The sequence below is a fragment of the Mesorhizobium sp. DxT genome, from assembly GCF_058448885.1.
Map to the genome: position 1 here is coordinate 394,903 of NZ_JBZFLJ010000001.1, position 55,800 is coordinate 450,702.

The 55,800-nt window shown below is 62.0% G+C and carries 53 protein-coding genes and 2 pseudogenes (1 of these 55 only partly in view); 7 read left to right on the plus strand and 48 right to left on the minus strand.

Annotated features, from left to right (window positions below; translation table 11 throughout):
• From ACVJNE_RS01885 to ACVJNE_RS01945, 13 genes and pseudogenes are all read right to left on the minus strand, one after another.
• Nucleotides 1–1,053: pseudogene (locus tag ACVJNE_RS01885) on the minus strand (recombinase family protein); its annotated part reaches 36 nt to the left of the window's first position; the annotation flags it as partial.
• A gap of 132 nt (nucleotides 1,054–1,185) precedes the next feature.
• Nucleotides 1,186–1,431 carry a DUF2274 domain-containing protein gene (locus tag ACVJNE_RS01890; protein ID WP_499562460.1) on the minus strand — a complete coding sequence of 82 codons (246 nt, stop codon included), beginning with the start codon at nucleotides 1,429–1,431 and terminating at the stop codon, nucleotides 1,186–1,188.
• 2 nt (nucleotides 1,432–1,433) lie between these two features.
• Entirely contained in the window at nucleotides 1,434–2,534 is a 1,101-nt protein-coding gene (locus ACVJNE_RS01895) for a TraB/TrbI/VirB10 family type IV secretion system protein (RefSeq protein WP_499563178.1), read from the minus strand.
• A gap of 32 nt (nucleotides 2,535–2,566) precedes the next feature.
• Nucleotides 2,567–3,565 carry a P-type conjugative transfer protein TrbG gene (gene trbG / locus ACVJNE_RS01900; protein ID WP_499562462.1) on the minus strand — a complete coding sequence of 333 codons (999 nt, stop codon included), beginning with the start codon at nucleotides 3,563–3,565 and terminating at the stop codon, nucleotides 2,567–2,569.
• Nucleotides 3,562–4,251: a conjugal transfer protein TrbF gene (trbF, locus tag ACVJNE_RS01905; protein ID WP_499562464.1), complete on the minus strand. Its 690-nt coding sequence runs from the start codon at nucleotides 4,249–4,251 to the stop codon at nucleotides 3,562–3,564. Before trbF ends, trbG begins: the two co-directional genes overlap by 4 nt.
• A complete protein-coding gene (gene trbL, locus ACVJNE_RS01910) occupies nucleotides 4,248–5,633 on the minus strand; it encodes a P-type conjugative transfer protein TrbL (RefSeq protein ID WP_499562466.1) in 1,386 nt (461 codons plus the stop codon). The genes trbF and trbL overlap by 4 nt, the downstream gene beginning before the upstream one ends.
• Nucleotides 5,634–5,635: 2 nt before the next feature.
• A complete protein-coding gene (gene trbK-alt / locus ACVJNE_RS01915) occupies nucleotides 5,636–5,902 on the minus strand; it encodes a putative entry exclusion protein TrbK-alt (protein ID WP_499562468.1) in 267 nt (88 codons plus the stop codon).
• A gap of 14 nt (nucleotides 5,903–5,916) precedes the next feature.
• A complete protein-coding gene (gene trbJ, locus ACVJNE_RS01920; protein ID WP_499562469.1) occupies nucleotides 5,917–6,693 on the minus strand; it encodes a P-type conjugative transfer protein TrbJ in 777 nt (258 codons plus the stop codon).
• On the minus strand, nucleotides 6,690–9,182 hold the full coding sequence (gene trbE, locus ACVJNE_RS01925; RefSeq protein ID WP_499562471.1) for a conjugal transfer protein TrbE: 2,493 nt from the start codon (nucleotides 9,180–9,182) through the stop codon (nucleotides 6,690–6,692). The genes trbJ and trbE overlap by 4 nt, the downstream gene beginning before the upstream one ends.
• A 10-nt stretch (nucleotides 9,183–9,192) precedes the next feature.
• Nucleotides 9,193–9,474 carry a VirB3 family type IV secretion system protein gene (locus ACVJNE_RS01930; RefSeq protein ID WP_499562473.1) on the minus strand — a complete coding sequence of 94 codons (282 nt, stop codon included), beginning with the start codon at nucleotides 9,472–9,474 and terminating at the stop codon, nucleotides 9,193–9,195.
• On the minus strand, nucleotides 9,474–9,806 hold the full coding sequence (locus ACVJNE_RS01935) for a TrbC/VirB2 family type IV secretion system protein (protein ID WP_499562476.1): 333 nt from the start codon (nucleotides 9,804–9,806) through the stop codon (nucleotides 9,474–9,476). The genes ACVJNE_RS01930 and ACVJNE_RS01935 overlap by 1 nt, the downstream gene beginning before the upstream one ends.
• A complete protein-coding gene (gene trbB / locus ACVJNE_RS01940; RefSeq protein WP_499562478.1) occupies nucleotides 9,803–10,786 on the minus strand; it encodes a P-type conjugative transfer ATPase TrbB in 984 nt (327 codons plus the stop codon). Before trbB ends, ACVJNE_RS01935 begins: the two co-directional genes overlap by 4 nt.
• A gap of 331 nt (nucleotides 10,787–11,117) precedes the next feature.
• Nucleotides 11,118–11,594: a MarR family winged helix-turn-helix transcriptional regulator gene (locus tag ACVJNE_RS01945; RefSeq protein WP_499562480.1), complete on the minus strand. Its 477-nt coding sequence runs from the start codon at nucleotides 11,592–11,594 to the stop codon at nucleotides 11,118–11,120.
• A 97-nt stretch (nucleotides 11,595–11,691) separates the two neighbouring features.
• Between ACVJNE_RS01945 and ACVJNE_RS01950 the strand changes: the two genes are divergently transcribed.
• Genes ACVJNE_RS01950 through ACVJNE_RS01960 form a run of 3 tightly spaced genes read left to right on the plus strand, consistent with a single transcriptional unit; the run spans nucleotide 11,692 to nucleotide 13,005 of the window.
• Nucleotides 11,692–12,060, plus strand: a complete 369-nt coding sequence (locus tag ACVJNE_RS01950; RefSeq protein WP_499562482.1) for an antibiotic biosynthesis monooxygenase family protein — start codon at nucleotides 11,692–11,694, stop codon at nucleotides 12,058–12,060.
• A 42-nt stretch (nucleotides 12,061–12,102) separates the two neighbouring features.
• The gene (locus tag ACVJNE_RS01955) at nucleotides 12,103–12,549 is read left to right on the plus strand and encodes an anthrone oxygenase family protein (RefSeq protein ID WP_499562483.1); all 447 of its coding nucleotides are present in this window, start codon (nucleotides 12,103–12,105) and stop codon (nucleotides 12,547–12,549) included.
• Nucleotides 12,550–12,558: 9 nt separating this feature from the next.
• Complete coding sequence (locus ACVJNE_RS01960; RefSeq protein ID WP_499562485.1) at nucleotides 12,559–13,005, plus strand: hypothetical protein; 447 nt, start codon at nucleotides 12,559–12,561, stop codon at nucleotides 13,003–13,005.
• Nucleotides 13,006–13,164: 159 nt separating this feature from the next.
• On the opposite strand, the gene ACVJNE_RS01965 is transcribed toward ACVJNE_RS01960, so the two are convergent.
• From ACVJNE_RS01965 to ACVJNE_RS02040, 16 genes and pseudogenes are all read right to left on the minus strand, one after another.
• A complete protein-coding gene (locus tag ACVJNE_RS01965) occupies nucleotides 13,165–13,662 on the minus strand; it encodes a hypothetical protein (protein ID WP_499562487.1) in 498 nt (165 codons plus the stop codon).
• 74 nt (nucleotides 13,663–13,736) lie between these two features.
• Nucleotides 13,737–14,189: a ribbon-helix-helix domain-containing protein gene (locus ACVJNE_RS01970; RefSeq protein ID WP_499562489.1), complete on the minus strand. Its 453-nt coding sequence runs from the start codon at nucleotides 14,187–14,189 to the stop codon at nucleotides 13,737–13,739.
• A gap of 10 nt (nucleotides 14,190–14,199) precedes the next feature.
• A complete protein-coding gene (locus ACVJNE_RS01975; RefSeq protein ID WP_499562491.1) occupies nucleotides 14,200–16,188 on the minus strand; it encodes a conjugal transfer protein TraG in 1,989 nt (662 codons plus the stop codon).
• 150 nt (nucleotides 16,189–16,338) lie between these two features.
• A complete protein-coding gene (locus tag ACVJNE_RS01980; protein ID WP_499562493.1) occupies nucleotides 16,339–17,229 on the minus strand; it encodes a LysR family transcriptional regulator in 891 nt (296 codons plus the stop codon).
• 251 nt (nucleotides 17,230–17,480) lie between these two features.
• On the minus strand, nucleotides 17,481–18,359 hold the full coding sequence (locus ACVJNE_RS01985) for an SAM-dependent methyltransferase (protein WP_499562495.1): 879 nt from the start codon (nucleotides 18,357–18,359) through the stop codon (nucleotides 17,481–17,483).
• Between the two features lie 198 nt (nucleotides 18,360–18,557).
• Nucleotides 18,558–19,289, minus strand: coding sequence for a DUF8817 family protein (locus tag ACVJNE_RS01990; RefSeq protein WP_499562497.1), 732 nt, complete (start codon nucleotides 19,287–19,289; stop codon nucleotides 18,558–18,560).
• 87 nt (nucleotides 19,290–19,376) lie between these two features.
• Nucleotides 19,377–19,937: a PadR family transcriptional regulator gene (locus ACVJNE_RS01995; RefSeq protein ID WP_499562499.1), complete on the minus strand. Its 561-nt coding sequence runs from the start codon at nucleotides 19,935–19,937 to the stop codon at nucleotides 19,377–19,379.
• A gap of 154 nt (nucleotides 19,938–20,091) precedes the next feature.
• Entirely contained in the window at nucleotides 20,092–21,510 is a 1,419-nt protein-coding gene (locus ACVJNE_RS02000) for a DUF3363 domain-containing protein (RefSeq protein WP_499563180.1), read from the minus strand.
• Nucleotides 21,496–21,999 (minus strand): annotated as a pseudogene (locus tag ACVJNE_RS02005) (relaxase/mobilization nuclease domain-containing protein); the annotation flags it as partial. The gene ACVJNE_RS02000 and the pseudogene ACVJNE_RS02005, both read right to left, overlap by 15 nt.
• Nucleotides 22,000–22,459: 460 nt before the next feature.
• Nucleotides 22,460–23,383 (minus strand): lytic transglycosylase domain-containing protein, encoded by a 924-nt coding sequence (locus tag ACVJNE_RS02010; protein ID WP_499562501.1) that lies wholly within the window; start codon nucleotides 23,381–23,383, stop codon nucleotides 22,460–22,462.
• 5 nt (nucleotides 23,384–23,388) lie between these two features.
• Nucleotides 23,389–23,724: a DUF736 domain-containing protein gene (locus ACVJNE_RS02015; protein ID WP_499562503.1), complete on the minus strand. Its 336-nt coding sequence runs from the start codon at nucleotides 23,722–23,724 to the stop codon at nucleotides 23,389–23,391.
• Nucleotides 23,725–23,759: 35 nt separating this feature from the next.
• Nucleotides 23,760–24,305, minus strand: coding sequence for a S26 family signal peptidase (locus ACVJNE_RS02020; RefSeq protein ID WP_499562505.1), 546 nt, complete (start codon nucleotides 24,303–24,305; stop codon nucleotides 23,760–23,762).
• Nucleotides 24,302–24,820, minus strand: a complete 519-nt coding sequence (locus ACVJNE_RS02025) for a DUF2840 domain-containing protein (RefSeq protein ID WP_499562507.1) — start codon at nucleotides 24,818–24,820, stop codon at nucleotides 24,302–24,304. The genes ACVJNE_RS02020 and ACVJNE_RS02025 overlap by 4 nt, the downstream gene beginning before the upstream one ends.
• Complete coding sequence (locus tag ACVJNE_RS02030) at nucleotides 24,817–25,899, minus strand: replication initiator protein A (RefSeq protein ID WP_499563182.1); 1,083 nt, start codon at nucleotides 25,897–25,899, stop codon at nucleotides 24,817–24,819. Before ACVJNE_RS02030 ends, ACVJNE_RS02025 begins: the two co-directional genes overlap by 4 nt.
• The gene (locus tag ACVJNE_RS02035; protein ID WP_499562509.1) at nucleotides 25,899–26,168 is read right to left on the minus strand and encodes a helix-turn-helix transcriptional regulator; all 270 of its coding nucleotides are present in this window, start codon (nucleotides 26,166–26,168) and stop codon (nucleotides 25,899–25,901) included. Before ACVJNE_RS02035 ends, ACVJNE_RS02030 begins: the two co-directional genes overlap by 1 nt.
• A 197-nt stretch (nucleotides 26,169–26,365) precedes the next feature.
• The gene (locus ACVJNE_RS02040) at nucleotides 26,366–26,587 is read right to left on the minus strand and encodes a helix-turn-helix domain-containing protein (RefSeq protein ID WP_499562511.1); all 222 of its coding nucleotides are present in this window, start codon (nucleotides 26,585–26,587) and stop codon (nucleotides 26,366–26,368) included.
• 118 nt (nucleotides 26,588–26,705) lie between these two features.
• On the opposite strand from ACVJNE_RS02040, the gene ACVJNE_RS02045 reads away from it, so the two are divergent.
• Complete coding sequence (locus ACVJNE_RS02045; protein WP_499562513.1) at nucleotides 26,706–26,993, plus strand: DUF2285 domain-containing protein; 288 nt, start codon at nucleotides 26,706–26,708, stop codon at nucleotides 26,991–26,993.
• 19 nt (nucleotides 26,994–27,012) lie between these two features.
• Here ACVJNE_RS02045 and ACVJNE_RS02050 read toward each other — a convergent pair whose 3' ends face one another.
• The 5 genes from ACVJNE_RS02050 to ACVJNE_RS02070 all read right to left on the minus strand — a co-directional run bounded on the left by ACVJNE_RS02050 (nucleotide 27,013) and on the right by ACVJNE_RS02070 (nucleotide 31,948).
• A complete protein-coding gene (locus ACVJNE_RS02050; protein WP_499562515.1) occupies nucleotides 27,013–27,654 on the minus strand; it encodes a DUF2285 domain-containing protein in 642 nt (213 codons plus the stop codon).
• A complete protein-coding gene (locus tag ACVJNE_RS02055; protein ID WP_499563184.1) occupies nucleotides 27,581–27,796 on the minus strand; it encodes a transcriptional regulator domain-containing protein in 216 nt (71 codons plus the stop codon). Before ACVJNE_RS02055 ends, ACVJNE_RS02050 begins: the two co-directional genes overlap by 74 nt.
• 305 nt (nucleotides 27,797–28,101) lie before the next feature.
• Entirely contained in the window at nucleotides 28,102–28,944 is an 843-nt protein-coding gene (locus tag ACVJNE_RS02060; RefSeq protein ID WP_499562517.1) for a DUF932 domain-containing protein, read from the minus strand.
• Nucleotides 28,945–29,353: 409 nt separating this feature from the next.
• Entirely contained in the window at nucleotides 29,354–29,668 is a 315-nt protein-coding gene (locus ACVJNE_RS02065) for a DUF736 domain-containing protein (RefSeq protein WP_499562519.1), read from the minus strand.
• Nucleotides 29,669–30,670: 1,002 nt separating this feature from the next.
• A complete protein-coding gene (locus tag ACVJNE_RS02070; protein ID WP_499562521.1) occupies nucleotides 30,671–31,948 on the minus strand; it encodes a VRR-NUC domain-containing protein in 1,278 nt (425 codons plus the stop codon).
• 356 nt (nucleotides 31,949–32,304) lie between these two features.
• On the opposite strand from ACVJNE_RS02070, the gene ACVJNE_RS02075 reads away from it, so the two are divergent.
• Nucleotides 32,305–33,579, plus strand: coding sequence for a hypothetical protein (locus ACVJNE_RS02075; protein ID WP_499562523.1), 1,275 nt, complete (start codon nucleotides 32,305–32,307; stop codon nucleotides 33,577–33,579).
• Between the two features lie 313 nt (nucleotides 33,580–33,892).
• On the opposite strand, the gene ACVJNE_RS02080 is transcribed toward ACVJNE_RS02075, so the two are convergent.
• Entirely contained in the window at nucleotides 33,893–34,315 is a 423-nt protein-coding gene (locus ACVJNE_RS02080; protein WP_499562525.1) for a hypothetical protein, read from the minus strand.
• A gap of 185 nt (nucleotides 34,316–34,500) precedes the next feature.
• Entirely contained in the window at nucleotides 34,501–36,570 is a 2,070-nt protein-coding gene (locus tag ACVJNE_RS02085) for a ParB/RepB/Spo0J family partition protein (protein WP_499562527.1), read from the minus strand.
• 541 nt (nucleotides 36,571–37,111) lie between these two features.
• Between ACVJNE_RS02085 and ACVJNE_RS02090 the strand changes: the two genes are divergently transcribed.
• Complete coding sequence (locus ACVJNE_RS02090; RefSeq protein ID WP_499562529.1) at nucleotides 37,112–37,723, plus strand: hypothetical protein; 612 nt, start codon at nucleotides 37,112–37,114, stop codon at nucleotides 37,721–37,723.
• 62 nt (nucleotides 37,724–37,785) lie between these two features.
• A complete protein-coding gene (locus tag ACVJNE_RS02095) occupies nucleotides 37,786–38,439 on the plus strand; it encodes a hypothetical protein (protein WP_499562531.1) in 654 nt (217 codons plus the stop codon).
• Between the two features lie 82 nt (nucleotides 38,440–38,521).
• On the opposite strand, the gene ACVJNE_RS02100 is transcribed toward ACVJNE_RS02095, so the two are convergent.
• From ACVJNE_RS02100 to ACVJNE_RS02155, 12 genes are all read right to left on the minus strand, one after another.
• Complete coding sequence (locus ACVJNE_RS02100) at nucleotides 38,522–39,406, minus strand: HEPN domain-containing protein (RefSeq protein WP_499562532.1); 885 nt, start codon at nucleotides 39,404–39,406, stop codon at nucleotides 38,522–38,524.
• Nucleotides 39,407–39,511: 105 nt separating this feature from the next.
• Nucleotides 39,512–41,395, minus strand: coding sequence for a UvrD-helicase domain-containing protein (locus tag ACVJNE_RS02105; RefSeq protein WP_499562534.1), 1,884 nt, complete (start codon nucleotides 41,393–41,395; stop codon nucleotides 39,512–39,514).
• A gap of 2 nt (nucleotides 41,396–41,397) precedes the next feature.
• Complete coding sequence (locus tag ACVJNE_RS02110) at nucleotides 41,398–43,365, minus strand: ATP-dependent nuclease (RefSeq protein WP_499562536.1); 1,968 nt, start codon at nucleotides 43,363–43,365, stop codon at nucleotides 41,398–41,400.
• A 154-nt stretch (nucleotides 43,366–43,519) separates the two neighbouring features.
• Entirely contained in the window at nucleotides 43,520–44,173 is a 654-nt protein-coding gene (locus ACVJNE_RS02115; protein ID WP_499562538.1) for a hypothetical protein, read from the minus strand.
• Nucleotides 44,173–47,271 carry an HsdM family class I SAM-dependent methyltransferase gene (locus ACVJNE_RS02120; protein ID WP_499562539.1) on the minus strand — a complete coding sequence of 1,033 codons (3,099 nt, stop codon included), beginning with the start codon at nucleotides 47,269–47,271 and terminating at the stop codon, nucleotides 44,173–44,175. Before ACVJNE_RS02120 ends, ACVJNE_RS02115 begins: the two co-directional genes overlap by 1 nt.
• Nucleotides 47,268–47,744 carry a hypothetical protein gene (locus tag ACVJNE_RS02125; protein ID WP_499562541.1) on the minus strand — a complete coding sequence of 159 codons (477 nt, stop codon included), beginning with the start codon at nucleotides 47,742–47,744 and terminating at the stop codon, nucleotides 47,268–47,270. Before ACVJNE_RS02125 ends, ACVJNE_RS02120 begins: the two co-directional genes overlap by 4 nt.
• A 283-nt stretch (nucleotides 47,745–48,027) precedes the next feature.
• Nucleotides 48,028–49,047 (minus strand): hypothetical protein, encoded by a 1,020-nt coding sequence (locus ACVJNE_RS02130; protein WP_499562543.1) that lies wholly within the window; start codon nucleotides 49,045–49,047, stop codon nucleotides 48,028–48,030.
• Nucleotides 49,044–49,856 (minus strand): hypothetical protein, encoded by an 813-nt coding sequence (locus ACVJNE_RS02135; RefSeq protein ID WP_499562545.1) that lies wholly within the window; start codon nucleotides 49,854–49,856, stop codon nucleotides 49,044–49,046. The genes ACVJNE_RS02130 and ACVJNE_RS02135 overlap by 4 nt, the downstream gene beginning before the upstream one ends.
• A 279-nt stretch (nucleotides 49,857–50,135) precedes the next feature.
• Nucleotides 50,136–52,124: an endonuclease NucS domain-containing protein gene (locus ACVJNE_RS02140; RefSeq protein ID WP_499562547.1), complete on the minus strand. Its 1,989-nt coding sequence runs from the start codon at nucleotides 52,122–52,124 to the stop codon at nucleotides 50,136–50,138.
• A 232-nt stretch (nucleotides 52,125–52,356) separates the two neighbouring features.
• Complete coding sequence (locus ACVJNE_RS02145) at nucleotides 52,357–53,916, minus strand: Fic family protein (protein WP_499562549.1); 1,560 nt, start codon at nucleotides 53,914–53,916, stop codon at nucleotides 52,357–52,359.
• A gap of 620 nt (nucleotides 53,917–54,536) precedes the next feature.
• A complete protein-coding gene (locus tag ACVJNE_RS02150) occupies nucleotides 54,537–54,977 on the minus strand; it encodes a hypothetical protein (RefSeq protein WP_499562551.1) in 441 nt (146 codons plus the stop codon).
• On the minus strand, nucleotides 54,974–55,678 hold the full coding sequence (locus tag ACVJNE_RS02155) for a TetR/AcrR family transcriptional regulator (protein ID WP_499562553.1): 705 nt from the start codon (nucleotides 55,676–55,678) through the stop codon (nucleotides 54,974–54,976). Before ACVJNE_RS02155 ends, ACVJNE_RS02150 begins: the two co-directional genes overlap by 4 nt.
• Between the last annotated feature and the right edge of the window lie 122 nt (nucleotides 55,679–55,800).

Genomic DNA, 55,800 nt, shown 5'->3' on the forward strand with positions numbered 1-55,800 from the left:
TTTGGGATCGGGACACGACCCGCTTTCCGTCGCGGCCGAGCACCTGATCCGTATACGGCCCGACTTGTCCTTGCCGTTAGTCGACATGCCCGATCCGCAAGCGCCGCAACGAAGCAGCCCCGAAAGCATATGACGCGGCCGGCGATGGTGGTGAGGATGGTCGAGGCTGCGCTCCCGTTTGCGCACCTGCGCCTGCTCGAACAGTTCGCAGTTGACAATCGCAAGCTCGGGCACGTCCGATGACTGCCACTCCTCTTTCGGATTGGGACGAGATACCCGACGGCCGGTGTCGGGGTCCTTCACCATGCGCACCTTGTTCCAGACAAGCCGGCCACCGTAGAGTTCGTTCTGCAGGATACCGGTGCCGCGCTGCATGTTACCGTTGATCGTCGAGGCGTTCCATTTGGTTCCGCGCGGAGGCGGAATGTTGTCGCGGTTGAGGTCGCGCGCGATGTCGCGCGGTGTGCGCCCTGCGACATATTCGTCGAAGATGCGACGGATAATCTCGGCCTCTTCGTCAACAATCTGTCTCTTTCCCGGCTCGCTTGGAATCGGAGCATAACCGTAGGTCAGACCGCCGGCGTTGAGGCCCTGTCCGACCCGCCCAGCCTGGCCGCGGCGGATCTTGTGCGCGTTGTCTTCACGATAGAGTTGGCCGACCAGTCCCCGGAGACCGACGAGAACCGTGTTTGCGACCCCATCGTGCACAGCACGGATTTCGATGTTGAGAAAGGACAGGCGTTTATGGACACCCGCCAGGTCCTCCATGTCGCGCGAGAGCCTGTCGAGTGCCTCGATGACCACGACGTCGAACGCTCCATCGCGGGCGGCGTCCATTAGTTGAACTAGACCTTCCCGTCCGAAGACCGAGGCACCTGAACGTGCTCTATCTTCGTAGGTCGCAACGACCGTGAGATTGTGTTCTACGGCATGCTTCCTGCAGAGGGTAAACTGATCCTCGATCGACCGTTCATTTTGCAGGTCGGTGGAAAATCTCGCGTAAATGACCGCGCGTTTCGTCATGACATGCGCTCCCGGCTTGTTGGCGCGCATGGTCTTCTCTGGCTGCCTGACGTGCAAGAACCCGCGCGAGCTTCAGAATCGCACCGTCGATTCCTCTAGGCAAGTCTTTGCTTCCCACTCGACGGCTGGGCTTCTTGGTCAACCGAGTAGCTTCACGACCGGTCATTGTTCGCCAGTGACCTTGCTGATGGGCCGCGTTCGTCTGGCCTTTGCAAACCCGCGATCCGTGGCGATGAACCGCTCCAGCATGGGCACGATCAGCCTGAGGGGATCGGCGGCGGGCTGGCCGGTCTCGCGGGCCAGCACCTCGGCATAGGCGACCAGATCTCGGTGAAGTGCCGCGGGCAGCTCCACCGTCACCTTGACGGGCTTGTCGTCGGGCAGCGGGCCAAGTTTCAGCTTGGTCATGGTCAACCGCCTGTCGGCTCGAACACAAGGTCGCGGGTGACGATGATCCTGACCGGGAAGCCGGGACGGATGGTGAGCGTCGGCGCAACTTGCAACTGGCGCTGCACGATCTGCTGGCCTGCCTGATTGACGGTATCCTGCGCGCCGTCGCGGATGGCGCGGATCAGCCGATCGTCGTCGCTGGTCGCCAGCTCGGTGCCGACCGCAAGCAGCGTAGACAGCCCTGCGGCCTTCATCAGATCCCACCAATGGTAATCGACACCATCCTGAAGGCCAGCATAGCCGGAGGCGTCCGCGCCCGGCAGGCGCTCTAGAACGATGGAGCGGCCACCCGGCAGGATCAGGCGGTTCCACACCAAGAGCACCCTGCGCTGGCCGAAGGTCACGCCATCGTCGTATTGGCCGATGATGCGGGTGCCCTGCGGGATCAGGAGTAGGCTGCCGGTCGGGCTGTCATAGACGTTCTCCGTCACCTGCGCGGTGATCTGGCCCGGAAGGTCGGAACGGATGCCGGTGATGAGCGCGGCCGGGATCACGGCCCCGGCCTGAAGGATGTAGGGCGATGCCGGCGGCGCGACTCGATCCGGGGCGACGGTCTGCCGGTCCACCGGCCCGTTGAGAAACGCAGCGTGGCGATCCTGTGTCGCGGGCTGCCCGCCGAGGCCAAGCCCGGCAAGGCCGGGCATGGCCGATCCTGCTGGCGCTCCCGTGCGCGGGCCGGACTGGAAAAAGACGTTGCTCAAGCGCGCGGCTTCTTCCTCGGCCCTGCGGCGTTCTTCCTCTGGATCGACGGCGGGCGTCGTGATTGCCGGCGTTGCAATGGGCTGTCCCCGGTTCTGCGCGTCGAGGATCGGGCGGCCGAGGTCGCCGGGCAATGCAGGCCCCAAAACAGGGCCCGTATAGTCGCGCGGCAGGCCGGACAGCCCGTCCGCCGTGGGCCGGTTCTCGGTCGAATAAAGTTCTTCGCCGCCCCGTCCTGCATCGCGGGTCTGGAGCGCGTAGATCAGTGCGCCGCCGATGCCGAGAAGCGCGACAGCGCCAACGCCTGCCAGCATCTTGCGGGACAGGCGGGTGACGCGGGGCGGTTCGGCACGCAGCCGCATGGGGGCGGCGGTGTCGGTAATGGTATTGTCGGTCATGACGCGGAGTCTCCGGTCGCGCTGGCGGGCTGCGCGGCGGCGGCCTGCGTCGGGTTGGTGCGGACGATCCTGACCGTCTGCTGGCGGTTGCCAGAACCAAGGCGCAGCTCGGCCGTGCCGAACAGGCGATCCACGATCAGGACGTTCTGGTGGACACGGCTGTTGACGATCTGCGGCTCGCCGTTCGATCCGAGCACGAAGATCGGCGGCATCTCGCCCTGCACGATCCCGGCCGGGAAGACGACATAGACGCGCCGGCCATCGTCGAAGACGGAAACCGGCCGCCATGGCGGACTATCACCCTGCACCTGCAATCCATAGCGATAGTTCCGCGCCGCCTCGGCCGGAATGATCGGCGCGGCCGGAACGGCTCGGCGCTGGCCGGGCGTTGCGGGATAGGACCATGCGACGGAAGGCATGTAGAGCGATTCCCGCGCGCGCAGCTCAAGCATGTAGGTGCGCCGGTCGGTGGTGACGACAAGATTTGTGGAAATGTCCGGCCGCGTGGGCTTCACGAGGATATGGACGCGGCGGTTCGCACCGCTGCCGCTCTCGGTGTCGCCGATGATCCAGCGGGCGGTGTCGCCGGCCGCGATCGGTCCCGCGCCGGTCAGACTCTCGCCCGGCTCCAGCGCGATCGTCGTGATCTGCCCGACTGCGGCATAGACCTGATAGAGCGCGCCGTCGCTCCACTGATAAATCTGGATGGCGTTGTAGTAGCCTTCCCGGCGAGGCTCGACGCGGGCGGCAGCATTGGCGTTCTCGACGCGGCCGGTCGGCGTGCCTGCGGCGGTGCCGCCGCGCGCCACGGTCCATGCGGGGGGCACATGTAGCGGCCGAGGCGTGTTGTCGGTTGCTGCCGCCTGCACGGTCGGCAGCGGCGGCACGCTGGCGTCGTAGTTGAATTGCGGCGTCCGGTTGGTAGCGCAGCCTGCGAGCGTGGTGGCCGAAAGCAGCACGGCCGCGATTGCCGGGGTGCGGGTGATCGTCCTCATTGGCTCATCTCCCGCGACCACGAAATTGCATTGACGTAAATTCCGAGCGGATTGGCGCGCAGGCGCTCCGCATTGCGAGGCGGCTGGATCACGATGGTCAGGATCGCGGTCCATCGTTCGGTGGTGGAGAGCTGGCCATTCTCGAAATGGCGTTCCGTCCACGCGACGCGGAAACTGTTAGGCGAGGCCCGGATGACGCTCGAGACCTCGACGGCGACCTGCTGACGGCCGACCTTAGCAAAAGGATCATTGGCGCGGGCGTAGTCGTTGAGCGCCGCCGCGCCGCGATCCGTGGTCCATTCATAAGCCCGAAGCCAGTTCTGGCGGACAATGATCGCGTCGGCCGGTATCGCGCGGACCTGCTCGATGAAGCGGCTGAGATGGAAAGCGATCTGCGGGTCAGTCGGGCGAAAGTCGGCGTTCGCGGGTGCGATGGTCTGCGCCTGCCCGAGACTATCGACCTGCACCACCCACGGCACCACGGTCCCGCGTGCCGACTGCCAGACCAGCGCCGAGGCGAACCCTGCGGAAAGAATCAAGGAGCCGAAGGCCATGAGCCGCCAGTTCCGAGCCTGCACGCGCGCCGAGCCGATGCGCTCGTCCCATGCCTGCGCGGCCTTCTGATAGGGCGTCTCTGGTTCCGGCGATTTGCCGTAATGGGTTGCGGGTCGTTTGAAGATGGTCATGTGCGGTCACTTTCGGAAAGGTTGACGGAGGAACCGGAGCCGTGGCTGTCGCCGGAACGGACGGCATGGGCTGACATGGTGGTGCCGTGGTTGAGGGCCTGCCAGCGCTGCATCCGCTGCGCCCAAGCCGGAGGCCCGGCGGCGGAAGTCGGCGGCGAGGCTGCTGGGGCGGCGCTGGCGCTGCCGACCGTGCCCATCGTGGAGCTGCCGCCGGTCGCGCCGAAGCCGGCCTTTGCGCCAGCGGAGAAGCTCGATTTGACGCTTGCGCTTGCTTGGGATGTTACGCTGGAGGCCGCGCGTTTGAGCGGCGAGACGGCGGCCGAGCCTGCGGCGCGTGCGACACCGCCGAGTCCGGAAGCAACGCCTGCCGCCCCGGTCTGGCCGAGCGAGCTAAGGCTATAGGCAGCGGTCGCCGCTCCCGCGGCCGTCGCGCCGCCTCGAACCGCCGCGGCTCCACTGGACAGGGCAGCAGCGCCGCCTTTCGCGGCAAGCATGGCCCCACCACCAGCCGCCGCACCGCCCGCAAGCACCATGCCGCCAGCAGCGAGGCCGGTTCCCACGGCTGCGCCCGCGCCGAGCTGCGGGCCGCCCGAGACGATGCCGTTTGCGATGCCGGGGCCGAAGATGCCCAGGCCGAGCAGCGACAGCGCAGCGAGCACAATCGCCATGGCCTCGTCTATGGTCGGGGTCGTGCCGCCAAAGCCGGCCGTGAATTGCGAAAAGAGCGTTGAGCCGATGCCGATGATGACGGCCAGCACCAGAACCTTGATGCCGGACGACACCACGTTGCCCAAGACCTTCTCGGCCATGAAGGCGGTCTTGCCAAACAGGCCGAAGGGGATCAGCACGAAGCCGGCAAGCGTGGTCAGCTTGAACTCGATCAGTGTCACGAAAAGCTGGATGGCGAGGATGAAGAACGCCAGCACCACCAGCGCCCATGCGAACAGCAGGCACGCGATCTGGATGAAGTTCTCGAAGAAGGCGATCCAGCCCATCAGGTCGGAAATGGAATCGAGCAGCGGGCGGCCGGCGTCGAGGCCGGTCTGCGCCACGCGGCCCGGCCGCATCAGATCGGTGACGGAAAAGCCGGTGCCCGACGCCATGAGGCCGAGGCCGGTGAAGCTCTCGAAGACGATGCGAGCGAGGTTGTTCCAGTTGGAGATGATGTAGGCGAACACCCCAACGAACAGGGTCTTCTTCACCAACCGCGCGATGATGTCGTCATCCGCGCCCCACGCCCAAAACAGCGCGGCGAGCGTCACGTCGATAACGATCAGGGTGGTGGCGATGAAGGCCACCTCGCCGCCGAGCAGGCCGAACCCGCTGTCGATGTAGGAGGTGAAGACTCCGAGGAAATTGTCGATGACGCCCGTGTTGCCCATGGTCAGCGTGCCTCGCTGCGGTCGCGGCCGAGGAAGCGGTCGCGGGATTCAGCCCATGCGGCGAGGCAGCCGGCGTCACTCGCCGCCGCCTCGCCGAGTTGCTGGCAACGACGCAGGGTTTCGCGCAAGGGATCGGCCGGCGGCTGGAGGGCCGGTGCTGGAGGTGGCGCGGAAGGTTCGTCCTTCCGCGCCATGTCGATTGCGGTCGCCGTGACGGCGATGGCGACGAACACCACGGCCCCGAGCCGGGCCAGTATCTTGCCGTCCATGGCGAGCCTCCCGGTCAGTTGTTGCCGTTGTTGAACATCTGCGCGTTGCCCGGCTGGTAGCCGGTGCCGGGCGTCAGGAACCGCTCACGCTGGATGCGACCCTGCTCGGCGGCGGTGGCGCGCTCGGCCTCGGTCAGCGCGTCGGCCCGGCCATTCGCCGAGATGACCGCGATCAGGTCGGAAAGCTGCTGCGACTGGAGGGCAAGGAGCTGGTTGCCGGCCTGCGTGGCTTGCAGCGCGCCGGTTGCGCCTTGGCTCTGGCCGACAAGTGCGGCCATTTCAGCGCGGTTGCTGTCGATGTTGCCGACCGCACCCGCCTGAACGCGCATCGCGTCCTGCAAGCCGCCAACCGTATTCTCCCAGCGGCTACGCGCATCGGCGACAAGCTGGGCGTCGGTCGTCGAAAGCGAGACGTTGCCGTATTGCTGCTGGAACGCTTGGTCGATCTGCCCGACCTCGAAGGCGATGTTCTGCGCTTGACCCAAAAGCTGCTGCGTGCGCTGGACGTTCTGCTGGAGCTGCTGGAGCGACGAATACGGTAGGCTCGCCAGGTTGCGGGCCTGATTGATGAGCATCTGCGCCTCATTCTGGAGACTCTGAATCTGGTTGTTGATTTGCTCCAGAGTCCGCGCGGCGGTGAGCAGGTTTTGTGCGTAGTTGCTCGGGTCATAGACGATCCGGCCGAAACCGAATTGCGCATGGGCCGGGCTTGCCAGCATGGGTGACAACGCGACGGGCACGGCGAGCGCTAGCGCGAGGGCCGAAGCCCCGACGATCTTGGAATGGGTCATAGAAGAATCTCCTGTGTGGGGTGGGTATCGAGCCGGGCCGGCGGGGCGGATTCCGGCCGGTCGGCAAGATTGGTGAGGTTCGGGATCAGCTCGGCCGCCCATTCGACGCCGCGCTCGCGCAGCCATGCGGCGAGGAAGCCGTCGCGGCAGTGTTTGGCGACGATCTGCGCAATGAGCGTCTGGTCGGATTTGGCGGATGCGGCACAAAGCGCGAGGCCGACTTCGGACAGCCCAAGCTCGAACAGCCGGTTGCCGCGCCTCGACTGGCAGTAATAATCCCGCTTGGGCGTGGCCCTTGCGAGGATTTCTATCTGCCGGTCATTCAACCCGAAACGCCGGTAAATCTCGGAAATCTGCGGCTCGATGGCTCGCTCGTTCGGGAGAAGCAGCCGCGTCGGGCAACTCTCGATGATGGCAGGCGCGATGTTGCTGCCGTCAATGTCGGACAGGCTTTGCGTGGCGAAGATGACCGATGCGTTTTTCTTGCGCAGCGTTTTCAGCCATTCGCGGATCTGGCCGGCGAAACCCTCGTCGTCGAGCGCAAGCCAACCCTCGTCGATGATGAGTAGCGTTGGTCGCCCGTCGAGCCGGTCGCCGATACGATGGAACAGATAGGCGAGCACGGCCGGGGCCGCGCCGGTCCCGACAAGCCCCTCGGTCTCGAACGCCTGCACGTCCGCCGAGCCGAGGTGTTCGGCTTCGGCGTCGAGCAACCGGCCATAGGCACCGCCGACGCAAAATGGACGGAGCGCCTGTTTCAGATCGTTGGATTGCAGCAGCACCGCAAGGCCGGTGATCGTGCGTTCCTCGACCGGCGCGGACGCCAGCGAAGTCAACGCGGTCCAAAGGTGTTCCTTCACCTCTGGCGTGATCGCCAGCCCCTCGCGCATGAGGATGGCGGCAATCCAGTCTGCAGCCCATGCGCGTTCATAGGTGTCGTGGATGCGGGCAAGCGGCTGGAGCGAAACGGACGCCTCGTCTCCTTCTGTGAGGCCCCCGCCCAAATCATGCCAATCCCCGCCCATGGCGAGCGCGGCGGCGCGGATGCTCCCGCCGAAGTCGAAGGCGAAGACCTGCGAGCCGGCATAGCGCCGGAACTGGAGCGCCATGAGGGCGAGCAGCACGGATTTGCCTGCGCCCGTTGGGCCGATGACAAGGGTGTGGCCAACGTCGCCGACATGGAGACTTAGCCGGAACGGGGTTGAGCCTTCGGTCCTAGCGTAAAGCAATGGAGCGTCGCCGAAATGCTCGTCCCGTTCCGGCCCCGCCCACACCGCTGAAAGCGGGATCATGTGGGCGAGATTCAAAGTGCTGATGGGCGGCTGGCGGACATTGGCGTAGGCGTGTCCGGGCAATGAGCCGAGCCATGCGTCAACCGCGTTGACGGTCTCGGCCATGGCGGTGAAGTCGCGGCCCTGAACAATCTTCTCGACGAGGCGCAGCTTCTCGTCGGCAATGCGCGGGTCGGCATCCCAAACGGTGACGGTCGCCGTGACGTAGGCCATGCCCGCCATGTCCGCGCCAAGCTCCTGCAGGGCCATGTCGGCGTCGAGCGCCTTGTTGGCGGCGTCGGTGTCCACAAGGGCGGACGCCTCGTTCGTCATCACCTCTTTCAAGATCGCGGCGATGGACTTGCGCTTGGCGAACCATTGCCGCCTGATCTTCGTCAGCAGCCGCGCCGCATCGGTCTTGTCCATGAGGATCGCGCGTGTCGACCAGCGATACGGGAACGGCAGCCGGTTCATCTCGTCGAGCAGGCCGGGCGTCGTCGCGGTGGGGAAACCCACGATGGTCAGGACGCGCAGATGCGCGTCGCCGAGGCGCGGTTCCAACCCTCCGGTCAAGGGCTGGTCGGCGAGCAGCGCGTCGAGGTGCATCGGCACTTCCGGCACGCGCACGCGATGCCGGTTGGTCGAGATGGTGGAATGGAGATAGGTCAGCGTCGCGCCGTCATCCATCCAACGGCACTCGGGCATGAAGCCGTCGAGCAGCGCCAGCACGCGGTCGGTGCGGTCGATGAAGCCGCGCAGCAGCTCCCACGGGTCCACGCCAGTTTTCTCCCGGCCCTCGTAGAGCCATGTTTCCGCGCGGGCGGCTTCCTCGGCCGGGGGCAGATAAAGGAAGGTCAGGAAGTAGCCGGACACGAAATGCGCGTCCGCTTCCTCGAAACCGGCTTTGCGCTCCGCATCGACCAGCGCCGATGCGGGATCGGGAAAGATGCTGTCGGGATAGGTCGCGGCTTCGCTACGCTGCGCCTCGACGAAGATGCTCCAGCCGGAGCCGAGACGGCGCACGGCGTTGTTGATGCGGCCGGCGACGGCAACCAGCTCGGCCGCGACGGCGGAATCCAGATCGGGGCCGCGAAACTTCGCGGTGCGCTGGAACGAGCCGTCCTTGTTGAGCACGACACCCTGGCCGACAAGCGCGGCCCAAGGCAGATAGTCGGCGAGCCGGGCGGAGGTGCGGCGGTACTCGGCAAGGTTCATCATGGCTGCGCCCTCACACCGCCAGAAAAGCCGGGATGCGGAGATGCCTGCGCCCGACCTCGACGAATTGGGGGTCACGCTTCGCCGCCCACACGGCCGCGAAATGGCCGATGGCCCAAATGGCGATGCCGACCAGCCAGAGGCGCAGGCCGAGGCCCACGGCCCCGGCCAGCGTGCCGTTCATGATGGCGATGGCGCGCGGAGCGCCGCCGAGCAGGATGTGCTCGGTCAGCGCCCGGTGGACTGGGACAGTGAAGCCCGGCACCGCGTCGAGCTGTTCGAGGACGGCCGCCATTAGAGGAGCGCCCCGCCGCCGAACGAGAAGAACGACAGGAAGAAGCTCGACGCCGCGAAGGCGATGGACAGGCCGAACACGATCTGGATCAGGCGACGGAAACCGCCACTGGTATCGCCGAACGCGAGGGTCAGGCCGGTTACGATGATGATGATGACGGCGATGATCTTGGCGACCGGCCCCTCGATGGACTGTAGGATTTGCTGCAAGGGCTGCTCCCACGGCATCGACGAACCGGACGAATGGGCGGCGGGTGCGAGCATGAGGCTGATGGCAAGGGTGGATGCGGCGGCTGCGGTGAAGCGATAGCCGCGTGTGAGCGTGCGGGTCATTCGGGTTCTCCTGTGCTGATTTGGATGACGGGGGTGATGCAGTAGTCGCCGTCCGGCCCCAGCCCTTCGACGCGCGCAAGCTCGGCCAGCCGGCGCGCGGAACCGCGCCCGGAAAGGACGGCAACAAGGTCGATGGTCTCTGCGATAAGCGCGCGCGGGACGGTGACGACAGCCTCTTGAATGAGTTGTTCAAGGCGACGGAGCGCGCCGATGCCGGTGCCCGCATGGATGGTGCCGATCCCGCCTGGATGGCCGGTGCCCCACGCTTTCAGAAGGTCGAGGGCTTCCGGCCCGCGAACCTCGCCGATGGGGATACGGTCGGGACGCAGGCGCAGCGAGGAACGGACCAGATCAGAGAGCGTCGCCACGCCGTCTTTCGTCCGCATGGCGACAAGATTGGGCGCAGCGCATTGGAGTTCGCGCGTGTCCTCAATGATGACGACACGATCCGCGCCCTTAGCGACCTCCGCCAAGAGGGCATTGGTGAGCGTAGTCTTGCCGGTGCTCGTGCCGCCCGCGACGAGGATGTTGGCGCGCGAAACGATGGCCGCGCGCAGGCTCGAAGCCTGATCGGCGGACATGATGCCCGCCGCCACATAGTCGGCGAGCGTGAACACCGCGACGGCGGGTTTGCGGATAGCGAAGGTCGGTGCGGCGACGACCGGGGGCAGCAACCCCTCGAACCTCTCCCCGCTCTCCGGCAACTCGGCCGAGACGCGGGGGCTGCGGGCATGAACCTCCGCGCCGACATGGTGCGCAACCAGCCGCACGACACGTTCGCCATCGGCGGCGGACAGGCGGTCGCCCGTATCGGAAAGCCCTTCGGACAGGCGGTCGATCCACAACCGACCGTCCGGGTTCAACATCACCTCTACCACGGCCGGGTCTTCCAGCAGCCGGGCAATGGCGGGGCCGAGCGCGGTGCGCAACATGCGCGCGCCGCGCTGGATCGCTTCCTGTCTGTGGTCGTGGGTGGTCATGTCGGCCCCGGCTTCTAGCGGGGACGCGACAGGCAATCCCCGGATCGGGGTCGATTAAGAGAGGCCGAAATCCAGCTGGTTCAACAAGTATTTAAGTGCGTGCGGGCATCGGCGACGAACGGCGGCAAATAGGATGGATAGCGCCTAGGATGGGGTGGAAAAGGGTCGGTCCGCTTCCGGTCAGAATTCATCGAATGCGGACCTATAATGCATTCCACCGCCTATCGCGAAAAACGGAGTAGTCAGCGCCCATACCACGCCCTCCATATGAGCCCGACGCGGCGGACGAAGTGGTGGCAGGTGGATCGTGACTGGGTTCGCTCCATGACGATCAGCCGTGCTTTTCGGCATCGTTTTCTCTTTCGAGCCTTTCCCGCAGCGCCACCATTACGCTGTGCGCGGTGTTGATGTCTTCAAGCGAAAGTCCGTTGGCAAGCGCGTTCACCCGCGGGTCGTAGACCCGGATCGCGGCGTCGTAGGTCTCACGTCCCTTGTCGGTCAGCACGACGAGTTGCGCCCGCCGGTGATGCGGGTTGGGCTCGAACGCGATCAGCCCGTCCTTGTGCAGGTCGTTGACGATACGCTGGACATTCTGCCGGTTCGCGCCGAGGTCGCGGGCGAGCCATGCCACCGGCTGCGGTCGGTCAGCAAACACGATCGCCCCCAGAATCTGCCAGCGGGCGCTGGTGAGTCCAAACGGCGCAACGAGTCTGTCGCCCCAGGTGAGGGTCATGTTGTTCACCCTGAACAGGCTCAGGATGAGGTCGGTCAAAGCGTCTCCCGACGCGCTTCTGTCTGCTTCGTTCATTTGTCACCATGCATTTCTATTGACATTAGAGTGTCAAATTACCATATATGCATCATACCAAATTGACATCATGCTTTCAAAAAGAATGGAGCGCCATATGTCCCTGTTGAAACCCATGGACGAGAAGTTCCCCATTGAACGACAGCTTGCAGTCGAGGCTGCATCGCTCGTGCTCGCCAACGTCTTCACGCTCGACGCTGCCGACGAGCCGCGTTTCCTCGAAGTCTGGAAGGACGATGCCGACTTCATGAAACGGCAGCCGGGCTTCATTTCGACCCAGCTTCATCGTGCGATCGGTGAGAGTCCGACCTACCTGAACTATGCGGTGTGGGAATCGACCATGGCGTTCCGCACCGCGTTCACCCATCCCGACTTTCTCGCGCAACTTGCCGCGTATCCGTCATCCGTCGTCGCCAGCCCGCACCTGTTCCAGAAGGTCGGCGTGGCTGGGATATGCACAGCCTGAGTTCCAGGCTCAACGAAACTCGAAGATGAAAGGAGACGGCGCATGCTGCATGTATTCAGAATTCTCGCGATCACTAGTTCGGCAATGTTTGCGGGCGTCATGCTCGCCATCGGCGTCATCCTGGGGGGATATTGGAAAGGCCTGCCGCCCGCCGAGTTTCTCGACTGGTTCGCCCAACACAGCCATCTCGTCCTGCGGGCGATTCCGCTGGTTGTCGTCCCAACGCTGATCGGACTTGCCGGCATGCTCTGGCTCGACCGAAGCAATGCAGCCGTGCGCAATATTTGGTTCGGGTCGATCGGTTGCATCCTCGCCATCCTCCTTCTGACGATGGCCTACTATGTGCCCAGCAACGCCGCCTTCGCCGCCAAGACAGTCCCGATCGATCAGGTCTCGGGAAAACTGGACACCTGGCTGCTGATCCACAACCTCCGCATCGTCCTCGCCTTCACCGCCTCCGCACTCGGGGTGTGGGCCGTCAGCCGCTAGGAAAAGACGATGCTAAAGATCATTCATCCCGTAGCCGGCCTCATCGCCATCTTGACGATCGCGACCTTCTGGCTCTCGACGATCCTGTCTGAGCTGTTCGCCTCGGAGGCGATCGTGGTGGCGGTCAAGACCACCATTCCGTGGGGCATACTCCTCCTCATCCCGGCGTTGGCCGCCACAGGTGGCTTGGGCGTCGTGCTGTCGAAGGGGCGGCGTGGAGGTCTGGTCAACGCGAAGCTCAAGCGCATGCCCCTGATTGCTGCGAACGGTCTTCTGGTTCTTATACCGGCAGCACTGTTCCTGGCGTCCAAGGCCAGGGCTGCCGACTTCGATATGGTCTTCTACACCGTACAAGCGCTGGAACTCGCGGCAGGCACTGCAAACATCATACTTCTGGTGCTCAACATGCGTGACGGCTTGCGGATGACGGGTCGGCTCCGCCGGCGATCTGCGTGATCGTCATAGAAACGTTAGCCCGGAAATGTGTCCTGCATTCAACGTCCGCTTCTGGAGCTGCCCGGAACGCTCTGGCCGACTTGCATGAGGTTGTTAGCGGCCAGAGTGATCTTATGGCTTCAACGTCACCGTCACTTTAGATGAGACCGTCAGCTCATCTCATGGGCTAGGCCCGATATTGACGATGGCGGACGAGCCGACCTGGGTGAGGGAATATTCGCGTTCACCTCGAATCCACCAGGCAGATATCATTTCGATGGCCTCATTCTCCTCGAGACTGTCCGGCTCACCCAGGCGCTCCGACAGGGCGCTCAGAACCCCGGCGGGTTCCGAGGTCGAATACGCGCAGGCTTTGTGTGCATTTGGGCCGACAGCTATCCAGAACGACAAGGTCTCGTCTTTGCCGGGCTGCTCGCGCCGCCAGCCGACAAGGTCGACCTGGCCGCCATTGTAGGCGACGAAACTCGTCCGCCATTTCTCCGCTTCAGCGTCGGCAAGGCGCTGCCAGCCGAGCTCGGCTCCGTTTTCCGTGGCCGCCTCTACGGTGCTCGCCTCACACAGCTCGAAGAGGCGGTCCACGGTCATATCTATCGGCATCGCGCCAGAAGTTCCCAAGCCGGCAAGCAAGATGCAAATGACGCTGATTGCCCTGCGCATGGCCAATATGCCTTTCATTCTTAGCCTGGGACCCTAGCAACGCATTTTGGCGCATATGGGGTCGAAACCCGACACTATTCCCTATCATTCTCGTAAAAGTCTGTCGCGGTCTGCTCAAAAGGCGTTATGTCGCGCGACAGCTCTTTGAGGAACCTGTCGCCCGTCGCCAGCCGCCGGCCGAGGGCCTGCATTAAGCCCTCGAACCGCTCCGCACCTTTCGCGCGGGCAGCGGATTGCGCGGTCCCCGAAAGCGGCGGCGTGAGGGTCATCCAGAAATGGATGAACTGCGCGACCGTCTCGCCAAGAACGGCAAGGTCCATGTCGAGCGTGTCGATCTGGCGGCCAACTTTGTCCAAGCGGCGCGACATAGCGGCTTCAAGCTGGTCGGCGGAATCGCCGGACAGGTAGGACATGATCGCCGCCTCCACGATGGCGGATTTCGAGACCTTGCGGCGCAGCGCCAGCGACTCGATCTGCGGCATGAGCGCGGGGTCGAAATAGAGATTCAGGCGGGTTCTGGTGGTCATGGGCGTGTCCTCAAAGGTCGATTCCGTCATCGGGGTTCATTGCCACCTGCCGCGCCACCATCCTCATGCGCTGGCGCATGGCGCGGGCCTTGGCCGCGTCAACGTCCGGCTCGTCGTCCAGAAACTCGAACTCCTGTTCGGGCAACGGCGGCGAGGCGACGATTTCCTCTTGGCGCGGCAACTCCGGCTCGCGGCGGATGCCGGCATTAGCGGGATCGCCCTCGGCCCCGTTTCCGGCGTCCGTCGCGGAGCGGCCATCCGCCGCAACCACACGGCCGGACCAATCATCGGTGGATGGGCTGGGCGCCAGCGGAGCGGCGACCAGATCGGGCGGCGGCAGGATTCGTTCCTTGAACCGCGCATCCTCATAGTAGCGGGCCTTGGTGGCGCGGATCGGCGGCGTGCCTGCGAGCATGACGATTTCGTCGGTCGGCGGCAGCTGCATCACCTCGCCAGGTGTGAGCAGCGGCCGCGCCGTTTCCTGCCGCGATACCATCAAGTGGCCTAACCACGGGGCCAGGCGGTGCCCTGCATAGTTTGTGGAGTCGCGCAGCTCGGTCGCGGTGCCGAGCGCGTCGCTCACCCTTTTGGCGGTGCGCTCGTCGTTCGTCGCAAAGCTGACGCGCACATGGCAGTTGTCGAGGATCGCGTTGTTCGGCCCATAGGCGCGCTCGATCTGATTGAGGCTCTGCGCGATCAGGAAGGATTTTAGGCCGTAGCCCGCCATGAAGGCCAAGGCAGACTCGAAAAAATCCAATCGGCCGAGCGCGGGAAACTCGTCCAGCATCAACAGCAGGCGATGGCGCTTGCCGGACGTGTTCAGTTCCTCGGTCAATCGCCTGCCGATCTGGTTAAGGATCAAGCGGATGAGCGGTTTGGTGCGGTTGATGTCGGACGGCGGCACGACCAGATAGAGCGAAACGGGCTGGCGGCCGCTGACCAGATCGGCAATGCACCAGTCGCAACGCGCCGTCACCCTCGCCACAACGGGATCGCGATAGAGGCCGAGAAAGGACATGGCGGTGCTCAACACGCCCGACCGTTCGTTCTCGGATTTGTTCAACAGCTCGCGCGCCGATGAGGCGATGACGGGATGAACGCCGGCTTCTCCAAAATGCTGCGTGTCCATCATGGCGCGCAAGGTCGCTTCGACCGGACGGCGGGGATCGGACAGGAAGTTGGCGACGCCCGCCAGCGTCTTGTCGGGCTCGGCATAGAGAACGTGCAGGATCGCGCCGACCAGAAGCGAATGAGAAGTCTTTTCCCAGTGGTTGCGTTTGTCGAGACTGCCTTCCGGATCGACCAGAATGTCCGCGATGTTCTGCACGTCGCGGACTTCCCATTCGCCCTGCCGGACCTCCAGCAGCGGGTTGTAGGCGGACGATTTGGCGTTGGTCGGGTCGAACAGCAGGACGCGGCCGTGCCTCGCCCGGAAGCCGGCCGTCAGCGTCCAGTTCTCCCCCTTGATGTCATGGACGATGCAGCTTTCTGGCCATGTCAGCAGCGTCGGCACCACCAGCCCGACGCCTTTGCCGCTACGAGTGGGGGCGAAGCACAACACATGCTCTGGCCCATCCTGGCGCAGATATTCCCGCTCGTAGCGGCCGAGCAGCACGCCATCGGGGCCGAGCAACCCGGCGGAACGGATTTCCCTATCTTCGGCCCATCGTGCCGAACCGTAGGTGGCGACGTTCCGCGCCTCGCGCGCCCGGATGATCGACATGAGGATGGCGGCGGCGATGGCAATGAAACCGCCGGACGCTGCAAAGATCGCTCCTTCGACGAAGATCGCGGGCGCGTAGGCGTCGAAAGAGAACCACCACCAAAAGAAGGCAGGCGGATAGTAGACCGGCAGGCCCACCAGATCGAACCACGGATTGCCAAGCTGGGGCTGGAAACCAAGCCGCCAAGCGGTCCATTGGGTCGCCGCCCAGGTCGTCACCACAACTATGGTGAAGACGACGGCGATCTGACCCCAAAGGATTCGGCTTCCGCGCATAAAGGCTCCAATCGGCAAAAGACGAAGTTGATCAGAGAACGGGCGCTTTCGCGCGGCGCAACAGCAAATACGTTGCAGGAGGGCCACCGGATACGAACGGCGGCAAATAGGAGGAAACGCCAGCACATGGTCTGGCAGGCACAATTGCTCCTAGGGCGTCTGACACCGTCGTGCCATCTCACATGCGAGGCTGAGGATATTCCTTAAGGACGGTGCGCGATTGTGCGGAGACCAGACTGCTGAGAACGCAAGCGGCTCGGGTTCATCGAGGATAGGGAGAAACGTCACGTTGGCCGCATGCAGAAGCTTGGTGGACTCGCTGGCGATCGTAATTCCGTATCCCTGCGCAATCATTGCCAGGAGCGTGCTGCGCTCAACGTCGTAGCAGAGAATCGAAAGGTTCGGCCTGACGTTGGCTAAACGCATGACGATATGGTCATGCACCTGTGGCCCGGTACCGCCACGCCGAACAACGAAGGTGTCGCTTGCAAGGTCGGCCCAAGTGACACCTGCTCGATCGGCGAGGGAATGGCTCGACGGCAGCGCCGCCAGAAGTCGTTCGCTCCATATCCGGCGCGCGTGACAGTCGGAGAATTCAGGCGAGCCCGCTACAAAGGTCAGGTCGAGCCCATTCGACCGAACCAGCATGACACAATCCCGAGCCGTGCCTTCGGTTATCTCGATTTCAATACTCCGATGTTGGCCGCGGAAACGATCGAGCAATTTGCTGAGGAAACTGCCGGGTATGAGGGCGTGAACGCCGATCCGCAAGCGGCCGTGCTCTCCCCGCGCCACCATACCGGCAGTCCTGACAGCATGCTCCAGTTGGTCGATACCGGCCGTCACGCGCTCAACGAAGTGGCGCCCCGCTTCGGTCAGCCTCACACCGCGCGCATGACGCTCGAAAAGGACGATGCCAAGATCTTCCTCTAGAGCCTTCACGCGCGCGCTGACGCTGGATTGCGCGACGCCGAGCGCGTTCGCCGCGTGGCGGAAGTTCAGATGTTCGGCCACAGCGAGAGCCTGTATCAGCGACGCCATCGGAATCCGGCCAGCCAACAGCGTGGGGACGGAAAGTTGGGGATGTTCCTTACTTGAGCATCGACGCATTGGTCGCATCTCACTGTTACGGCGGGCACAATCCCATCCGGCCGCAGGTGTTCAGGACGGGCCGGGTCTGCGAGAGAGGATGGTGGCGCGCCATTCCCTCAACTGTACGGTTGCAAAAGATCAACGGATCGTGGCTGATCGGCCGCTCCCGGTTAGTCCACCGCTGCCGGCGAGACCACCCGTCACGTTTTAGTTGCCCAGACGATCCGCTCGATCTCCGCCACCTTCAGATCGCGGCCGGTCGGCAGAACATACTTTTCGACAAATTCCGCCGCACCTACCTGTTCGTTCTCCACCCATCCATACTCATTGAGGAGAGGTGCGACGGCTTCTGGCGCTAGGCCGAAGTGCCATACGCGATAGCCTTCTACGAATTGGCGGTAGAGTGGCTCGGCGCCGTAGAAGTAAGTACCGTTGAGGAAATCCTGACGCACGAAGGAAAAAACGAGTTTGCTGCCGGGCGCGGCACCGGAAAGGAAGGCCAGCGTCCGCCGCACCCCATCCTCGGTGAGATACTGCGTGACGCCCTCCCAGACGAACATCGTCGGCCGCTCCACCGGGAAGCCGCTTTTCGTCAAGGCAGCGCCGAGGTCGTCTCTGTCAAAATCGACGGGCAGCAGTCTGACGTTCTTTGGCACGCTGCCGAAGATCGCCTGCAATCTCTCGCGCTTGAATTCGCTGTTTGCCGCGAGATCGAGCTCGTAGGTGTCGATGCCAGCAGGCGCGGCCAGACGATAGGCTCTGGTATCTAGCCCGGCACCCAGAATGACTACGGCGCCAATGCCGGCGCTAACCGCACTCGCAACCCTTTCATCCGCGTACCTCTTGCGGCACGCCACAGCGGCCCACATTCCGGGCGCGCGCTTCTCCGTGACTGCCATCAACATCCGACGCACAAGAGCCCAGCGCGACATGCGCACGATGAATTTCAGGCCGGGCGGCAGAAATTCGATTGCCAGAGGATCGTCGATCAGCCGCAGCGCCTCGGGCACATGCTGCTCGCAGGCAACGATCACCATGGGCCCGAAGGCGGTCTGTGCTGCGTCGGGTCGCTTTGCCATCATGCTTTCCTCTTGTATCTTGGAGGCAGCCGCACACCGCGCGCATATCGCTCGAACACGAGGATGCCGACAAGGATCTGTGGCCGGTGATCCAATCGGGTGTCTCCGAAGCCGCGCCGTTGCATGACGATGTTTGCCTTTCTGACGAATCAACCCGATCAATTACCGGCTGTCGCAAGCGCAACAACGATGAGCTGATCACGCCTGCCGATCCCCAGCTTCCGATCGGAGCTCATTGAGCACAGCAAACTCACGTCGCAGCGTTTCGTGTTCTTCGGCTGACAATTGCAGTTTCTCAAGCCGATCGAGGAGATCGGGCACGCGTTCTTCCTCGCCCATTGCCACGGCCAGATCGATACGCGCCGCCAGCGCATATCCAAACTCGCTGAGGTCGTCGGGTTCAGTTCGTTCGAGCGCCGTGTCGAGGACTTTCGCGGCCTTGGCGTCATCGAGATGGTAGTCGCGCAGCCTCGTGACCAGGTTGAAAGTGCGCTGCCATTCCGTCTGGCCAGGCGCCTTGAACGCCTCGCCGATCGCATGGTCCTCGTCTCCAGCCTTGATGAAGTAGACCGAGTTGCCCGCGGTGTCCGTAATGGTAAAGCGGGTCTGCCCAGGCCTCATCCGGGAGATGCGGGGGAAGCCCCTGCCCGGAACTTTTCCCAGCAAGCGCCGCATCCTCTCGGAAAACATTCGGTGCAGACGTTCAGCTTCCGGCACATTCACGATGCACATGCTGAAGTTGTCGTCCGGATCCAGGGACGGCAGGCCATAGAAGTGGATCTGGTAGGTTCCGTTCTGCGTCGAGGCGTAGGCATTGGGAGAGCGTTGACGATAGGTGATCTCAAAGCCGAGCGCTTCCCAGAACGCCAAGGTTTCGTCCATGGAGCCGCTGGGCAGCAATGGTACGGTGGTGCCGATTGCCTCGTGCATGGATGGTACTCCGTTAGATGCGATTGGGTTGAAGACCGCCAGCCTCTCTACGTTGGTGAAGCCAGCCGCGTTGACGACAAGCTACGCTTACGGGTCGCCCTTCATTCGATGCGCGCCCTTCTCGAGCCTCGCGATCAATCCATTCGTCCACTCATACCGGCTTTCAGCTGTATGGAGCCAAAGCCCGATAACTTCACCAACCGGCCCCCATGCCCGAAGATCCACGTCCGGCGGCAGATGAGAGACGATGCTTTCCTTCCATTGCTCCATCGCCTGTGCGCGGATACGCAAAAGATCGAGCGCTTCGGGACGGGACAGTTCGTCGATGAACCCGACGGCAGCCCCGAGCAGATCCAGCCGCTGATCATGGCTGCACAATGCATCGCGCAGCAGGCCGAAGAACGCCTCCTCACCGCCTTCGGTGAGTTCGTATTCTGTTTTCGGCGGACCGGCAGCGCTGTTCTCGGCTCCGCCTTCGCGCAGCAATTCTTGAGCCGCCATGGATTTGAGTGCGTGGTAGATCGAGCCTGGCGCTGCCGTCGACCATTCGTGCGCACCCCACGCTTCGAGATCGGAGCGCACTTGATATCCATGCGCCCGCCCCCGTCGTCGTACGGCACCGAGCACCAGAAGGCGGATCGTAGACATTGACCTACGCCCCGGCCTCTACGCGCCACCACCCATCCCGAATACCGACGGACTCGCTGTTCGCTTTCAGCATCACATTCTCTCTAGATAAATTTGACTACCGTATTTGCCTGAATTGCGCCAGTTAGTCAAGTTTGTCTAGCGACGCTAACTGTTACAAGCCGATCCCTATCGATTTCCCGATGTGCCAGGACACTGATCCGCCTTGCATGACGCCGATGACCTCGCGCCCAAGCTGGCGGTCGATGACCGGTCGCCACGGGACCAGCGTGAACTCATGGGATTTCTCGACCACGGCGAACTTGCCGCTGTATAGCTGCACTGTGCCGGTGAACGTGCCGCTCACGTTCTCGCCATCAACGGCAGCGTGGAACGGCAACTTTTTGACCTCGGCCATCTCCGCGCCGACGCGAGCAACCTCGCGCTCGCGCAGGGTGGCAAGCAGGCTACGCCGGTAGAAGATGAGGCCGCCCCGTGCTCGGGTGGCGTCGCCCTGCTCGATGTGATGCTCACGTCGTTGGTCCATGGCCTCGCGCACCTGCTGGCCGAAGCCGGTCGGCGCAAGGTCGGCCGTTTCGCCATGGACCAATCGCCGGTCCAGCCATGTCGCGCCGTCCGATCCGATCTGCTTGCCTAGATCGACCGGGGAAAGGACGCGAACTCTGGCCTGCCTGTCGCGGCCGGCATCGTAGTCGGCGGCGCAGCTGACCAGATCATCGGGGATGCGCCATTGGTCAACGTCGATCCGCTCGACGATCCCGGCCCGGCGCAACGCCTCCAGCCGGCGGACATGGGCATCGACATAGCCCTCATAGTCGCCGCCGGGAACGCGGCCCTCGAATTTCGCCTGCTCCAGATGGCGGCTCGGCCGATAGATGCCGTCCTCGGCGATGGCGGTGATGGTGCGGTCGGACGGCCGAGCCGTCACCTCGGCCAGGCCGATTTGGATGACGCTGCCGATGCAGGCGTCCTCCAGCCTCTCGGGCGCGATGCCGGCGATATGGTGCGTCCTCCCGTCGATCCCGTCCACCACGACGGTAAGGTTCTCGCCCAGCTCGTCGGACAGGTGCTTGTCCACGACGCGGCCGACAATGGGCGTGTCGGGCGCTCCGTCATGGATATGGAAGCTCAAGGGATCGCACTCGCCGCCCTGCGGCCCAAGCGCCTTCTGAATGGTGCGGATGATGTCGCCGCGCTCGCCTAGCTCGCGCAGGGCCGGTTCCATGTCCTTGCTCAATTCCCAAACGCCGGGCGCGTGCTCGACCGCCAGCCCCATCTTCTCCAGCTTGCTGAGACGGCGCAGGCGCAGCGCCCGCTCGAACTGCCGCCTCGGCTCTGCCGATTCATGGCGCAGGTCGAGGAAACGGGCATCGGCTTCCCCGACCATGGCGCGGTCGATCCGGGTGAAACGGTCTTGGTCGATTTCGGCGGACAGCTTGCGGGTCTGCTCGATCTCGGCGACGGGGCCGAGTTCCAGACTGGCAAGCTCGCAGGCCCGTTCGCGCAGGCCGGCAGAAAGATAGTCGCCGTTGATGACTAGATCCCCACCCGTGTCGTCGCGGCCGTTGACCATGATATGCACATGGGGATGGCCGGTGTTGTAGTGGTTCACCGCAACCCAATCGAGTTTTGTGCCGAGGTCGGCTTCCACCTGTTTCATGAAATCGCGGATGTAGGCCGTGAGGTCCGACAGCTCCGCGCCATCCTCGGGCGAGACGATGAATCTGAATTCGTGGCGGTCGTCCTTGCCGCGATCAAGGAAGGCGTCGCCATCGGCGCGGACCTCGATCGCCGAATAGAGCCGGCCTCGCTCGCCGTCGCGCGAGGTTCCGTCACGCTGGACATAGCGCAGATGCGCGCGGGCACGGCCGCCCTTCCATGCGGCCCTGACGCTGCGCTGCTTGACGATGACGCGGCGGCTGCCCGGCTGGCGATGATGCCAATGGCCGGAGATGTTGCGGGCGCGAACGAAGCTCGCGCCCCGGCCGCGCTTCACGCCCTTGCCGCTGGCGACCACAGCACGGGATCGGCCCGGCGATGACGGGCGGGCGGATGACGGCATGGAAGAATCGCGGGAGGCCGCTGCCTGATGCTGCCGGGCGATCTTCTTGACCTGCGTGAAAAAGCTCTTGGTCTTGCGAGCCTTCGGCGTGTCGGATCGGATGCGGCCGGGCTTCGGACGGAAGCGGTTTTCGTCGTCGGCGCTCAAGGACGCGACTCCAGCCAAAACCGCCAGAAAACGCACGATCTGCGCCAATGGTGCCGCTCGAAACCCCAGGAAACCAAGGCTTTGCGCGAAATCGCGGCACCTCGCCCCTCAAAACCATGGTGCTGGAATCGGTCGCCTAACCAGTGTGCAGACAACAATAATTCTCGGAAGCGGCCCGACATGGTGCCGTCTTCTTTAATCTTGCCCTCCGCCCTTTCTGCCTTTTCCGCCCCTCCTGCCGAGAATCCAACCGGGCGCAAACCTGCCTCACTGGACACTGGAACGGATCGCACCGAGCGCGGGAACATCATCCTCATGGCGCCCTTCCGTCGTTGGCGCGAGCCACAAAAATGTTGCCGTCCTGCCGCTCTGCATCGGCGATATCGCGCGCGAAAACGGTCGCGCGGGCATCGCTGGATTGTGCGTCGGACGGCGGCGCGGCGACAGCCCGCGCATAGCCCGAGCGCGTGACGAACAGCGGTGCCTCACGCCAATCGGGCGGCGGTGGTGGCGCCGATGATGGCGGTTCGGTTGCAGTCGCGCCGCCGAGAACTGGCACGAGCGCGGCAACATAGGCGCGGGTTTCGGCGGGTAGAGTACGGCTGGTCGCAAGGTATTCGTCGTAGCGGCCGGGACCGGCATTGTAGGCCGCCAGCATCGCTGCGACATTGCCGTAGCGGTCGAACATTTCGCGCAGATAGGCAGTGCCCGCGAGAACATTGTCGCGCGGGTCGTAGGGGTCGCGGCCAAGACCATGACGGACGCGCAACTCCGCCCATGTACCGGGCATCACCTGCATCAATCCCATCGCGCCGGCCGATGATATCGCGCGCACGTCGCCCGCGCTCTCGGCGCGCAGGACAGCACGTATCCAGTGCTCGGGAATGCCGAAGCGCCGCGATGCTTCGGCGATGTAAGCTGCATACGGTTCTGCGGCGGCCGGGCGCTCGACGGGCGCGGATTGCGCGACCACGACGCCCGATCCGGCGCAGACGGAAAGCGCAGCCGCCAGGATCAGGACAGCATAACGCCGTGCTGTCCTGTCTCCGCCACGACGCCAGCCTGCCAGCGTGCTCGCTGCGGTCAAGGGCAAGGCGCAAGCGCCGGCCGATGGCCGCCCCTGACCTTCGCTGCGCGTGCCGGCCGTCCGGTCGCCGAGCGGGACGAAGGGATGAGACGGCTTTTCCGCGAACAATGGGATGAGGGCTTTGAGCTCGATAATGGCCCGGGATCGCATCACCGTCAGTCCCGCTCGTTGCGTGGCTTCGGGCGATTCCAGAGCAGCGACCAGGCGCTTTCGTCGTCGTCGGACTGGAACAGATTCGCGCGGATCGGCTGCGCGAGCGTGGGGTCGTCGAACTGGAAGGACAGATAGTCGCCGGCTTTCTCTCCTGTCTGCCTCCAGGCTGCGCCAACCTCGGGCCCGTCCTTGTCACCGAGATGGATGCGGAAGTCCGGCGTGTTCTCCGCGTCGGATTTCTTCGCTGGGACAAGCACGACTTCGGCGTCGATGATGAGCGTGTGGATGCGGCCTACGTAGCCGGACTTGGTCTTCTGGAATACGCCGATATTCGCCATGATAATCTCCTTCGATTGTGGACGGATGGAAGAGGTCAGTGGGTCGGCGCGCGCCATTCGTAGCGGCCGTCGCCTTCCTCATCGGTCCAGAGCGGCAGTGCTCGGCCGATGACGGAGCTTGCGGGGATGGGTCCGAAGTAGCGTCCGTCGAGGCTGTCGCGGACTTCCCAACTCATCAGGAAAAGCTGGCCATCGCCGATGACACGGCACCCCTGCCAGACGGGCAGTTCGCGGCCGATCCGGTCACGTTCCAGCGCCTCGCCCATCTCGATCCCGTCCACCGTGATCGTGCGGCCGGTGCGGCATACCCGTTGTCCCGGCAGGCCGGCGACGCGCTTCAACAGCGGGACGCCTCGCGCTATGTAGCCGCGCTCGACCATGAAGGCGGAGATCGATTCGGGCGGCATGACGGCGACCAACTGGGGCACGTCGAGCACGTCACCCGGCGCGACCGTGTAGAAACCGACCGGCGCGCTGGCGGTGGCGTTCCAGATCAACCTCAAAGGCCAATCGACGGCCCCTGCGGCAGCGATGCCGAGGACGGTGAGCGCCGTCACCGCGAGCGTGCGACGTCGCGTCATGGCGCGATTCGCCGGCGAGAGAGCCAGGCGGCGTGTCGCTCCGGCGTATAGGGGCGTGGTTCCAGCCCGGCGGTCAAACGGTTGTGGACGTGCCGCCAATGATCCGGCGACACGTTGGCCGGATCGAGGCCGAGCGCTTCCACGGCGTCGATTGCGACAAGCGCGCGTTGCACTTTCGCCCAGCTATCGATGCGCAGCAGAATGTCGCCGCCGGGACGCACGAACGGCAGTGTCTGGAATGGCTCGCCGCGACCGATGGCACGCACGATGTCGATGCGCGAGATGATCGTCCCATGCTCGTTGGCCGCCCAGCGAACGAAGGCGAAGATGCTGTTCGGCGCGAAGCCCACGACGCTGCGACGGCGGTCGAGGATCTGTTCGTAGCTCTTATGGCCGAACCTGATCCAGTGCTCGATCTTCTGTTTCTGGAAGGTCAGTTCGACCAGGGTGGTGAAAGGCGATGGCTCGTCCGGCAATGAACGGCCATGCGCGCCGCGATACGCGCGACGGCTCATTGGCCTTCTCCGGAAATGTCGGGGGAGTTTGGCGGGAGCACCGCATCGGGGTTGGCGGGGCACTGGTTGGCCGCACTGGCACCACGCCTCGCATGCACACGCGTCAAAGAAGAAGAGTTAGATCCTCTGTTAGATTCTTCTATAGAGTCCGGCTTACGATTTGCGCCTGATGTGCCGATACGACGTGCGCCTGATGTGCCGATGGCTTTAACAGGGTTATCAACAGGCACTGTGAATCGTTCTGCGGGCAAGATGTGCAGCAGTTCCCGCCCATCTTGCCACTCGGTCTCAAGTCGATAGCCGGGAAGCCGCTGGCGGGCCGCGATGCGGCGCAGGTCGAGCGCGAAATCTGACGGTCGCGCGAGACTGCCGGACTTCCGATGGAGATGTGAAATCTCGAATACCCAGCCTTCGGTCTGGCGACCGGCGTGCTTGCGGGCGACGCGATAGAGCCACCGTTCGATGCCCCCAGTCAGCCGGAAATAGGCCGGGTCGATGGCCAGGACCAGCGAGCGGTCGACGACGCTGCTGTAGAACCATTCGGGGAGGACGAATTCCATTCCCTCGACACGGCCGGCGCGCGTCGTCATCTCCTCCCACTCGTTGATCCAGGAGAATTGCCGGCGCCGCCAATGCGGGCCGTTGCGGATCGTTGTGGCAATGACGGTGGATTGCAGGCGCGCGAGCGCGGCCTTCAAGAGCAGATACTGCCGGTTGCCCGTCGCGCGCCCGATGGCGCGCAGGAGGTGATAGGGCGTGAAGCGGAAGAAGCGCGACGTCGCAAATCCGTGGTTCTCGGCCGCGACGATCTGCGAGGCGGCCCAGATCAGCACGTCGGCGTCCCAAATGGTCGCCATGCCGTGTTCGGGCAGGCCGAAAACCTGCACCTCGACGTCGGCGGCCTTGTAGAGGATCGGTTTCGTGCGTGGCGTTTTCCCCAGCGAGAAGAATGGACGCTCCATTAAGTCGCGCTGGTCACGTGGCGAGGCGTCACCGGTCGCTACCACGAAGGGATCAAGGCGGCTGCGCTCATTGGCAGCGTCAGGCATCAAGCTGTTATGTTCGTCGGCGCCCAGCATCAGCATTCGCCCCGTTCTTCGGGCGTCAGCGGGCGTGCGGGGAAGACCCTGCCGGCAGTCTTGTCGCGGGTGGATTTGCGAGCACCTATGGCAGTCCAGGCTTGCAGATCCTCGACCGCGTAGAGGACACGACCGCCGATCTTGCGATAGGTCGGGCCAGTTCCATAGGTCCTGTGCTTTTCGAGTGTACGCAGAGAAATGCCGAGGAAACGCGCGGCTTCCTGCGTGCGCAAAAGACGGGGCGGAAGGCCCGCCAAGGGGTTGGCCATGGTATCACCTCTGGTCGTCATTGAAGCTGCCGCCGGTAGTGGCGGGCTGTGGCGAACCATGGCGAAGGACGGGCGACAGGTAGCGTGCCGCATTTGCGCCTATGCGCTCGCGGCACCCCTCCTGCTGTTCTCGCTGGAATCGATTGTTTGTCGGCGCGCAGCCCTTGGCTGGGCGCATGGAAGTCGAGATTGATCGCCTACTTTGACTTGCTGGCCGCTTTCAGCAGTTCGCCGGGCTCGATGTCAAGGGCATCGGCGATTTGGCCAAGCACGGTTACACTCGCGGACACGTCGCCACGCTCGATGGCGCCGACATAACGCATGCTCAGACCCGCGCGATCTGCGAGCTCTTCTTGCGTCAACTTCCTATCATGACGTACTCGACGCAGATTCCTCGCCATGATCTCCTTGAGATCCATGACGAGAGGTGAACCCCCATAGGAACGATCCTTCTAGGAAGGATCGTTCCTATTCGTGTCAGGGCATGCTACTCGTTCCATTTTGCTGTGAGCGTTGTTGCACCGAAAGGGTGACCTCATGCATGAGCATCTCGAGCTCGATCCCGATGTGGACGATGAAGCCCCGACCGGCGACGACATATCGGTCTACGACGAGCAGCATTACGTCACCTATCTGCGTCTTCTCGACGCCAAGGCCGAGGGGGCGGACTGGAAGGAAGTCGCGCGGATCGTTCTGCACCGTGATCCGGTCGGCGATGAACTTCGGAGCTATCGTTGCTGGCAAAGTCATCTCGAACGCGCGCAATGGCTGTCGCGCGAGGGCTATCGAAAGATTCTGGAACAGGCGGCAGTCAACAAGGCGTGAGGGCGGTTCCTGCGCACGATTAACGTTTACCGGGCTTGATCGGATAGTGGAGCAGCAGGCGATAGCCCCCGCGCATCATCTTGATCCCATGCTCGACCAACCGGCGAGCCTTGTTCTTGCGCGGGTCGCTCTCAAAATCCTCCTTGCCACCGCGAAAGCCGAGCAGGACTTCGGCGATGGCGCGATAGCTTGCGCCGTGCAGCCGGGCGTCGAGTGCGCGCAGGGAGAGGATATGCCATTGCCGGAGTTGGGCGGGGAGCGCTCGGAAATCGGGACCGGGCACGCGACCGTTGAGGGATCGCCAGAACCGGCGGGCGGCATGGGCGCGCAGCTCCAGGAAGGAATCCATCGGCAGCGTGACGGCGTAAGATGCGGTTGCGTCCGGCACCGCATCAGGCAGCCAGAATTGATGCGCTACACCATCCACCTGCCAGATGCCGTGCCAGCCATCGACTGCGCGGCGCAAGTCGAGACCATTGAGATGCGCCAACGTCAATATCGGTTCGGCGTCGCCGTCCTTGTGATTGACCGGCGATAGCATCACCGCTTGCGGCTGAAGGCTCGGACTCCAGATCGGCGTTTGCCGGTCATGCAGCGCGTCGGGATCGTACGGGAAATCGCAAGCCCCAGCGATGCGCGAATGCTTCAAGCTCACGGTCACTCGGCTGTCCGGTCAGCGCGATGGCTTGGAAATCCTGACGATAGTCATCATTCCGACGCAGATATTCCCAGGCGAAACCGGCGGCCGGGATTTGCTTCGCGTGCCCGTATGCCGCCGGCGATCGCCAATCGATGCTCAGCATGGCGTCACCTCCCAAAACCGGGACGTGCAGGGCCACGCCCGGACCAGAGAGGTTCAAAGATCGATGGAAGTAATAGAAGTCGCTCAATGCAGATATGTTGAGCGTCTAACCCGATCAATATTGGTTATTTTCTTCTTAACACTGTTTCCGTGATGTCGCGAGCCGGGCGGAGCCCGGCGAGCGGCGGCCATGTCCCTGGCATGGCTGCGCCGCCGATCCGCTATGCCGGATCGGCGGAAAATCGTGAAGACGGAAAGCCCGAAAGATGAGCCGTAGAGCCGGTCGTCCAGCTCTACGGCGGGGCGCTATCCTGCCTTCAAGCGTCGCATCCCTTCCGCCAGCGTCCAGAGCGCGCGGTTGAGGGTCACATTCTGGTCGATGCCGTTGATGGCGCGACTCGTGCTGCGGCGGATACGGCCTTCGGCATTGCGCTTGCGGCCATGCAGTCCGCCACGAATGACGTTTTCCTGAATGACATTGAACGTGGTCCAGAGGCTTTGCCCGACATCCTCGCGGCGGCGCGGCTCGATGATCTGCTCGGGGCGCAGCGGGCTTTCGTCCGCGCCATAGCGGGCGACAAGGCTCGCCTCGGCCAGCACGCGGCGCTCGTCACTGGAAAGCTGGGTTTCCTTCATCGTCTCGCTCGTGTCGATCAGGCGCGGGAAGTCGTCGGCGACCGTATAGACGCCTTCGACAATGTCGTGCTGGATATTGCCCTTGTGCGGTACGCGGACTTCCTCGAACCGCTCACCCGCAATCATGCTGTTGGTACAGACGAAGCGCAGCATCCCGGCGAACATCTGATAGGCACTGGTCCCGTCATGGCTGTTGACGATGATGACCTCGGCGGCCTCGGGCTTGCCGATGCCCTCATCCCGGCGCAGGCGCAGCATGTGCTTGGCATGGCCGTGGCGGCTGCCGTCGCGCGGAACGGACTGGACTGCGAAGAACGGAAACCATCCTTCCCGCCGCAATCCCTCCACGATGTCGATGGTGGGGACATAGACATAACGCCCCGAACGGCTGTCATGCGCCTCGCGGGCGAAGATCGAAGGGACGTGTCGATACAGGGCCTCGTTGTCGAGCGGTTCCCTGCCGCTGATCTGGTGGGCGTTGCGGCCGAACCGGGTGGCAAGCTGATGATACATGGTCTTGTCTCCTATTGGCTTGGGTTGGAGCGCAGCGCTGCGCTGCAACCCTGCCCGTCGGCGAGACCGGGGTAGCAAGGCGCAAGGGCGGCCGGGACGGAGGGGGATCACCCGGCCTGCACAAGCGGATGGCGGCATGACGACAGTGCGAAGCACGCATCCGCGCGGAAGGTTGGGGAGGCCGTCCCGGCCGAGCGTCAGCGAGCCCTTGCGCCGCGCGGGGGCAGCGCCCCTAGCAAGCCTGCCAGCGGGAGCGCCAGCGGATGCCGGGAACAAGATCCGATCGGGATGCTGAAAGCCGGAGAACCGGAAAGCCGTGCATCTCGATCTCCATACTTCCCGACAAGGGTGACGGCCATGAACATGGCGAAGCCCCGCTCGGGCGAGCGGGGCTTCGTTGGGTCCGCTCTCAGTCGCCGTTGCGGCGGGACCAGATGAGGTTGTGGCTCTCGCCGTCCTCGGTCGCGACCAGGCTGGCGTAGATCGGGGCGGGGAAGCTCGGATCGTCCAGCTTGACCGAGAGGTATTCGCGCTGCGTCTCGCGGGCGGTCTTCTTCCAGGCGGCGCCGAACTCCGTGGCCGCTGCGAAGATGCGGAAGTCGGGGCCGCGCTCGCTGTCGCCCTCGGTCGGGACGAACTTCACGGTCTTGACGTTGAGGGTGAGGGTCTTGACCGTGCCGGTGAAGCCGTTGTCGGTCTGTGTGAAGGTGCCGATGGTTGCCATTGTCGTGTTCCTTTTTCCAATCGGACCGCGCCTATCACGACCTCGATGGGGGTCGTGCAACCGGGGACGATCGGCCCCGCACCCGTCAGGGCTGGAACATCAGTGGAAGGCGGACGGCGACAGCTTTTTTGCTTCGCGATGCAAAGCCGTAGGCGGCGGAAAAAAGCTGCCGGCGGCCGTTGCGGGAAGACGATCGAGGCGACGCGCAGCGGCGGTGTTCTCGGTCAGACCCATGCCGATCGAGGACGCGGATGGGCGGCCAGCATGGAAATCGACTGGGACACGACAGGCAACAGCCGGCCTCCGTACCAAACCGGCAATGCTTGAGCGGGGTCAAGTGAACGCCGTCGCCCTCGATGACAGGACGCGGAAGATTCCCGGATGACGACATGGGTGTGCCGTCCACCGTTCTGATTCTTCCCTGGCGCGACTGCTGAGGCACCGAACGAGCCGTACCGCGGGAAAACGCAGCGCTGTCCACTCCGTCGCGGCAATGATCATGCTGCCCTGCTTCACGCTGCCGGAACGTGTCGCGGTCGAGGATGGTGATGCTACCCCGTGACCCCGACGCGCGATTGAGACCGGAATCCTGCGGCGCCCAGCGCCTTGGGGCGTCATGCGAGATGGACCTGCGCTTGTTTCTTGCGTTAGCGATTGAAGCCGAATGGCGGAAACGCGCCGCAGGCGCGGTTCCGGCGCAGCCGAAAGCGCGGCCCAAAGGGCAACGCCATCGTCTTACTGGCCGAAATGGGGTGGGAACCTGCCGTCCAGTGAGTTGCCACGAAATGTCGGCTATGCGGACTAAGCGGTCGTCGCCACACCGACCACCGAATGATGTGTTCGGGGTCGATTGCCAACCGACGGTTTTCGAGCCGCAAAGGGAGCCAACGCTGACATTTAAGTATCTGATTTCTGACGGCCTTCGAAAGCGCTTATCTCGCTGTCTGCTGGACACGGCTGGACGCTCGTCAACTGTCTTAGGGTGAGGCGAGCCTGGCTCGCTCAGTCAGACGCTGCATCCTCGGCGGATTTTCCGCTACGCCCACCCTGGCGCGACGGTCGGTGTAGCTTGGCGAGGCGGAACGGCAACTTCAGCTGCTCATGGTTGTCAGCGATCCAGCGCATTTGATCGTCGCTGAGGCGGTCGGAGGACGACTTAACCTCGATGAACAGCAAATCGTCACCACGCCAGAGCAACAGGTCGGGCCACCCGAGATAGCGGCCCCAATAATCGTCGATCAGATAACGAAGGATCATCAGGATCGTCTCGGCCGGGAGAATCTCAATCAGTTTCCGTGCGCGATCGACATCGGCGTCACGGTGCGCCCACAGATATTGGCGCAGGCGTTCGCTCGGTGAGCGCCAATAATCGAACAGTTCGAGAAGGTGAGCGCAATCAGCGTCCCCGTCTGGCTTCAAGAAGAAGCCAAAATGTTCGTCGATCGCCCCCTTCCGACGCCGGCCATATCCCTTCGTACCGAAATCCTCAGGCAGGTGCATCCATATTTGCTCACTCGAGATTCCAGCTTCGAACGCCGTGCGCGAACCGAATCCGGCCATCCGGCTTCTGGGATCGGTGGGATCTTCGATAAGCAGCCACGTCAAGACGGAGAACAGCGCGTGCAGCGGCACGCTTTCCAGCGGCATCGCCACCCAGCCCTGCGTCACATATTGTCGAATGACGAACGCCTCCGGCGAGACAATGTCGCCATCGAGCATCACCACGGCGCCCTTTTCTGGCGACAGGGCAAATGTCGGATGAAAAGGCTGCATCTCAACATTGCAGCGGGCGAGCACCTCCGCTTGGGAAGGCTCCCGCATGTCGTAGAGCGGCGTGGACTGGTGGAGCACCTTTATCTCATCCAGTACCTCGCGTTCGATCCGCTGGCGCGCCGCCTTCGCCTCTTCCGCCGACGCTTCGGGGTTGGCGTTTTCCCAATCGCTAAATCGTTCCGTTTTGCGGAAGAAGAGCTCACGCCAGTAGAAGCGTTTGATTTTGCTGGTGCGACCGTAGATCGCTGCGCCTGGCGCAGGCTCGAGCGGTAAGCCGCGACAACCGTTACAAATCCCCGGCTGAAAGCCGTGCGTAACCGGCAACCGCTCTTGGGTGTCGAGCTCGACGCCTTCTCCAAGCTGGTGCGCGAGGAAGCGTCGCCCGAAAAGTTCGTCGCACGCGCACATCATCACCGCGTCGCAGTCGGCGCAGCGATATTTCCGGATCAGCTCGTGTTGGTTGAGGCACGCAATGTTGGCATGACTACAACCGCTAGCTTTGGACATTACCGCTCTGCTCCACTACGGCGCGACGACATGGATGACTTGCTCCTTGTCGGACACCACCGTATCATGTCGCGGTTCGTCCTGTTGCACTAATGGCCGCTTTTTGCGCTTGCGCTCATCGGTTTAACGACGGCAACCGGGCGCACAACGGTCGTTCGTGGCGCGTGGCGGAAACGACTGTACCGGGCTCAAGAGAGCCGCCCATCGCTATCCTCTCGATCGGCGACTTCGTGGACATTTGAGACGCAGCCTGAAGCGTAGATTTGGTCTAGTTGGGAGAGGAGCTGTCATTCACTGCTCGATAGTGCCAACTGCAGCTTCTAGCTACAAAGTCGCCACTCCTATAGCATCCCCCCATGTCCAGCGATCACCTATTAAATGCAATTACTTCTTCATTCATTGCGAGCGCGGAACGTGTCGGTTTCAACGGCGTCGTCGGTTCGACGCTATCCCGCATTGAGGAAGAGCCCGAGCGCCTTCGCAATGTTCTCGCCGGGCTGATAACGGACGGAAGCATCACCGCCGTTTTCGCCCGCACATCTGTGAACATGCACATCAAGCGTTTTCCGGATTTGCCGATCGCGAGGCAACTTGAACTTCTTCGCTCCGAAGACCTTGCTGCTTTCAGCCTGTACCCGACCGAGGCCGAAGTGCGACGGCGGGTCGATCTCTCGGCATGGCATGACCGTCCTTTCTCCAAAGCCTTGTTGCTGGCCGAGCCGCAACTCGCATTCCGCGCCTTTGATATGGGCGCTTTGGAGCGATATGTCTCCGACCCGCGCTATACAGTTCATTTCGCCGACTACATGGGTCGGATGTCCATCACCGACGATTTCTTCACAAGCGAACAACATCCCGAACGCGACAAGGTTTCGCTGCAGACCTTTGGCCTTGGGTTTGACGCCCAGCGTACCCCCTACACTATTGTCTATCTGCGCTACCTCGCAGGCTTATCCGTCGAGCATCAGCAATATTGGAACAGCTACCTGGCTTCCGGCGATGTGCGCATGAGCGAACCCTATTATCGTTCCAGCATTGAGGGCGAATTCTGGAAGAACCGTTCCGTTCGCTACGCCATCACCGAGGAGATGCGCCTCATCCGCACGCTTTCCGAAGCCATTTGGGGGCAAAGCCTCTTCCGTACATCCACCGAGGGCGACATACCGATTGGACTCACGTCATTCCTGCGGCCAACGGCCGAGAACTTCAACCGCTTCGTTATGGCGCTCGACAAGCTCCTTTCCGAAAGCATCGATGCGTCGTTCTTCGCCGGTAAATGTCCTTTGGAAACCGAAGAGACGCGCTCTGATGGCAAGACCGTGGTCGCACGGAAAGGCACCCTCGCTCTGCTTGAAGAATGGTTGCTCCAAGAGATCGTCTGGGATGATCCCAATGCTTTCCGCGAGATCGTGATTGAGCCCCTACGCCAGGTTCGGCGATTGCGTCAAACCCCCGCTCACACGTTCACGACCGATGACTTCTCGACAGAGTACTACGACAAACGCAATCGGCTCCTATGGGCTGTTTTCAACAGCCTGTCCAATATCCGCGCGACTTTCGCCAAACACCTGCTGGCCGGGCATATCGAGATACCCAACTGGCTCGACAATGATCGAATTGACGTGTTCTAGTGCCAAGAGGATAGCTCACGCGAAGATAAACGTCCGCAAAGGGCTCTAAGCGGTCATCCTGGAAGCGATGCGCGAACGACCGCAACGGGGTCGAGGCTGTGTGAAAACTCGGTTTTCCCAAGTGTCGCTAGAACGCTATTCCAAAGGCGTGTCTCACAGGCTGAAATCCAGCAGGTTTCACGGCAAATTGCTGAGCGTGAATGTGTCAGAAGGGGCTGAAGGTGCCAGGCTCTTGCCTTTGGAGGAATCATTTTCTAACGGGCGGTTTTCTCGCCGAGTTTTCCCACAGCCTCGGGTCGAATGCCGACGCTCCCTATGATCGAACGGATTGCGTAGTGGCCGGCGCCGCCAACCGCAGCAACGCTGAGACGCCGACAAACCCTCCGCCGATGATGCAGAAGATTTGCCTCCAGATTTCCGACGGAACGGCTTCGCGCGTAACACCGTGAACGAGCGCGTAACCGGCGACGGCGGCTGGCGCGGCGAAGATCAGCGCCACGATCAGGCGCAGGATCGGCGAGCGCAGCGTGTCGAATAGGAGCGCCAGAACCCCAAACGCCACGCCAGCGGCGAGAAGGCCGACCAGCCCCGCGCCGATGAGGCCGGAGCCGGTTTGATAGGCGAACTGAGCGGCGGTCAATCCGAGCATGAAGGGCAGAGCATAAACGGCGAGCGAATAGGCCAGGACGCTGAGCATTGCGACCAAGACCACGCTCATCAACATCACGGCGACCATGATCCCGCTCCTTTCGTGTCGCTGACGGTCTCTCGCCCGGTCATGAATCTTGCCAAGACTTGCGCATTCTGTCGACCGATGTGATTTCCTTTTGCGGTCGAGGCTATCCGGCCGCGCGTCATCCGCGCGGCAGGTATTTTTTCTCGGTGGAAGGCCGGGAACGCTGCGCGATCCCGGCTATCCGATCACTCGGCGGCAACGGCGAAGTCGTCGGCGTTCTCTATTTCGTCGGGTTCCCGCACGTCCGCGCGCTCTTCCGCCAGCCACGCAGGTTCGGTCGTCCGCATGAGCGCGGGGAGCCAGCCGGTTTCGGCCAGAAGCTGTTCGGCGGCTGCCGCCATGGGTTGCTTCTTCATGTCCGCGATGCGGTCTGCGGCCTCGTCGCTCACGGCTTCCTGCACGGCGGCGAGGATTTGCGCCTTGGTCACGCGCCCGAGATAGGTCCGTACCGTGGGCACCCAATGCGCCGTCATGTCGAGGGCAAGCGCCGTCGCCAGCCTGTCCGCAGTCTCATAGGCGCGCGGCTTGCGTTCCCAAGGTTGCTTCACGGCATTGACAGTCAGCGAGACACAATGCGCGAACAGCGCCATGAGGCTGGCATGGTCCAGACCGGCGATGAAGCCCCACAGGTCGGCCATGTCGCACGGCATGTCCGCCGCCCATCCGGCATGGCGATCCTCCAACGCCTTCGCTGCCGCCGTGTCCTCGATGCCGTCCGCGTGGCTGGCGAGATAGCTGCTCGTCGGGCGGATCTCGAGGCAATGGGCGTCCCCGCCGCCGCGATAGAAGATTTGCGCTGCCAGCGTATGGGTGGCGGCGATCAAGGCCATGTCCGGCTGCTCGCCAAGGGCAAGACGCAGGCCAAGCGTCCGGTGAGCGGTCAGGTCGCGGACGAGGCTATCGGAAAGCGGCTTGCCGTCGTCCTCCGCGTCCTCGGCCTCGAGCGCGGAAACGTGGTTCCCGTCCTCGTCATGCTCGCCGTCCTCGATGACTTCGCCGTCGCCATTGACGCGCACGCCGTCGATGACGGTTCCGCCGTACCCTGCCTGCTCCGGGGCCTCGTCCTCCGGGCGGATGAAGCCGCGCTCGATGCGGGCTTCCCCATCATGGGACAACACCACAAACACGCCGCCGCACGCAACGGCGTCAGGATCGTAGGCATGACGCAGGGCGTCGATGCGCTCGATCTCGGCTTCAAGCTCCGCGAACCGCGCATCCACTTCGGGCGGCAGGTCCACGTCAGCATCCTCCCACTCTGCCGACAGGCGCTCAAGTTCCTCCTGCGCGGCGTCGTAGGCGGTGGCGTCTTCCTCTGAAAGCTCTACCGGGTGCGGATAGGCGCGGCGTATGCCGTGGGCGTGGGGATAGTCGATGAGGACTTGCACCCACTTCCACCCCTCGGTCTCCTGAACCCCGGCGGCGATCTTTTCCAGCTTTTCGAGCGCAAGCCGGTCGAGCAACGCGGCATCCTCATAGAAGCCGCCGCGATCCTCGGTGAACAGGTCGCGGATGATGTTACCGCCTGCCTCCGTGTAGGCTTCCGCTCCGACGAAGACCGCGCGCCGATCCGCCGCCGCCACGTTGCTCGCGGTTAGGTCGCGGCGGATGATCCACGGCTCGCGGTTATAGGACAGGCTTTCGTAAACCTGTTCCTGCCGCGCGTGGTCCTCGGTGATCGCGAAGGCCATCAACTGATCCAAGGTTAGATCGCCGTCCCGATAGACCTGCATCAGCTTGGGGCTGACAGCGCCGAGGCGCATCCGCTGGCGCACCACATGCGGGGTCACGCCGAAGCGCGCCGCGATTTCCTCCGCGCCCCATCCGCGATTTTCCGCAAGCTCGCGGAAGCGTTCATATTCATCGGCGGGGTGAAGGTTCTCGCGGTTGACGTTCTCGTCCAGGCTGATTTCGGCGGGATCGTTCACAGTGTCGATGACGCAGCGGATCGGCTCGGTCTTCTTGATCTGCTTGCGCTTCACACGCAGCAACTGCGCCAGCCTGCGGCCTTCCCCGATAGCGACAAGATAGAAGCCGGTCGGCTCGCCGTTGGCGTCAAGCTCCGGCTCCACCACAAGGTTTTGCAGGATGCCTTTGGCATGGATGCTCGCTGCCTTCGCCTCGATAGACGCTTCGCTGTGCGGGGTCTTCCGGGCGTTCTGCGGGTGCTTCTTGAGCTTATTGAGCGGGATGAAAACCGCCTCGCCGTTCACGGCGGCGGCGGTCGCAGGGGTCGCTTTGGTTGCACTGGTCGTCATGGTCGTTCTCCTAATGGGCTTGGGTTGAAGCGCAGCGCTGCGCTGCAACCCTGCCCGTCGGCGAGACCGGGGTAGCAAGGTGCAAGGGAGCCGGGGCGGAGGGGGATCACCCGGCCTGCACAAGCGGATTTCCGTGGTTGCGAAAGTGCTGAAAGCCGCATCCGCGCGGAAGGTCGGGGATACCGTCCCGGCTCCCTTGTGCCGCGCGAGGGCGGAGCCCTTAGCGAGACCAGTCCGGCATGAGCAATGCGGGAGCCTGAATAGAGGCTGGATCAAGGGGCAAAGCCTTCGATGTCGATACCCGTGAACCCCGGTCGCTCTATGTCTTGGAGTGTTGCGGGGGCACCCTGGCCGAGACGCAAAGGCCGGGCGCAGGGGAAGGTGTTCCCCTCCTGGCGGTCCCAAGATTTCGGGTGTTCTGCGCAAAGAAAGTCTGCGGACGAATGGGGTTTCAATCTGTTACGAATAGCGTGAGCCATTTCGCGATGGAGAACAATTACTCTCGGCCCATCAGCTACTCTAACGGCCAGGAAGGATTGCCATGGACTTCGAGGATCTTGTTACGGCGTTGTCGCCACCGCCAAACCGGATCGGAAAATCCGACGGTGAGCACGAACACCATCTCTACGAAGGCGCGGTCATGGTCGCCTATGCCATGCACCTGTTGCGGACGCAGGATACCCAACACGTCCGTGTTCACCCCGACGGAGAGCACGGCAAGCAATTCGATTTCGCCGCCTGGCTGCTTCGACGCGACTTCATCAAGATCTCCAGCGTCGGCACTACTAGCTATGGCGGCACGTACCGGAACGCTGCGGGCCAGGAGATCACCGTCAATCCAAAGTCGGGGCTGGGTGATGTGGTCGCAGAGGTTGGCAACCACGTTATCTCTGCCGAATGCAAAGGCGGGATCGTCAACACGAGGCATTCGGGCCAGGTGTCTCGGCTCTACAAGGGTCTTTGCGAGACGGTCGGCATGTTGATGGCGACGCCGTCGCAAGGACGGCAAGTGGCCGTCGTCCCTTTCACGGAAGGCACCTTGCGTCTGGCCGAACGATTGGCCCCGCGTTGCGCCTTGGCCGGCATCGAGATCGCCTTGGTAGGGGCGCGGGGCGAAGTCAGGGACGTGCGGCCTGAGACGGCTGCGGGTTGAGATTGTAGGGCAAAGTCGCCGATCGACACGACAGAACGAACTGAGGGTAACAGGGGCGAAAATTGCAAATCAAGGATCAGTTGCCGCGCATCTTCCAAGCCAACCTTGCGCGACTGTTTGAGCGGGTGATCCAACCTGCAATGGTGGCGCTGTCGATCCATTCGTCGCTCGAAAGCGGCGAGGCGGCGACGATGGATCAATTTCTCGATCGTGCCGCGGCCCAGGTCGACAACTACACCGCCAATGAGGCGGCGAAGGCGTTCACGCTGACCCTTGCTGCCATCTTCGAGCGTCAATTGAGTATTTGGGCACGTGCTGTCCATCTCGATAAGGCGACGGACATGCCCAAGTTGCGCGGTTTCCAAGATTTTCTGACGCTCTGCGCCGAGCATGCTGGGATAGACGTAGGGCGGGGCGAGTTGGGAGCCGATCTGACCGAGATGTTCATGGTCGCCAACGTCGTACGTCATGGCGAAGGTCCGTCGTGCGAAAAGCTGAAGACGATCGCACCGGCGCTGTGGGACGATGCCGCCGACGACTATCACGATCTCTTGGCGGGGCCGCCGATTCCGAGCGAACACCTCAGAATCCGGATGGGCGACCTCGTGCGCTACATCCGGGCAACAACGAATTTCTGGGGCCTGGCTGATCCCTTGCCGATGGCGGTGATCGATCCGCCATATCGGGTCATGCCAAAGGGCGGGGAAATTACATGACGGACGCCGACGAATTTGACGATGAGCGGTACGATCAGCCCCGCTTCCGCGATATCGCTGAGATCGGCACGGGTGTGCCATGCTAGATGACGAATGACTGGCGTGGACCAGGCCATTCGTCGGTTTCCATCTGGAGCGCGAGATCAGCGCTGGCCATGCGTCGCAAACTTGATGCGGCGATAAACTGCACTCCCAAAGCGAGCTTTACCGCCTGCAGTCGCTTCAACCCGGCCGGCTTGTATCGGCTTTCGACGTAAGGCGGCAGTGCGTCAACGATGGCTTGAACGCGCTGGTCATCGCGGTGCGGGCGCCCGTCCGCCATGCGGCGGGCAAGTGACGACAGATTATGACCATCCTTGCCCTTTCTGAAGGAGTCCGGGTCGGCACCGTCCCGGACAAGGGCCGCCTTCATCGAAAGTTCAGCTACCATGCAAATCGGCTGAATCACCGAGTCATGGCTGAATGTCGTCGGGAGGGTATTCGCTACATCCTCGAGATTGGACCGCGCCATGCGCCAAAGTGTGGTCGCCGCTGGGTTCTCTTGTTCGACTTCGTTCAAGCCATTGGTAAAATCGTGGAGGTCGGCGACCGCGAGTGCGACTTCCCCCGCGATTGCCTGATCCTGTCTGCACCAGGTCCACCACTCCGCGATGCTGGAGAAACCCGCTATCTGCCAAGGCTGAAGCGTCACGTGGCCAAACACCACCGGGAAGGTCAGCTTGCGGACTTGATCGACGGACGCGGCGAAACCGAGGCCGGCGCCTGGCCAACTCGAATCGACCTCGGGCACCATGGCGGCGTAGGCGTCCATGATCCGTTTTACTTCGGGGTTACCGCCGACGCCGATTACGAAGTTAGAGCCTAGAAGCTCCATCGCGGCACGGAATGGCCGCTGATGGACGTGGATGCCTTCCTCTGCATATTTCAGGTCGAGCCGACGGAGATCATCTAACGTCCATGGATTCATATTCGATTTGTCTTCCCTGCTTGTTTTTTTCAGGTTCCTATGTGCGTTGAAAACCTCGTTCCGGGACAATATGAACGCGCACTCTTTGGCCTGATCTCCAACCACTCATATCGCGATCTCGGGCACACCGGCATCAGTGAGGAGCTGATAGAGTTCAGCCACATTGTTTCGCTCCCCGCGTTGTTGGCAAAATGCGAAAATGGCGCGCTGCTTTGCCCGCGAGAGCGCGACGAAAAACGCGGCAACGCCTTCGGGGTCCCCGGGGGTGTGGGCCCACCAAGCCCGGTCGTCGAGGCCAACGAAGATGATGGTGTCGTATTCGAGTCCTTTGCTCTTATGGACGGTCATCATCGGAATCTGATTGACCCCCTCGAACGCATCTAGGCAGGCCGTCCAGTTCGGGGCGCCATCGGCGGAAGCGAAGAAGTGGATGCAAAAAGCTTCAAGGATGATCTGAAGCAGGTCGCCAACGCCATATTCGGCATAGGTTCGGGTGATCGCCCCGAGATCCAGATATTCGAAAACCCGTCTGGCGAAATCGACAGCGCTTTGTCGTGACGGGGCGGTGGCCGCCATGTCGGTGCGTAAGGCAGTGAGAAATGCGCTGAGTTCCGCCTCGACCTTGGCCGCGCGCGCATCATCGTCTTGCCCGGTAGCGCGCAGCGCCAAAACAGAAGACGAGACTAGCTGCCATGCGGTCGGCGCGCGGCGTGACGCGCCCAGGCGGAAGATCGCGATCGCGAGCCGGCTTAAGTCATCGGAAAGCAAATCCTGAAGCGAGGTTTTGCCGAGAGTATGGCTCTCGTTACGGATCCGCAGACCGTGAGCGGCGAAGGCTCCAGCGAGTTCGTGCTCATAATCATCGGATTTCTGCTTCACGAGTAGTGCGTAGTCACGCGGCGCTCGGCCGCGGGTGGCCATGTCGTTGGCGATCCATTGCGCCAGGTGGGTGGCTTCCGCCGCCTTGGTCTGGCTGGACCAGACCTGAGCTACGTCGCCATCGACTTGGCGCGCGGTCTGAGCGACCGTTGGGACGGTGTTCTGATCCAGAGCGCGCGCGACGACGTGCTGGATAGCAACCAAATCGGGCGAGGAACGGAAGTTGAAGAGGAGCGGGAAGCGGGCTCCCCCGAAATCGGCCTGCAGCCGCTGAAATGCGTCCTGGCGCGCGCCAGCGAAGACCATGATCCGCTGTTTGTCGTCACCGACGCCGGTGATGACGGTCTGTCCGCCAAAGAAGGCCGACAGCAGGAAGTCGTATTGCGCGTAGGTCGTGTCCTGGAATTCATCGACGAAAACGAAGGGATAGGTGGCGACAAGCGCCCGACGAATGTGGGGATTGGCCCGGAGCAGCAGCTCTGCGAGCCGGTTTATGCCGACGAAGGTAGGTGCAGAGGGCTGGCCTGGTCGTAGTTGTGTTGCCCACCAGCGGGCGATGGCGAACTCGGCGGCGTTCTGGGGCGCGATAGGTCCCATGGGCAGGCGATAGCTGCCAACGATCCTGGGTTCAAAGTCGCTCGCGCTGTAGCTGGCGATTTCCGCCTGCCATTCCGGCGGCGCACTAAGCCGGGCAAGCGTGAGAAAGCCTTCTATCGCCTTGCGCTTTGGGAAGGCGATTTCGTAGGGCCGAGTCTGACGCCAGTCGGCGGGGATGGCGTTAAGAAAGCGATCGACCAGGCTCTTGGTGAAGGCGTCGAAGGTGACCGACATGAACCGGTTGGCGAACTCTGGCGGGCACCGCTGGCGAACGCGCGAGGCGAGATTATTGGCTGCATCTGTTTTGAACGAAATCGCCAGCACGCGGTGCGGCGCTCGGCAGAGGCCCGTTTCAAGCAGGTAGTCGGCGCGTTGGGCCAGAAACTCGGTCTTGCCGGCGCCGGGGCCTGCGACCACACACGCTGAGCCGGCGTGGCGCAGTGCATTCCACGCCGCTGGTTCGAGATCGTCAATGCCGCTGGGGCGCCAGTCCTCTGGCCGAATAAGGGCCACGGTTAGGCTCCCGCAGGAGGCGGTGGGGTAAGGCGAGCGACAATCGAGGTCAGGAGTGCGCGCAGCTCTTCGGGAGCGGTGGCTGCGAGGGCAGCCGAGTCTTGTGCACTCAATACCCGAACGTGGGTGCTGGGCTTGCCGCGCCCCAGAAAGAGATACCGATACCAGCGCATCAAAACGTCCTGGTCGGCAGCGTACAGGTGAGGGAGACCGTCGTCGCCGAGAACCGCCGTGCGCGGCTCCCCTGCAGGCGAGGGCCCCTGGCGGCCAGGTTCCACGATCTGATAGGCGAGCGGCAGGGCCTTCAGCATCGAATAGTCGAGGTCGAGGGGCGTGCAGAAGAAGATGTTGAACTGGCGCAGCCAATTCAGCCAGTTTGCAATATTCGCTGTGTCCTCGATCGGCAGAGCATCGAAAGCCGCCAGATTGGCGGCTGGCCCTTGGGGGTTAAGGTGCTCTCCGAAGATGGCCTGTGGCGTGACGTTGTTTGCGAGCAGTTGCGTGCAAGCCGTCTTGATGCGCCCCCACCCACCCCCAGAGCGGCCCCAGTCGAGATCCAGCAGGGTGGCGTAGGGGATGTCGAGATCGGTCAGCAGTCGCCAGAGGTGGTTCACATGCCGACCGCCCAGCGGAACGACCGCGACAAAGGATCGATCGATGTCGAGCCCCATTGCTTCGGCGAGCCGGGGAAGAACGACCTCCTCGGAAGCACCTTCCCCCAGCACGACGAAGCGCGCGAAATAGAGTTCGGGAAAGGTCCGCACGGCCTCGCGAATGAATTTAGACGCCTCTTCTTCGCCGTTCGGAAGGCTGATCGGGCGGATGCGGGCTGTTCGATCAAGTGGATCAAGGCGGAAATGCCGGACCTGCGTTGGGTCGACCCTGGCGAGGATGCTTGGAGAATGGCTGGAGATAACGGCCTGCGCCTGCGGCGACTTCGTCAGGTCCTGTATCTGCCGGACAATGCGGGAGAGATAGAAGGGTGCGAGGTTGTTCTCGGGCTCTTCGATCGCGATGAGCGTGAGCGCCGGTAACGGTACGCCGCCAGCCTGGAAACCGGCCCCAGCAGGATCGGCGACGATCCCGGCTTCAACGTCCAGTGTCGCCGCAGTCATCGCCAAATGGAAGAGCGACCTCTGGCCGTCGCTCAGGTCATCGAGGGCGCGCTCCCGGCCGGCCTCGTCGGGGCGGAAGACCACCTCTACCTTCCGGATGAAATGCTCAAAACGCAGATCGAGCGGGCGGAAGACCGGCGTCGTGTCTGTCCCGGCTGTGTAGACTTCCTGCCACCGCCGCGTCACCGCTGCGGCAATCACGTCGACCGCCGGCTCCCCGGCGAAAGCGCCGTTTAATTCAGAGCCGGCGTTTGTGAACGTGTCGCGGACTCCCTGCGACCAGTTGATGGCGCGCCACAACCTGCCGCGCAGAAAGGCCGTCACCTGGGATGCGCCGTCCCGCGTCGCCGGCACGTAGATCATTTGGATCCGCGCCCGGTCGGCCACTTTCAATTCAGTACAATCAGCGTCGGTGAACGCCCCGAAGGTCCGAACCGCCCAGTATTTCTGCTCAATCGCACCATCAAGCGAACCGTCATCGGTCCAAGTCGCTTCGAGACGCAGGCGGCATTTCAGCTTCCCCGCCTCGTCGGCAGCCATCTGGTGGAAGAACTCCGGAATTGCCGCGCCGCCGGCGCCGTCGACGTCCAGTTCCGGAAAGGCAATGATTGCCTCTAGGACGAAGTTTCGCTGGAGCGGCGCGACAAGCTCGGTGGAAGGGACATGGAAATCCTGGCGCCGTAAGCGTCTCTGATCGCCGGTCACGCCGAAGAGGCGCTGCAGGGCTTGCATCAAGGCAGTCTTCCCCGCGCCATTGACGCCGACAAACGTGGTGAAGTCGGGGGTGAGGTCCACGCTTGTCGCTGCAGGTCCGAAGCAGCGGAAATTTGTCAGACTGAGCCGCTCAATAAACATGTTTCCGGCCTCCCCTTATCGTCGGCTTGTTGCGTCAAGTTTCACTTGATCGGTATCCACGCCCTTCCACGATTTTGCCACTTATACTTCATGAATCGATACAAGGCGTGCTTAAGTCTTAAGAGCGTGAGAAAAGTCACGCGCGCCGCTTTTCTCAGTCGGTCGGCGCGGCGACTGACGGCTTGGAAAATAGCGCGTGGCGAAGTTCGATCTGTGATCCGGTCGGGCGGGTGTGCCTTGTGCGGAAGCGTTCGATCTTCTCGATTGCGGCAAGGGGTGTAGGTCCCTCAGCGAGCGCGAGCGGAACATGGTCGCCGATGGCGTCGGCAATCCGCGAACGAGCGAAGGGCATGTCGCCGTCGAGCACGTAACCGAGCATGCACCCCACAGGCAGCCGCTCGGCATATTGCTCGGTGAGAAAACGCATCATGCCCTGAGTGACATATACAGTGGCCAGGGAACTGCGGCTTCCGCCGTTGATCACGTTTAGCCGCTTGCACTCATAGGCCAGGTATCGCTCCCGCTCCCAGTCGAAGAGCACGGCGATGTCGATGATACCCTTGCTGTATTTCGACCCGTCCGCAGCAAGACCAAACGGCTCGAACTGATATTCGACCCAGTGGCACAGCCGACGCACCACGACGTCCTTGGCCAGGTGATCGACGAGGTTGATGGTGATGTCATCTTCGCCGGGCTGTTCGGGGAGAACTGCCATACAGGCCGGCCACGCCGCCGCAATTCTCTCCAGGAAGCGATCATCAAACGAAACGAAGTTGTCGACCCATCCCTGCACGTCGCCGATCAGCATCAGTTCGCGCCCCGCTGACGCGGCAGGGCAGCGGCTTGCTGGAGGTCGAGCGCTATTCCATCGGCATCGGCGAGCGCGGTGGAGCGTAGCCAGAAGCGCATTTGCATAGGCTTGATGAGGTAAAGGTACTCGCCGACGAAAACGCGCAAGTCCGGCATGAGCTGGAAGTTGCCGTCGAGGGGCCTGTGGATGTGGGCTGCTAGCTGCTCGAGTACGTCGCTGAGCTCGCCGGTCGCATCCTCGGCGTAGTCTTCATGGCCGCCCAGGTGCAGACGAAGAATCGCCAAGTCAGCACCGCGAGCGACGAGGTGCGCATCGATCTTTTTGCCTTTGAACCAGTCTGCGAGGCTGGCCGCCAGTGTGTGGGCGTATTGCGCCCGCTGCTGCTCGTCAGGCGCGCCCCAGAGTTTGGGGGAGTGGCCCTCATGGGGCTGAAGCGCGGGGAGGATCGCCTCAACGGTATCGTCGATCAGCGCGATTTCATCGGGCGACAGGCAAAAATACTGGTACGCTAGCCGATCGATCCTGCGAAGAATCTCGCCCTCGTCGATCTGCATCGGGAAGGGTTCCTTGGAGCGTGCGCGCGCGTCATCGATTATGGCGATCATCTCAAGAGCGGCCCGAGCGGCCGTGCCTTGATCGGGAACATCGGTGGGTGACGGAAACGGCAAACGCAACAGGTCGGCCTGTTGTACTTTCGGTCGGTCGGAACCAAAAAAAGCTGTGCCATGGAATGCGTACCAGACCGCAATGCGACTATTGAGTATCGCGGTGAGGACCTTCGCGCGGTCGCTTTGGCCATCCGGCACCACAATCGCCTGGAAGATATGCTGGAAGGTTAGCGGCTCGTCGCAGTAGGCAGCCCGGAGACGGTTCTGCGAGGTCTCCACGCCTTGCGGGACAAGGATGCGCGTGCCATCGAACCCGGCTTCAAACCCGCGGCGGCGGACTATCGATGAGGCGGCGGGCAGCAAGCTATCTGCAGCCTGAGCTAGGCGTGAATAGGCTGCGATCGGCAGGTCCGATAGCCGGCCGACATAGTCGCTAGCGAGCGGAGGCGCATCGCTTTCGCTATCCTCGTTGAAGGGCTGATACCCTTGCCCGATCACCCATCGATCGCCCGGCTCTTCGCGGCGACGGCTCAGGCTGCCGTAATCGCTGACGAAGGCTCCTAGTTTGGGTAGCCTCGCGAGGTAGCCGAAGAGCTTGGCGTCTGGCTCACGCATCCAAAGGCGCTGCTTGAAGATGAGCGGATTATCCAGGACCGCACCCACCCCCAGTGCGGCCTTATCGGCGCTGCTCAGCGTGATGACACGCTTGATACGCAGATTAAGGTCGGCCTTTGGCGCCCAGTAATCGAAGCGATACGGGAAGCTATCTGGGTTCGGGTTGCCGTAGATGATCAGAGCAGCAGGGCGATGGGCCTTCTCGAAAAGCTGAAATCGGAGATCCGCGAAGTTGATGATGCGGCGGACCTGAGATTTCCGGAAGAACGCGTCGCGGGCTTCAACCGTGTTTTGGGCGTGGTTGTGCAAAAATCCCATCGCCGGCAACAGGAACGCGATCAGTCCGCCGTCGGCTAGATGCGATAGTGCTTTCCAGCTGAATGCCCATGCGTCCTCGCCACCGGGCATCGGATATCCTGCCTTCTTACTCCACTGCACGGACGAACGTGCCGGACCGCGCCGACTGGTCCATGGCGGATTGCCGATGATGACCTCGTACCGGGCGCTGTCCGGCGACACTTCGAAAAAGTCGCGGCAGACCAGTGTCTTGCCCCAGAGCTCCGGGAGGAGTTTTCCGCGGGTGATGAGTTTACGGATGTCGCGTGGCGACACCTCCTCAAGGAGGGCGACGTAAAGGGAGAATACGGCGACCCGAACGGCGCCGCCATTCAGATCCCAGCCATGGATCTGGCTCAGCATGGACAGCAGCGTCTTCCAGGAAATCGTTTGCGTCTTGTGCTTGGCGCGCCAGTGTTCGCAGAGCCGCTGGAAGGAGCGAACGAGGAAAACGCCTGAACCGCAGGCGGGGTCGAGGAAGTTTCCGGTCGTCCGTGTCGCATCCGGCAACATTTCCCAAGCTTGGGAAACGACGGTGTCCGCAAGGAACATGGGCGTGTAGTAGGCGCCGCTGGCGCGGCGTTCGGCCTCGCGTTCACCCAAAAAGCGATCGTAGACGGCGCTTACGAGCTCGATTGGGATATAGCGGAAGTCATAGCCCCAGAACCGCTGCTGGCCTGAATGAGCCATTTCTTCGTGGCCTGACCGGAACCTTGCCAGGATCGTCAGATGGGCGGGTGTGACTTCGGGTGCCTCTCCCATGGGCTCGAATGAGCACGGCGCCACAAACAGATCGCCGTTGAAATCCGCATGGAGCGTTCTGAAGAAGGACCGGAAGAGATCGACGTCGCCCATTTCAAGCAGCGCCGAGAAACTCTCGGCCCTCTTGTCGGAGACGGCCGCAAAATAGGCAGGCGTTACGATCTCCCGGTCTTCGAGGTAGGCGATAAACATCGCCTGTATAAGCAGGGCTTGCGCGGCATCAGGGGCGAGCGCGGCCTTCTGTAGGAGGTCGTGGGACGCATTCAGATTGTCGAGGAGAACCTGATCGATGCGTTCTTTTGGCGGGAAATACTCGCCGTAGTCCTTCCAGAGACGTCCGGATTCCGCGCCGTAGATGAGATTCTGAAATCTCAGGGCTTCGGTCGTCAGGCTGAGACTATCGATAAGGCAGCGAGCCTCAAAGGCGTCGCCTGGATCGCTAAGCGGAGTGCGAGCGAGCGAAAACGCTCTGAGCGTATCTTCGGCAATGACCAGCAACAGGCTTGCGAGGCCCTGATTCCACAGCGCGCCGTGAAGGTCGATTATTGCGGCACGATCATACTGATCGGTTTCCAGGATCGCGACGGTTGGGATCCCCTGGACGCAGAAGATCGCTGATACGCCCATTTCTGTTAGGGCGGCTCGGATGGCCGACGCATGCGGCACGTCGCTGACGGCCTTGGCTGACTCGTAGAGTTCAGGCGAGCGTCGATGTGTAAGCCCCAAGCGGTCTTTCCACTCCGGTGCCAATGTGGATGCCAGGGTGGCGGTCATGCTCGTTTACCGCGCCGTTCCGGCTGCATGGCCACGGAGGTGGGGGGGAACTGCAGATGACCCTGCACTTGATCGACTTCCGTCGCCGTGAGCGCCGAGCGCAGACCCGCTATGATGGGCGCGCACGGCACGCAGAGAGTGGATGCGTCCAGTGAACGACGGTGGACGACGCTTGCGTCGACCAAGCGGAGGTTGTCGGCTTCAATCAAGGCGACGCAGTTTTCAAGCGAGAGCCAGGACCTTCCTCGGCACTCCTCGAAGAGTTGATCGAAACGGTTGCCCATCGTTCCCACGCGTATGCCAAAATCTCTGACCAACTCAGCCACGATCGCCATCGAAACGACATCACCGGGCGTGAAGCTCGGCGCATGACCTTTGTGCGCAGCCAACGCCGGGATCGCATCCCGCCAAGTTCGAAAAGCATCCACGGAAATGGAAAGCAGTTCACGAATCTGGCTCTGAGTGTAACGCATACAGCCAGATTAGCTGGGAGCGGCCCCTATATCAATACGGGGTAAGCCCCGTGTATGTATTTGATTTGTTCTATTTGACTGACTCCGGTAGGTGGCGCTTGGACGATCCCTGATCGGCATTGCTAGTAGGGTCCGGCTTGATTATCGGCGCACACTGGCGTGTATGGCGTCCCGCGGGATCGCGAGCAGATCGATTACGCTACGCTTCAGCGCTGGAAATTTTTCCGCAGATATGATCGCAGATTTGATCATTGAGTATGTGTTGGGGCAGTCTGCCGGGTTATCATCGGGAAGCCATCATCCATCGGTGGATAGTCTTTTTGATATACGAGCATCGCCAGCCGACGGCGCGCTCGATGCGCTTTCCAACCTCTTCGTTCGGGTCAACGATCGTGACTTGGGCACGCCCCGTCGGCGCGCCCCTTGTTCCATCCTCGTGCGGTTCGCCATGCTCTTGATTATAGAACCCGCAACGCAGGGCGAAGCGTGCGTGGAAGTCGGCATCAGCCAGTGAATAGCCGAGAAACCGCACTTCCGAGGCCGTGCTGAGAACGGAAACGGCTTCGCGCCATAGTGATTGAAACACCGACCCGCCAAACTCCTTGTTAAAGACGGGCGGCACAATCAGCGGCATATAGCTGCGCCGGCTTGAAGTTGGTGCTCTATAGGGTTTGAAGGCGTAAATCGCGTCCGCGCCCGTGCCGTGAAGTTTGAATTTCTTCTCGTCTTTGAGATATTTTCCAGTCGCATGCTCGTACCAATTGAGTGAACCGTGCGGCTTGATGAGCCGCACGCCGCGTCGTCGCCTTCGGCTCAGTCCGTAGCACGCTTGGTCAATATCTTCGCCGAACAGAAGTTCATCGAGCACGAGATCCCAGTTGAATGAAATGATCTGGGCATTTTCCTCCAGCATTTGATCCGTCAACTTCGAGAACCATCGCGGATTCTTGCCCAGCGCCTCGCGCTGTATGTGGTGAAACCACGCTGCGATTTCCAAGAGGAAGCTTCGGCGGCGTTCGATGAGTTCATCACTGGTAAAACCGCCGCTTGCTGCCCGCGTCGAGCTGAAAAGCTGCTCGTTCGCCTGCATTTCCGAAAGCAGTATTTCGACATTCACGAACGTCTCATCCAGGGCGGGATTGAAGTCGGGGTGATGGAACCGGATAATTCTGGCCAGGTCGTCCGCTGTGTCGGCTTCAACCAGCCTCGACCAGATTTCTCGAAGCAGCGAACTGATGGTTGGAAATCCCAGCCCTGCCGATAGGCCGGCGCCCACCACGTAGATGATACGGTGTCCTGTCACGCGCCCTCCGAATTCTGAGCCCTGCCTAGCCGTGTTTTGATGTGGACTGGATTCAGCCGGGGCGGCGGATCGACCCCGTAGGCATCTCGAATGACCCCCAGCACGATGGCTATGTTGGTTCCGAACATCTCCTTGCTATCCGGCTGGTCTGTCGAGATGCCGACAAGCAGCGGAACGGGGTTTCCTGTTATCGCAGCATCGTTCATGGCGATGCCGAACATTGCGCCGCCGCTGATGCCGTGAGGGTCCGGTGGTCTAACAATCGCGCGTGTTTTTGCGTCGACTGCCCGTTTGGAGCTGAATTTTACGTGCACACGCTCGGTCGTTGCCTCGATAAGTGTTCCGCCGAAGCTATACGCTTGCCCGTTGATTTTATTCTTTTGGTAAATTTTCCGGTTTTTCGTTTCGGGAAATCCGACAAGCGCGACAAAGCGGCTTTCCTGAGTTAGCGTCCGGGTCGCGATCGAACTCTCTTCGAGCGGGGCAAAACTGGATAATTGGTCAATCTGATCCTGATTTAGCTGTGCCACAGCCACATCATGCTTTTCCACCGTTTGGAATTCGCTCTCGAACGGTACGAGGACATTTTGGTTGGAGATATAGAGCGTCGAATTCCGGTTTCCGTCGATGACGTGCTTGGCCGTACACAGGAAAACGGAGCCGCCCAGCCAGATTAACACAGCACTCCCGAGCAACTCGGCCTCGGATCGGTCATTTACATCAAAGATAGGCATGACACAGCCTTTGAGAAGATCAACCGCTTGCTGGAATTCTTCCGATAAAATTTCGCCGGCCGGTCTGATCGTCAAAGCGTTCCCCTTATCCCCCACGGCCCGTCGTCTTCAGCACCTGGCGCACAAATGCAAACATACGCGCTTGTCTCGGAATGCCGTATGCGAAAGCTATTGCCGATGGTGGTCAATGTCTTGGCTTCCTAGCCCAGCATTTCGCGGAATTTACTTCCAGGCGCTGCCACGCGATCGAACGGCACCGCACTCCTGGCCCGTTGCACTTTGACTAGAACCAGGCTGTAGCCATAAGCCCCATACATCGCGCTTCAAGCCAGCAAGAGGAAAAAATCGTAGCGCTCATCCCGCGATGTGCCGCCAGCCTTTGGCGCTAGCCTCATAGATCTGGCCGCGCCCGGTGCCGATGCCGCGCCCCTCTTGCAGAAAGCACAGTGCACAGACATTTGCGCCAACGCCGCCCTGGAAGATGGCATCGATCATGAAGCGCATCGGCGCAAACGGCTGACCGCAGATATCACAATCGGTGATGTCGCCGTCCCAATACATTTCATCTGTAGGGGAGGCTTCGCTCTCGAGCATCTTCACCAGCTGCCGCTCGGCGATATTATGGTCGCTGTTGACGAAAGTCTGGATCGTCTTGGCGAAGCCCTGGTCGGTGGTCATGAAGATCTCGACGAGCTTGCCGACCTCCTCTTGGTGCTCTTGGATCATGAGATTCATCGAACGGATAGCGCCTCTGACCGGGGCGATCGATGACCCTTGGACGCGGACCCGTTCGGGGCCGGACTCGCCCTCGCGGAACACCCCGTAGCGCAGGCCCAGATCGGTCATGATGTCGCGGTTCATCGACCTGTTCTCGCCGAAGTGGCAGGCGATGAAATAGCCGAAGCTGTCACCCGAGAAATGCTCGGTGACTACTTTGTCGAAGTCCGGCGGCGAGCCATCCCATTCGGGGAGACCAATGAAGCGCTCGACTGTGCCATTGTGTTCAATGTCGAGTCTGAAGGTCGGGACATAGCCGGGGAAACCAAACGCGGAGGCGGCGATAGCGCGCAGAATATCCTCCGGGCTATAGGCGATGAGCTCAATCCGCACAGGCCCGCCCTTGCGCTCGGCATATCGAATGAGCTGCGTAACGGCGCCGAGCCACGCATCATTGAAGAAGAAGATATTCTCGACTTTCTGAAGCAGCGCCGCCATCTGCGGTGGAGAATCCGTGCGCGCCGAGAAACGCAGGCGGAAGTCGGATTCACCACCTTCACCGCGGATTTCATCGATGATGGTCTGGTCCTCAAGCCACGGGTCGACGAAGCGACCGAAGCGATGAACGAGGATATCCTCCTGCGCGCCGTTCTCAAACCAGATGCCGCCCTTCTCAGGATGGGCGATCTCGGCCGTGTCGGCGCCGATCTCGTGATAGGGCACCCCGCCATGGAGATGCCACACTGCATCCGATGCCTCGGCCACCCGGTCTTCAAGTTCGGTTAGATCGGCAATGTTCTCACGAAACTCATCGAGTTGGTCTTCGGTGAAGCTGGCTTCGATCAGCGCCATGTAATCTTCGAAACGCAGTTCGCGTTGTGCGAAGTAGAGGAAAGAGCGCCGGCCTAGGATCGGTTTGGTCGCGCGGCTCTGGATGAGCACGAAGTCAGTGAGGCCGAAACGCTGCACCCGCCGCGCAATCATCGCTACCGCCTTGGCAGCAGTCGCTTCGTCCGGGAACCCCCAGAGAAAGTGCCGAACCCCGATCTTACGCTCGCTTGTGAGCGCGGCTGGCGCCACCGGGTCGATCGCAACCGGCGTGCCGTCCACATCAAGCATGATCGCTCCGGCGGTCACCTCGAACGGCGCCGCGGCAGCAAATTCGGCATAGGGCGTGGCGAGTTCGTGCCACTCTACAGACAGCAGGATCAGGCGGACATCGGTGGATTTGACCAGGAACTTCTCGCGCAGAAGCGGCACATATTTGTAGAGTTCCTGGATCGCCTCGCGCGCCGCCGCGTCGGTCCGTTTAATCTCGATGATCACGAGCTTGTCCGCCGCGTCGCGCGCAAAGATGTCGAGAAAACCCGAAGCACCCTGCTGGTTAGGCAGGTGAAATTCGGTGTCGACTAAAGTCAAACCCTGCTCGATCAGATCCAGATTGGCGGCGATACGATCGCGAATATTGGCTTCCGTGATCTTTGCTTTGGTCGCTCTGGCTTTCCGTCCCACGATCTGGTCTCTGGCTCTGAGTTGGATTAATGCCCTCTTGTCCGGCTCCGAAGGCGGTGCCGAGCACTGGGCATCATCGCGTCCATCTTCGAGAGCTGCAAGCGTAACAGTCAAAAGTTCACTGTCCTCTGAGAGCATTCTGGATGATTTCGCGACGTTCTTTCAGAGGGCTATAGCGTAGACGAAGTTATCATCATCACCCGGTGTGGCGCACCGAGAGGGATTCGAACTCCGCGCTGGCGCGTGCCTGTATCTTTCGCCAAGCCATCCGTCCGCCATACCATCTCGTGGCCGATCTCTATCTGCTCGACCGAAGCGCGATCCCGAACAACACGCTGGCTGAAGCTTAGGGTTCTGTACCGTAGCTGTTATCGAAATCTTGGAAGGCATCCGCAACAATTGCCTCAACCTGCTGAACCTCATCGTCGCGCAGCTTCTCAAACTCGCCGGTGCGGCGGCGTTTGCTGAGTGAGCCGCCGTTCTGGCGGATGTGCATGATGAGATCCTGTGCCATGCGGTCGGGCATTTCGACCAGATTCATGATGGCGGTCAGCGCCTGATCGCGGCACTTGAGGTAGTCGATCTCGCGCGGCAGATCGATCTCGACGGTTCGTTGCACGCAGCTATAGAGGAACTCGGCCTCCTCGGTGCAGTCGAAATAGCGATAGAGGTCCGCCGTGTCGTTGGTGACCTCGACATTATGATTGGGCAAGGCCCGCCAGTCGATGAACTCCATCAAGGAACCGGAATGCCGCTTTAGGGTCGTGGCATAGTCGTCGATGCGATCCAGCATGACGGCCGAGACAGGAAACACCATGCCTGGCGGGGTATATTTGCGCTCGGCAAGCACGTGGTGGATGAGACAGCGGTGCAGGCGCCCATTACCGTCGGCCAGCGGATGCACGTAGACGAACCCGAACGCGATTGCCGCGGCCTGCAGGACCGGATCGACGTCTGCCGTCCGCAGCCTGTTGTTGCATTCACTGACGCCGGTCATGAGGTCGGGAACATCCTGAGGACGGGCTCCGATGAACTCAGGCAGCGGATCATGGTTGTGGTCCCGCTCGCCCAGAAACACGCCCTCGCTGCGGTATCCGATCTCGGTGAATCGGTCGTCGCCGATCAGGATGCGATGCAGGCGGTAGATCTCGGTTTGGTTGAGCGGACGTTTGCCGGCTTCGAGAACGGCGCGTCCCCAGCGCTCGAGGCGATTGGCAGGCGCGCGTTCCCCTTCGATCTCGAAGCTCGCACGGCTGTCGGCGAGGAGGAGAAAGCTCGCGGCCCGGGAAACGATGTGAGCGCCCGTTCGCCCTATCGTATCCTGCGCCTTCCTGGAAAGATCGAGGGCCAGAAATGCTTCAAGCTTTTCGGTGCGCCTGATGATCGGGCAGAAAGCGCCTGTGCCGAGCAGATTGTTGCGCACCCGATGGCGCAGAGACAATGACGACGGACCGGTAAAATATGTTTCCGGATCGAGTGCGTCGACGGCGGTGACTGTGGGGGCGTCGTCGATGCCGAGACGCTTGCCGCTCAGGGTCTCGTAAAAGAACCACACGCGCCGCGTCACTGCGCCGGTCGGGGTTCGCTTGATGAAATCTATGATGGCCTGCTCCGGCAGCGCATCGAGGATGCGTTTGAGAACCAGAAGATCGATCGGCTCATGGCGCAGGGCGAAGCCGAGATGCCCATCCAGGGTATCGTCTGGCTGATACCGCTTGTCATAGACCTCCCAGATGCCCTCCCCCCGGCGATTGCCGCGCACATGCCGTTCGGAAATACAGGCAGGGTTACTCACAGGCGCCTTCACGTCGAGCGCGTGGACGAGAGCGGCCCACCCTGCGAGCCGTGTGCCCTTTGGAACGGGTTCGTTCTGAAAATGGGCAGGATTCCCGATGTCGAGTTCCATGTCGGCTTTCTCTCATGGATGTCGAAAGGCGGTCACACGTCGCACTTCTGTCGAAAGAAACTTACTGGGTAGGGGTTGAAAATCAATCACCAATGTCGAAAATCGCTCATAACGAGGCATTAGAGACGATAGAAAGACGACGCATATATGCTTGCCATTGACCAGAAAGGAGCCAAAACGCCGTCAAAGAGTTCTCGCGCGAGAAACTAGTTGCGCTGGTTTGGGAGAAACCGACGCAGGAGATGGCAAAGGAACTGGCGTTTCGGATGTCGCAATCGCCAAGCTGTGCGCCCGCCTTCAGGTCCCCAAACCGCCACGAGGCTACTGGGCCAGGATTCAATCCGGGCAGACGCCGAAACGTCCACCACTCGTGGCGTTCTCGGAAGATCTATCCTGTTCCCGGGAAAGTACTTGCACGTCGGCCAATCCAAGAACTGATCATCTCGTCAGGGGCACAGCAGTGGGGAAAGCCAGCACTCTCAAGTCGATCGTTGAGTGCGGGCCCACCGTCGCTTGAATGCGAACGTTGATTTAGGACGCATAGGGACTTCAATTGCGTTCGAAACGCTCACTTGCCGACCCGAGGACCGCGAGGCGACGGTTACCGGCGTCCTTCGATGTCAAAGATGAGTCAGTAGCATCCAGAGGGCCGAAATGAGCAGGATCGATATAATGAGAATCTCCCTCCAGGCCAGTTGCGGCGCATCCTGAATGGCGAAGGACATCAATTTGATCGGCGGCACAGGTGGTTTCGGCGCCCGGTCTTCGGGCAGCACCCTGACAAAGCGATGGAAGAAGACTTGAATCAGTAACATGCCGACGACCAAGCCGGCAGTGAAGTTGAGGTACTCCAGCCCCGACACTAAGAGTAACGCGACAACAGCAATGATGATGACGAGAATGACGTTATCATAGATTTTGATGACGCGCTCGTCGTTCTCGTAGTACGCGCCGATGCGCCCGATCCTTGTCTCGTATGGCACCAAAAACCCGGCTCCAAACTTAACGAGCCCTTGCACACAGAACAACGCGAGCACGATTTTGAGGATGAGCTCGATCATTTCGAATCCTTTCCATCATTCGATGAGCCAAACCAGGCCGAGAGCAAATGCGGTTCGACCAAGACGAAAGTCTGCGGGTCGATACCGATTATACGAGCAATCCCCTCTTGGCAGGCGCTCGACAGTCGCTTGGCCTGGTCCAATGCTTGCGGGTCGTGCGAAACGATCAGGCTTGCCATTGCAGCGTTGAGGTCCTGGATGATCGAGACGACAAGCCAACCCTCCTGTTCGGGGTAAGACGAGACGAATACGCCTTCGCGGGCGCCTTGTTCGATAATCCTTGCGAAAAGAGGTGCGATCCGCCGCGCAATGGCGTGGCGCTGTTTCTCCCGCAACAGGGCATTCTCGTCCGCTACCCAGACACTCAGGAGGTTTTCCAGCAGATCGCGACGCGCAGACTTCCATGCAGCAAGTGTGGCGAAGAAGCGCGGCAACTTCTCGACGGCCGCGAGATCCCCGTCATCGCTGATCGGGGCAAGATTCTCGGCTATTGCCTGCGATGTCTGGTCGACCAGTGCTTCGAGCAAATCCTGCTTCGAGTCGAAATAATGATAGAAGGCACCTTTCGACACGCCTGTCGCATTCAGGATGTCCTGAATGCTCAACCGATCGTAGCCCACTGTTCGCAGCAGGTGCTCCGCACAATCCAGAAACATTTGCCGACGGGCGGCATGCTTTGTCTCATCAACTGTTTTGGGCATTTTTTCTACATAAACCGACCGTCGGTATGTTATAAGGTGAATATGCGCGTGTCAACATTCGGCGATCGCGAGCGGCCCCCGCGGCTTTGAGCAGAGCGGAACCATCGCCGCTGTGTTGCATA

What these genes read in the sequence shown, in the direction of transcription:
- ACVJNE_RS01890 (WP_499562460.1), bottom strand. Translation starts at nt 1,431, where the DNA reads ATGACCAAGCTGAAACTTGGCCCGCTGCCCGACGACAAGCCCGTCAAG.
- ACVJNE_RS01895 (WP_499563178.1), bottom strand. Translation starts at nt 2,534, where the DNA reads ATGCGGCTGCGTGCCGAACCGCCCCGCGTCACCCGCCTGTCCCGCAAG.
- trbG (WP_499562462.1), bottom strand. Translation starts at nt 3,565, where the DNA reads ATGAGGACGATCACCCGCACCCCGGCAATCGCGGCCGTGCTGCTTTCG.
- trbF (WP_499562464.1), bottom strand. Translation starts at nt 4,251, where the DNA reads ATGACCATCTTCAAACGACCCGCAACCCATTACGGCAAATCGCCGGAA.
- trbL (WP_499562466.1), bottom strand. Translation starts at nt 5,633, where the DNA reads ATGGGCAACACGGGCGTCATCGACAATTTCCTCGGAGTCTTCACCTCC.
- trbK-alt (WP_499562468.1), bottom strand. Translation starts at nt 5,902, where the DNA reads ATGGACGGCAAGATACTGGCCCGGCTCGGGGCCGTGGTGTTCGTCGCC.
- trbJ (WP_499562469.1), bottom strand. Translation starts at nt 6,693, where the DNA reads ATGACCCATTCCAAGATCGTCGGGGCTTCGGCCCTCGCGCTAGCGCTC.
- trbE (WP_499562471.1), bottom strand. Translation starts at nt 9,182, where the DNA reads ATGATGAACCTTGCCGAGTACCGCCGCACCTCCGCCCGGCTCGCCGAC.
- ACVJNE_RS01930 (WP_499562473.1), bottom strand. Translation starts at nt 9,474, where the DNA reads ATGGCGGCCGTCCTCGAACAGCTCGACGCGGTGCCGGGCTTCACTGTC.
- ACVJNE_RS01935 (WP_499562476.1), bottom strand. Translation starts at nt 9,806, where the DNA reads ATGACCCGCACGCTCACACGCGGCTATCGCTTCACCGCAGCCGCCGCA.
- trbB (WP_499562478.1), bottom strand. Translation starts at nt 10,786, where the DNA reads ATGACCACCCACGACCACAGACAGGAAGCGATCCAGCGCGGCGCGCGC.
- ACVJNE_RS01945 (WP_499562480.1), bottom strand. Translation starts at nt 11,594, where the DNA reads ATGAACGAAGCAGACAGAAGCGCGTCGGGAGACGCTTTGACCGACCTC.
- ACVJNE_RS01950 (WP_499562482.1), top strand. Translation starts at nt 11,692, where the DNA reads ATGTCCCTGTTGAAACCCATGGACGAGAAGTTCCCCATTGAACGACAG.
- ACVJNE_RS01955 (WP_499562483.1), top strand. Translation starts at nt 12,103, where the DNA reads ATGCTGCATGTATTCAGAATTCTCGCGATCACTAGTTCGGCAATGTTT.
- ACVJNE_RS01960 (WP_499562485.1), top strand. Translation starts at nt 12,559, where the DNA reads ATGCTAAAGATCATTCATCCCGTAGCCGGCCTCATCGCCATCTTGACG.
- ACVJNE_RS01965 (WP_499562487.1), bottom strand. Translation starts at nt 13,662, where the DNA reads ATGCGCAGGGCAATCAGCGTCATTTGCATCTTGCTTGCCGGCTTGGGA.
- ACVJNE_RS01970 (WP_499562489.1), bottom strand. Translation starts at nt 14,189, where the DNA reads ATGACCACCAGAACCCGCCTGAATCTCTATTTCGACCCCGCGCTCATG.
- ACVJNE_RS01975 (WP_499562491.1), bottom strand. Translation starts at nt 16,188, where the DNA reads ATGCGCGGAAGCCGAATCCTTTGGGGTCAGATCGCCGTCGTCTTCACC.
- ACVJNE_RS01980 (WP_499562493.1), bottom strand. Translation starts at nt 17,229, where the DNA reads ATGGCGTCGCTGATACAGGCTCTCGCTGTGGCCGAACATCTGAACTTC.
- ACVJNE_RS01985 (WP_499562495.1), bottom strand. Translation starts at nt 18,359, where the DNA reads ATGGCAAAGCGACCCGACGCAGCACAGACCGCCTTCGGGCCCATGGTG.
- ACVJNE_RS01990 (WP_499562497.1), bottom strand. Translation starts at nt 19,289, where the DNA reads ATGCACGAGGCAATCGGCACCACCGTACCATTGCTGCCCAGCGGCTCC.
- ACVJNE_RS01995 (WP_499562499.1), bottom strand. Translation starts at nt 19,937, where the DNA reads ATGTCTACGATCCGCCTTCTGGTGCTCGGTGCCGTACGACGACGGGGG.
- ACVJNE_RS02000 (WP_499563180.1), bottom strand. Translation starts at nt 21,510, where the DNA reads ATGGTCAACGGCCGCGACGACACGGGTGGGGATCTAGTCATCAACGGC.
- ACVJNE_RS02010 (WP_499562501.1), bottom strand. Translation starts at nt 23,383, where the DNA reads ATGCGATCCCGGGCCATTATCGAGCTCAAAGCCCTCATCCCATTGTTC.
- ACVJNE_RS02015 (WP_499562503.1), bottom strand. Translation starts at nt 23,724, where the DNA reads ATGGCGAATATCGGCGTATTCCAGAAGACCAAGTCCGGCTACGTAGGC.
- ACVJNE_RS02020 (WP_499562505.1), bottom strand. Translation starts at nt 24,305, where the DNA reads ATGACGCGACGTCGCACGCTCGCGGTGACGGCGCTCACCGTCCTCGGC.
- ACVJNE_RS02025 (WP_499562507.1), bottom strand. Translation starts at nt 24,820, where the DNA reads ATGAGCCGTCGCGCGTATCGCGGCGCGCATGGCCGTTCATTGCCGGAC.
- ACVJNE_RS02030 (WP_499563182.1), bottom strand. Translation starts at nt 25,899, where the DNA reads ATGCTGGGCGCCGACGAACATAACAGCTTGATGCCTGACGCTGCCAAT.
- ACVJNE_RS02035 (WP_499562509.1), bottom strand. Translation starts at nt 26,168, where the DNA reads ATGGCCAACCCCTTGGCGGGCCTTCCGCCCCGTCTTTTGCGCACGCAG.
- ACVJNE_RS02040 (WP_499562511.1), bottom strand. Translation starts at nt 26,587, where the DNA reads ATGGATCTCAAGGAGATCATGGCGAGGAATCTGCGTCGAGTACGTCAT.
- ACVJNE_RS02045 (WP_499562513.1), top strand. Translation starts at nt 26,706, where the DNA reads ATGCATGAGCATCTCGAGCTCGATCCCGATGTGGACGATGAAGCCCCG.
- ACVJNE_RS02055 (WP_499563184.1), bottom strand. Translation starts at nt 27,796, where the DNA reads ATGCTGAGCATCGATTGGCGATCGCCGGCGGCATACGGGCACGCGAAG.
- ACVJNE_RS02060 (WP_499562517.1), bottom strand. Translation starts at nt 28,944, where the DNA reads ATGTATCATCAGCTTGCCACCCGGTTCGGCCGCAACGCCCACCAGATC.
- ACVJNE_RS02065 (WP_499562519.1), bottom strand. Translation starts at nt 29,668, where the DNA reads ATGGCAACCATCGGCACCTTCACACAGACCGACAACGGCTTCACCGGC.
- ACVJNE_RS02070 (WP_499562521.1), bottom strand. Translation starts at nt 31,948, where the DNA reads ATGTCCAAAGCTAGCGGTTGTAGTCATGCCAACATTGCGTGCCTCAAC.
- ACVJNE_RS02075 (WP_499562523.1), top strand. Translation starts at nt 32,305, where the DNA reads ATGTCCAGCGATCACCTATTAAATGCAATTACTTCTTCATTCATTGCG.
- ACVJNE_RS02080 (WP_499562525.1), bottom strand. Translation starts at nt 34,315, where the DNA reads ATGGTCGCCGTGATGTTGATGAGCGTGGTCTTGGTCGCAATGCTCAGC.
- ACVJNE_RS02085 (WP_499562527.1), bottom strand. Translation starts at nt 36,570, where the DNA reads ATGACGACCAGTGCAACCAAAGCGACCCCTGCGACCGCCGCCGCCGTG.
- ACVJNE_RS02090 (WP_499562529.1), top strand. Translation starts at nt 37,112, where the DNA reads ATGGACTTCGAGGATCTTGTTACGGCGTTGTCGCCACCGCCAAACCGG.
- ACVJNE_RS02100 (WP_499562532.1), bottom strand. Translation starts at nt 39,406, where the DNA reads ATGAATCCATGGACGTTAGATGATCTCCGTCGGCTCGACCTGAAATAT.
- ACVJNE_RS02110 (WP_499562536.1), bottom strand. Translation starts at nt 43,365, where the DNA reads ATGTTTATTGAGCGGCTCAGTCTGACAAATTTCCGCTGCTTCGGACCT.
- ACVJNE_RS02115 (WP_499562538.1), bottom strand. Translation starts at nt 44,173, where the DNA reads ATGCTGATCGGCGACGTGCAGGGATGGGTCGACAACTTCGTTTCGTTT.
- ACVJNE_RS02120 (WP_499562539.1), bottom strand. Translation starts at nt 47,271, where the DNA reads ATGACCGCCACCCTGGCATCCACATTGGCACCGGAGTGGAAAGACCGC.
- ACVJNE_RS02125 (WP_499562541.1), bottom strand. Translation starts at nt 47,744, where the DNA reads ATGCGTTACACTCAGAGCCAGATTCGTGAACTGCTTTCCATTTCCGTG.
- ACVJNE_RS02145 (WP_499562549.1), bottom strand. Translation starts at nt 53,916, where the DNA reads ATGGAACTCGACATCGGGAATCCTGCCCATTTTCAGAACGAACCCGTT.
- ACVJNE_RS02150 (WP_499562551.1), bottom strand. Translation starts at nt 54,977, where the DNA reads ATGATCGAGCTCATCCTCAAAATCGTGCTCGCGTTGTTCTGTGTGCAA.
- ACVJNE_RS02155 (WP_499562553.1), bottom strand. Translation starts at nt 55,678, where the DNA reads ATGCCCAAAACAGTTGATGAGACAAAGCATGCCGCCCGTCGGCAAATG.